Origin of the sequence: Bifidobacterium sp. MSK.17.10 (assembly GCF_019129655.1) — a bacterium.
Lineage (GTDB): Bacteria > Actinomycetota > Actinomycetes > Actinomycetales > Bifidobacteriaceae > Bifidobacterium > Bifidobacterium adolescentis.
This window is the reverse complement of sequence record NZ_JAHOJD010000004.1, coordinates 57,536-115,206: the sequence shown is the minus strand read 5'-3', so window position 1 is coordinate 115,206 and position 57,671 is coordinate 57,536. Positions and strand designations below refer to the sequence as shown.

Sequence of the window (57,671 nt, the reverse complement as noted above, 5' to 3'; positions counted from 1 at the left end):
CGGCCCATGATCTGCTCCGTGCAGGGGCGTAAGCGCATCATCTGGCCGCAAACGACTTTCTATGACATTGCCGTCTCCCCCATGCTGCACCTGCTTGCGCAAATCGCACCCGAACCCAATTACCGGTGGGAGGAATACTGCAGGCAGACGCTACGTGTCGCAGAAGACTATGACGTAAGTGATGTCATCACGCTTGGCTCCATGTTCGATGAATGCCCGCACACACGGCCATTGCCGCTTGACATCTCCAAAAGCGGCTGCGAATGCGAATCCGACAGGGAATACAACGGTCCGGTGGGCATCCCCAACATCCTTGACGCCTTCGCCGCCGAAGCGGGCTTTCCGACAACATCCATATGGGTATCCGTACCGCATTACTGTGCCAATACCGAATGCATGCAAGGCACTTTGGAGCTGCTGCGCGCCTTGTCTTTAATAATCGAGTATCCGCTTATTGAAGGAGATTTGACCAGAAAGGCCATGCAATGGCGTTCCGACGCCGATGGATTGGTGTCAGACATGCATGCCGGCGACTATTTGGCTCGTCTGGAACATGATTACGATTTGGACGCGAGAGCGAAGCGAATCGCCTCGAATGGCATGCCTGCCTGCGAGGAACTGCTTCGTGAGGCCGAATCACTTCTACGCAACGGCGTCTGAGTCGTTCCCCTCCAGGAGGAGGTCGCAGACGAAAAAATCCCGGCCACCTTACGGATGGCCGGGATTCGCTTTATTTACGCCGAATCACGCTTACGCGGCGGCAACGACTTCCGTCGGGTGCAGCACGCCGCAGATCAGCAGCAGAGCCACGACAACGGCCAGCGCGATGCGGTAGATGGCGAACGCCTTGTACGAGAAGGTGGACACGAACTTCAGGAAGCCGATGATCACCACATAGCCGACCACGAACGCCACGATGGTGGCCGCGATGGTCGCACCCCAGCCCGGGAACATTCCCGCATTGCCTGCGGCCACATCCTTGACCGCGGAAACGGCTTCGAGGATGCCCGCGCCGAACACGGCCGGAATGGCCATCAGGAAGCTCACGCGCACTGCAGCCTCACGGGTATAGCCCATCGCACGGCCGAAGGTGATGGTGCCGCCGGAACGGGAAACGCCAGGAATCAGCGCCAGCATCTGACCGATGCCGAAGATCAGCGCATCCTTCCAGGTCATCTCATCCATGGTCTTGACCTGCTTGGCGCGGGCGTCGACCACCCACAGCAGAATACCGAAGATAATCAGCACGGTAACGGTGATCCACAGATTACGCAGCGTGCTTTCGATGGCGTCCTTGAACAACAGACCGGCAATCAGAATCGGCAGCGTGCCGATGATGATGAACCAACCCATCTGCGTGTCGCGGTTATGCGCGCCCATACGGCTCTTGAAGTCCTTGCCCTCCTTGCCGAACAAGGAGCCGAACCACGCGCCGAGAATGCGGATGATGTCATGACGGAAATACAGGATCACGGCAAGCTCGGTGCCGATCTGGATGATGGCGGTGAACGCAGCACCCGGATCGGAGCCCAGCATCAAATCGCCGATGATACGGATATGGGCGCTGGAAGAGACCGGCAAGTATTCGGTCAACGCCTGCACCAGGCCAAGGAAAATCGCTTGGAAGAAATTCATGAACCCTCTTTATGTTCGTAGAAATACGGTTTCGTCTGTTTTTCCGTGACCAAGAGTAGCGAGAGGGGTCTAGTTTTCAAGGCATCCCGGCATAGTTGTCTCAAACCATGCACACAATGGAGCCAAAAGTACGCCGGCATGTCCGGCATGGGAGAAAGGCTCATCGGCATGGGCAAATACCGCAAAAGCAGGGCATTCAGCCCCGAAGGTTTCTTTGAATGCGAGGGACGCGGCCTCAAATGGCTCGGCGAGGCGCAATCGCAGGGCGGCCCACGCGTGGTCGACGTATACGACTGGGGCAAGGATTATCTCGACATTGAACGCGTGAACGCCTGCGGTCCGACCATCCAAGCCGCGCGCGATTTCGGTGTTGCGCTAGCTCATATGCATGATGCCGGTGCCGAACATTTTGGCTCCGCTCCAACTGGATACGACGGCACCTGCTATTTCGGGCCATTGCAGGATCCCGTCCCGATGGATACCGGTGCCTGGGATGATGTGGCCACCTATCTGGCGGACGGCAGATTGCGTCCGATGGTACGACTCGGCATGAAACGTCGCGAACTGACCGACTATGACATGGAACTGACTGAAGCCGTTATCGACGCCTTGCCCGACATCCTAGGCAAGGCCGCCAACGACAAGCCCGCACGCGTGCATGGCGACCTGTGGAGCGGCAACGTCATGTGGACTGCTGATTCCGGTGACGTCGAAGCCGTGCTTATCGATCCTGCGGCTCACGGTGGGCACCGTGAGGAAGACCTTGCCATGCTCGACCTGTTCGGCATGTCATATCTTACGGACATCCTCGAAGGCTATCAGTCGGCGCATCCGCTTAAGGCCGGATGGCAGGACCGCATCACATTATGGCAGCTCTACCCCATTGCAGGACATTGCGTGTTCTTCGGTGGAGGATATGTGAGCCAGTATCGCACCATGTGCAGGTCGCTGCTCAAATAGGCGGGAATCACCCGCCACGCCAGATGTGAAAGAAGTCCGTATCCCAAGGTTATGAGTTGGGATACGGACTTCTTTCACATGTCCCGTATTCGATTGGATTGCGAAAACTAGCGCAGCGCGTCCTTCAGCTTGGAGAAGAACCCCTTCTTCGCGCCGGACGACGGACGGGACTTCACGACAACATGCTGGGCGTCCGTGTCGTGCATCTCGCCGAACCGCTCAATCAGCTCCCGCTCGTCATCGGACAGCTTCTTAGGAATCTCCACCACTACGTGCGCCACCAAATCGCCGCGCTCGTTCTTGTCGTCGAGATGCGTGACGCCGAGGTTCTTCAACGTCACGGTATCGTCCGGCTGGCTGCCGGCTGGGATATCCAGCGTCTGCCTGCCGTCGAAGGTGTCGATTTCGACTTCGTGCCCCAATACGGCCCAACTCATCGGCACCTTGATCCAACAATGCAAATCGTCGTCATCACGAGTGAACATGTCATCCGGCTTGATGCGGATATCCACATACAAATCGCCCGCGACGCCGCCATTTTCGCCGACCTCACCCTGATTAGCGAGACGCAGACGGGTGTTGTTCGCCACGCCGGCCGGCACCGCGACGCCGACATTGCGGGTGACGCGCACGCGGCCATGGCCGAGGCAGGACGGGCACGGCTTCTCGATGACCGTTCCATGGCCTTCGCAGCGTTCGCATGGCGCGGTGGTCATCATCTGGCCGAGCATGGTGCGTACCACGCGCTGCGCATATCCCTGACCGTGGCAGTCGGGACATTGTGTGGGCTGTGTGCCGTTCTGGCAGCCGGTGCCGCCGCATTCCTGGCACAGGCCGAACGTGTTGACCTTGACGTGCGTGGTGTCGCCGAACACCGCCGTCTTCAAATCGATGGTCGCGGAAACAAGCGCGTCACGCCCCGGCTGGGTGCGCGGAGTCGGTCCACCGCCGGTGCCACCGAATCCGCCACCGGTGAACATGCTGAAGATGTCCCCCATATCGCCGAATCCGCCACCGAATCCGCCACCGTGCATGCCGCCCGCATTCGGATCGTTCGGATCGACGCCGGCATCGTACATCTGCCGTTTCTTAGGATCCGACAGCACATCGTACGCGTTGTTGACTTCCTTGAACTTGTCTTCGAATTCCGGACCTGCGATGTCGGGATGGTATTTGCGGCTCATCTTTCGATACGCCTTTTTGATCTCGTCGTCGCTTGCCGAACGGTCGACGCCCAGCACTTCGTAATAGTCCGTCACGATTATTCTTTCTCCCTGTTGGTTCTGCGTGTCATTGTGCCATAAGGCGGGGTCAGTCGGCCGGCTGACCTTCATCGTGGGCGAGGAACGCCGTCAGATATCTGGCGACCGCCCTCACGGCGGCCATGGTCGCCGCGTAGTCCATATGCGTCGGCCCGATCGATCCGACGAATGCGACCGGTTCGCCCGCCTGCTGCGTATCATCACCGCTTTGATTTTCCGTCTGTGATGATGCGGCCGCATGCGTCGCGCCGTCCGTGGCGGCCGCGGAGGTACGCCCGTAGCCACTGGTTACCACTGAGGCGTGCAGCAAACCGGGCGTGTGCGTTTCGGAACCGATCGCCACTCCGACGCCGTCGGATTGCGTGGTTTCGCTCAGCGAGCTCATCAACTTCATGAGCACCACCTGCTCCTCCAACGCGTCGAACAGCGGGGCCAGGTCGGCCACCGTGCGTTGATGCGCAAGCCGTGAAGTGCCCGCCATGTACAATTCGCTCGCGCGTTCGTCATCCGCCATGCCATCAAAGGCCTGCGCAAGCGTTTCCGCAAGCGTGCTGATCGCATGGTATTCCTTGCGCGCTCCCATCTGTCGTACGCAATCGGCCGTGCGGGTCAGCGAAACGCCGGAGCATTGCGTGTTGATCTCGTTGGTCAGATGAGTGAGCGTCGTCACGTCCGGCAATTTCGTGACGTTGAGGATATGCTGCGCGACACGGCCGGTATCGGTGATCACTACGGCAAGCAGCGTATTAATGGACACTGGCACGATTTCGATATGCCGCAATGTCGACTTCGACAGTGACGGCGCGGCCACGACGGCGACCTGTCCGGTGATCTGCGCCAGCAGCCGGGCGGCCCGCTGCAGCGTGTCCTGCAGATTGACCGATCCGGACAGAAAGCTGTTGATGCCGCGGCGCTGGGCCTCCGATAGCGGAACGACCGTCGCCAAACGGTCGACGAAGTAACGGTACCCTTTTTCGGTCGGCACCCTGCCGGCCGAAGTGTGCGGCTGAATAAGATAGCCTTCATCTTCCAAGGCCGCCATGTCGTTGCGCACGGTGGCGGAGCTGACGCCGAGGTCATGATCCCGGGTCAGTGTGGTGGAACCCACCGGTTCCTGAGAACGGATGTAATCCTCGACCACGGCACGCAACACCAGCATGCGTCTTGATTGCGCCATGCGCGCCTCCTTATGCATAGGTGTGTGCCGGTACGCCTTATGTTTGACGGTGCTGATGAGACGTACCCGGAAAACTTCTTTTAATGTTTTAGCACTCCGGCGCCCGGAGTGCTAATTCGTTCGCTTCCAGAGTAGTTTCCTTCATGCGGCAAAGGCTTGCGGCGACTGGCATTGGGAGATATATCGACAAACGAACATCTGAAGTTCACGCGAATGTTAATTGTGAGCGCTAACAGCACACAAACTACCAAAACACGCCAAAATTTCACCACAACGTCACCTCACATCGCTACTATGGGAAACGCAATGTGAGGGCGTCGAGCGCTCGGCACAAGCCGGATACGCGGCCCGACCAATTGGAAGGAAAGTAATCCATGACCGAATTCAAGGAGACCGAGCTGGACGAACGCGCCATCAAGATGGCCAAGGTCCTGTCGGCCGACGCGGTTGAGCGTGCGGGACACGGCCACCCGGGTTCCCCCGTCTCCCTGGCGCCTATCGCCTACACCCTGTACCAGCACTTCATCAAGCATGATCCGAACGACCCCAACTGGGAAGGCCGCGATCGTTTCATTCTTTCCGGTGGCCACGCCTCCCTCACCCAGTACGTCCAGCTGTACTTCTCCGGCTACGGCCTGACCCTGGACGATCTGAAGAACTTCCGTGGCGGCGCCGACACCCGTACCCCGGGTCATCCGGAATACGGCCTGACCCCGGGCATCGAAATGACCACCGGTCCGCTGGGCCAGGGCTTCGCCTCCGCCATCGGCTTCGCCTATGGCCAGCGTTTCCAGCGTGGCCTGCTCGATCCGGAAGCTCCGGAAGGCGAGTCCCCGTTCGACCACAACATCTGGGTCATCTGCGGTGAAGGCGATATCGAAGAGGGCATCTCCGGCGAAGCCGCCTCCCTCGCCGCCAACCAGCAGCTCGGTAACCTGACCGTGATCTTCGATGCCAACCGCATCCAGATCGAAGGCGACACCAACCTGGTGCTGGCCGAGGACGTGCTCAAGCGCTTCCAGGCATACGGCTGGTACACCGACGAGTTCAGCTTCATCCAGCCTGACGGCTCCTACAAGGAGGACGTCGAAGGCCTGGCCGACACCATCGCCAAGGCCCGCGCCGCCGCCCCGAACCAGCCGAAGCTCATCAAGGTCGACACCCTGATCGCATGGCCGACCCCGGGCAAGACCAACGACCCGTCCTCCCACGGCTCCAAGCTGGGCGCCGAGGCCGTCGCCGGCCTCAAGAAGCTCCTCGGCTACGACCCGGAGGAGTCCTTCCACGTTGACGAAGAGGCCCTCGCCCACGCCCGCAAGGTCGCCGAGCGCGGTCTCGAAGCCCACAAGGAATGGGACGAGAAGTACGACGCATGGCGCAAGGCCAACCCGGACAAGGCTGCCCTGTACGACCGCATCAAGGCCGGCGAGCTTCCGGAAGGCTTCGACAAGGCCATCGATGACCTCGAGGCCACTTTCGAAGTCGGCAAGAACGTCGCCACCCGTGGCGCTTCCGGCTCCACTCTGAACGCCATCGCAGCCGTCATGCCGGAACTCTGGGGCGGCTCCGCCGACCTCGGCGGCTCCAATAAGACCGACCTCAAGGGCGCTGAGACCTTCGCCCCGGCTGAGTGCGCCACCAAGCAGTGGCCGAACTGCAGCAAGTACGGCCGTCAGCTCCACTTCGGCGTGCGCGAGTTCACCATGGGCACCATCACCAACGGCATCCTGCTGGGCTCCCACACCCGTCCGTACGGCGGCACCTTCTTCATGTTCTCCGATTACGAGCGTTCCGCCGTGCGTCTGGCCGCCCTCATGCAGATTCCGAACCTGTACGTGTGGTCCCACGACTCCGTCGCAGTCGGCGAAGATGGCCCGACCCACCAGCCGGTGGAGCATCTGGCTTCCTTCCGCGCCATCCCGCAGCTCGAGGTCGCTCGTCCGGCCGACGCTTACGAGACCGCTGAAGCCTACCGTTACTTCTTCGAGAAGAAGAACACCCTGCCGACCGCTATGGTTCTGACCCGTCAGGGCGTCCCGGTTCTCGCCGAGACCGCTGAGAAGGCCAAGGACGGCGTGAAGAAGGGCGCTTACGTGCTCGTCGACACCGAGGGCACCCCGGACGTCATCATCATGGCCACCGGTTCCGAAGTCCAGTGGGCTGTGTCCGCTGCCAAGACCCTGGCCGGCGAGGGCATCAAGGCCCGCGTCGTGTCCGTGCCGTGCGTGGAATGGTTCGAGGAGCAGGACGCCGAATACAAGGAGGCCGTGCTTCCGGCCGCCGTCAAGGCCCGCGTCTCCGTCGAGGCCGGCGTTGCCATGCCGTGGTACAAGTACCTCGGCTCCTACGGCAAGCCGGTGTCCATCGAGCAGTTCGGCCTGCAGGGTGATGGCGCTCAGAACATGATCGATCTGGGCATCACCGCCGAGCACGTTGTGGAAGCCGCCAAGGCCTCCATCGCGGAAGTCGAAGCCGCCAAGTGATGATACGGGGAGGGACACGACAGCATGCGCCCCTCCCCTTTCACCGATAAACAAGATTTGATCCAAAAAGGTATCAAGGAGAAAAAACAATGACTGAAGCAACTCAGCGCACCTCTGACTCCGGTGTCTCGATCTGGCTGGACGACCTGTCCCGCTCCCGCATCGAGTCCGGCTCTCTGCAGGATCTCATCGCCAACAAGAACGTTGTCGGCGTGACCACCAACCCGTCCATCTTCCAGAAGGCTCTGCACGAGGTCGGCCCGTACGATCCGCAGCTGAAGGAACTGGGCAAGGTCGACGTTGAGACCGCCGTGCGCGAGCTCACCACCACCGACGTGCGCAACGCCACCGACATCTTCCGTGAGGTTGCCGAGAAGTCCGATTTCGTTGACGGCCGCGTCTCCATCGAAGTGGATCCGCGTCTGGCTCACGAGACCGAGGCCACCGAGAAGCAGGCCGAGGAACTCTGGGCCAAGGTGAACCGTCCGAACGCCATGATCAAGATTCCGGCCACCCTCGAAGGCCTGCCGGCAATCACCGCCACCCTGGCCAAGGGCATCTCCGTGAACGTCACCCTGATCTTCTCCCTGGAGCGTTACGAGCAGGTCATCGACGCCTACATCGAGGGCATCGCCCAGGCTGACGCCAACGGCCACGACCTGAAGCACATCGGCTCCGTCGCTTCCTTCTTCGTCTCCCGCGTGGACACCGCTGTGGACAAGCTGCTGGAAGCCAACGGCTCCGACGAAGCCAAGGCTCTCGAGGGCAAGGCCGCTGTGGCCAACGCTCGCCTGGCTTACGAGCTGTTCGAGAACAAGTTCGCCAACGATCCGCGTTGGGCCGCTCTTGAAGCCAAGGGCGCCAAGAAGCAGCGTCCGCTGTGGGCCTCCACCGGCACCAAGAACGCCGCCTACTCCGACTGCAAGTACGTCGACGAGCTCGTTGCTCCGTTCGTCGTCAACACCATGCCGGAGAAGACCCTGAACGCTCTCGCCGATCACGGCAATGGCGCTCCGTCCATCAAGGGCACCTACGAAGAGTCCCACGCCATCATGAACAAGCTCGCCGATCTGGGCATCAACATCAAGGATGTCACCGACAAGCTGGAAGCTGACGGCGTAGCAGCCTTCATCAAGTCCTGGGACACCGTCCTCGCCGACGTCCAGGCTGGCATCGACCGCGTCAACGGCTGAATCATTCGCTGATACAGCACCGTTAAACGGATAAAAGCCGAGAGGTCTCCATCTTTTGATGGAGACCTCTTTTTCGTATGCCGAAATAATACGCGCAGAAGACATACGGAAAGACAAAAAGGCCGCGATATCAGATCGCGGCCATAATCGAAAGAAAAGCGAACCGAAAATCAAGCCTGCCAATACGTGCTGAAGAAGTCGCCGATTTCGCCGATGGTCTCCTTCAACATGCTGATGCGAGGCAGATAGACCACACGGAAGTGGTCCGGTTCCTGCCAGTTGAACGCACCGCCGTGGCTGATGAGGATATGCTTGTCATGCAGCAGGTCAAGCGCGAACTGCTCATCGGAATGGATGTTGAACTTCTTCACATCGATCTTCGGGAAGATGTAGAACGCCGCTTTCGGTTTGACCGCGGTGATGCCTGGAATATCGTTGAGCATGTTGTACACCAACTCGCGCTGATCGTAGATGCGGCCGCCGGGCACCAGATAATCCTTGACGCTTTGATGGCCGCCCAATGCGGTCTGCACCACCGACTGCGCAGGCACGTTCGAGCACATACGCATGTTGGCCAGCATGTTCAGACCCTCGATGTAATCCTTGGCGAGACGCTTGTTGCCGCTCAGCACCATCCAGCCGACACGCCAGCCGGCGATCATATGGGACTTCGACAATCCGGAGAACGTCACGCAGAACAGGTCAGGCGCAAGGGACGCGATGGAGATGTGCTCCAACCCATCCATGACCAGACGGTCGTAGATCTCATCCGAGAAGATCATGAGCTGGTGCTCTCGCGCAAGATCGACAATCTGCTGAAGCACTTCCTTCGGATACAGCGCGCCGGTCGGATTGTTCGGATTGATGATGACGATCGCCTTGGTCTTGTCGGTAATCTTGGAACGCATGTCGTCGATGTCCGGATACCATTCGGAATCCTCATCGCAGACGTAATGCACCGCGGTTCCGCCGGCCAGATTCACGCAAGCTGTCCACAGCGGATAATCCGGCGACGGCACGAGTACCTCGTCGCCGTTGTCCAGCAACGCGGATAAGGACAGGTTGATAAGTTCGCTGACGCCGTTGCCGGTGTAGATGTCGTCGATGGACACGTTGGGGATGTTCTTCAGCTGCGCATACTGCATGATGGCTTTGCGCGCGGAGAACAGGCCCTTCGACGGCGAATAGCCTTCCGTGTCGGGCAGCTGCTGCGACATGTCGTAGACCACTTCATCCGGCGTGCGGAAGCCGAACGGTGCCGGATTGCCGATATTGAGTTTCAGGATGTGCGTGCCGGCGGCCTCCATGCGCGCGGCCTCGTCGGCGACCGGTCCACGGACGTCGTACAGCACGTTGTCGAGCTTGTGGGATTTCGTAAAAGTGCGCATGGTTCTTCCTTCTGTCGGTTGCTCGGATGCATCGTCAACATGGTCGGGCTGTTCACCGGCAAAATCCGGCAAAATCGCGGCATGCTCTTCCATGGGAACATCCTTGCCCATCAGCCAATCCTCGTTGACCCGCAGATACGCGGCAAGGAAATGCGCGATATCGGCACGGGGAACGGTTTTGCCACTGACGTATTGGCTCATATGGCTTTTGCCGAGCTTGATATTGAACTTTTCCGCAGCATGAACGAAATCAATCTGTTTAAGCTCGCGTAATGCCATGGCATCATTCAATCTGGTCGAGAATGATTCCGTCATGCCTATCCTTCCAGTTCAATTTAAACAAAAGCTAGTTCAAAGAATAGCACGACAGGGCACCAAGAAAGACAAAGAGTTCAATTTTGGTGGATGTGTTTCATGCCGCTGCATGAATGAGTTCAATTCCGTGAAAAGACTCCATGTGGGGGGGGGTCGGTCAAAGCAGATTGTTCTCAACCCATTGGGCCACGCCGTCATCATTGTTCGAAGGGCAGATCTCATCGGCGATTTTCAACACGTCGGGGTTCGCGTTGGCCACGGCCACTCCCCTGCCGGATTCACGAAGCATGGCGATGTCCACCAAATCGTCGCCGAATGAGACGGTCCGTGACAACGGCGTCGACATGCGATCGGCGAGGATGCTCAATGCATGCTCCTTATTGGCCTGCGGATTCATCAGCATCCACAGCGAGCCTTCGGAGATATGCACGTCGAAATCGTCGGGGATGAGCCGTCCCACACGCTTCCACTGCTCCTCGTTCGGGAACAGGATCAGCTTGTCCGCGGTGCCGTCCGGAACGTCATCGAAATCCGTGTATCGCCAGGTCTGCGTCTTCCAGTATTTCGTGACGTCGAAATTCGTGTACCTGACATCATCCATGACGATGCCCACTTCCATGCCAGGCAGTTCCTCCAGCAGGTACTTGCAGACCTCGCAGGCCCTTTTCGAAGAGAATCCGATCTTCTGCAGATGTCCGTCCTTCGGCAGTGTCGGTGAGGTGAGCATATCGTAATCGGACGAGACGGGGTTGAAATCCAACAGCGCCCCGTTGAGATAGGCGACGGCGTCAACCGGAAGCTTCTGCACGAACGAGTAGCCGGTGCTGACCGGTCGCGCGGTCTCCACCACGAATTTGATGCCGGCGTCGTGCATGCGGTTGATGCTGTCAATGGATCGTTGCGTCAGGAAACGGTCCTCGAAAGTCTTTCCGTCGTGCAGCAGTGTGCCGTCCAGATCGGCGACGACCATGGTCACGTCATCATAGGTGTTGTTTGTCGAAGTCATTTGAATCCTTTGCGGGAGCAATCTAGCCGGAGACAAGTTTGGCCCATGACCGTGAAGCCGGTCATGGGCCAAACCAAATTACGTCAATCAGATGAGGTTGAATTTCGTCATCAGACCGAGGGCGATGATGATGGCCACCCACAGCAGGGCGATGATGACGGTCCAACGGTTCAGGTTCTTTTCCGCGACACCGGAGGAACCCGCGTTCTGGGTGAGTCCGCCGCCGAACATGTCGGACAAGCCGCCGCCTTTACCCTTGTGCATAAGGATAAGCAAGGTGAGCAAGAGGCTGAGGATGACAAGAAGAATCTGCAGCACAAGCTTGACAGTAGCCATAGCGGACACGGGTGAACCTCCAGTTCGTAAACACTGTTTCTGATAATAGCGCATGGTGTTGAAAAAATCGAGCGTCCAACCATGCTTTTTAAAAGTTTTCAGGCGGTTGTTTCCAATGTCAGCTTGCAGATGCGTGTGAGTTCATCGACCTTCAACGCGGAGCCGCCGATCAGGAAGCCGTCCACATCCGGCTCGTTGATCAGTTCCACCGCGTTTTTCGAGGACACCGAACCGCCGTACAGGATTCGCACCGTTTCGCCGACCCGTGTTCCGAACGTATCGGACAGGTCGTTTCGGATCGCCCTGGCCGCGTCCTGTGCCGACTGAGGCGTAGCCACCATGCCGGTGCCGATCGCCCATACCGGCTCGTACGCCACAATCAGCTTCGCGGCCTCCTCATCGGACAGGTCCCGCGTCACGTCGTGCACCTGGCCGACCGCGAAATCGAGCTCTATGCCTTTGCGCCGTTCCTCGTAGCTTTCTCCGACGCAAAGTATCGGCTGCATGCCGGCAGCAAGCACGGCCCTCACCTGGTCGACGATGTTCGCGTCGTCTTCGGGATGGTATTTGCGTCGTTCCGAATGGCCGACGATCACGTACGAGCAGCCGAGATGGGCGATCATATCGGCGGAGACGTCGCCGGTGAACGCTCCCTGCGAGGTGACTGAGACGGCTTGGGCCCCGTAGCGGATTTTCAGATTGTCCGATTCGACGGCGACCTGCACGCTGCGGAGTGAGGTGAATGACGGCATCAATGCGATTTCGCAACGTTTGTAGTCGAAATGGACGGCCCGAAGATTCCATGCAAGCTGCTGTACGAAATACGTCGCTTCAAGATGATCGAAATTCATCTTCCAGTTTCCGGCCACCAAAGGAATCCGTTTCGGCCCCATAATATTCGTCGTCTCCCGTCCGTGCTCGTCAAAGCGAAAGGTCGTTCTTGTGACATTGTATGCGAAATACGCAAAAGGTGCTCCCCCACCCACTGATGAGGAAGCACCCCTTCATGATTCTGAGATCAGTCGAGCACCTTCAGGCCCGGCAGTTCCTTGCCCTCGAGGAACTCGAGGGAGGCGCCGCCACCGGTGGAGATGTGCGAGAAGCCATCCTCCGGGAAGCCGAGGTTGCGCACTGCGGAAGCGGAATCGCCACCACCGACGATGGTGAATGCGCCGGCAGCAGTGGCATCGACGAGAGCCTGGGCCACGGCCTTGGTGCCTTCAGCGAAGGTCGGGACCTCGAACACGCCCATCGGGCCGTTCCACACGACGGTCTTGGAATCGACGATCTTATCGTGGAAGAGCTTCTGGGATTCCGGACCGATGTCCAGACCCATCTTGTCGGCCGGAATGGCATCGGCGGCCACGACTTCCGGAGCGATGTCCTCATCGGATTTCGGGAAGACCGGGTTGATGACGACATCGGTCGGCAGCACGAGTTCGACGCCGTTCTTCTCGGCGCGCTCCATGTAGCCCTTGACGGTTTCGATCTGGTCCTCTTCCAGCAGGGAGGTGCCGACCTCGTAGCCCTTGGCCTTGAGGAAGGTGTACGCCATGCCACCGCCGATGACCAGACGGTTGGCCTTGTCCAGCAGGTTGTCGATCACGCCGAGTTTGTCGGAGACCTTGGAGCCGCCGAGCACGACGGTCAGCGGACGCTCCGGGTTCACGGTGGCGCGGGACAGTGCCTTGACTTCCTTCTCGACCAGCAGGCCAGCGGCGGCCGGCAGATCGGCGGCGACATCATAGTTGGAGCCCTGGGCGCGGTGCACGACACCGAAGCCGTCGGAGACGAAGACCTCACCGAGAGCGGCGATCTTCTTGGCGTATGCGGCACGCTCCTCCGGATCCTTGCTGGTCTCCTCCGGGTTGAAACGCACGTTCTGCAGCAGCACGACGTCGCCATCGTTCATAGCGGCGACCTTGGCCTGGGCGTCCTCACCATAGGTGTCGGCAGCCAGCGGAACGGTGATGCCGAGCAGCTCGCCGAGACGGGCGGCGACCGGAGCCAGGGACAGTTCCGGAACGACCTTGCCCTTCGGACGGCCGAGATGAGCCATCAGAATGACCTTCGCACCCTGTTCGCGCAGAGCCTTGATGGTCGGCAGGGCGGCCTTGATACGACCATCATCGGTGATCGTGGTGCCGTCCAGCGGAACGTTGAAATCGGCGCGAACCAGAACGCGCTTGCCCTTGAGATCTCCAAGATCCTTGAGTGTCTTCATGTATATCCTTTCCTAGCCGCTTGTAAGCGTGGAATGGCCATATTGCCACTTACGCATAATACAAGCCCAAACGAACAAAAAACACCATACGACGGAAAAGTCGCATGGTGTTTTGTTTCCGGAAACGAAAATCAAGCCGCTTGACGGCGTGCCTTCTCCGTTTTCTCAGCCAATTGCAGCAGTCGACGGATACGTCCGGCGATCGCGTCCTTGGTGATTGGCGGGTCGGCGAGACGGCCCAGCTGCTCAAGGGACGCGTCGGCATGGTCGAGTCGGAGCTGGCCGGCGGATTTAAGATTGTCCGGAACGTCGTCGCCGAGGATTTCAAAGGCCTGGCGGACCTTATCGCAGGCTTCCGCGGCGGCCTTGGCGCTACGGCGCATGTTGGCGTCATCGAAGTTCGCCAGACGGTTCGCCTTGCCTCGGGCCTCTCCGTCGGAACGCTTTCCGGTCCATTCGCGGGCGGAATGAGGGGCGCCCATGAGGATGAGCATGCGTTCGATGGCATCGGGGTCGCGCAACGTCACACGTTCGGAGCTGCGCAGCTTACGCGGCTTGGCGGTGATGCCGAGACGACGCGCGGTGGAGACCAGCGCCAGCGCGGCCTCATGATTCGGACATACGATTTCGAGATAGCTGGCCTTGCCCGGGTCGGACAGGTGTCCGCCTGCGAGGAACGCGCCACGCCAGGCGGCCTTGATCTGGGCGATCTTGCCGTTGATGATGTCGCCCGGCAGACCCAGCACCATGTTTTTGGTGTAACGGCTGTACAGGCCGGTCTGCAGCACCAGAGCCGCGCTGCCCTTGGGGACGCGGACTATGAAGCGCTGCACCACGCCGGTCGGCGTCTGCCTGGAAACGGGGGTAAGCGTGGCTTCGTGGCCGTACAGATTTCTGATGGTGTCCTGCAGCCATATGGCCGCGTCTTGGGAATCAAGCTGCGCCTGCACGAGAATGTGGTGATCCACCGAGTGCAAACCATTGCCGAATCGAATCATCGCAGTCGCCTGTGCCTTTTTGGCGATGGGCAACTCGTTGTCGATTGCGGCCAGCTCGCTTTTGACGTCATCCAGAAGAGCCAAGAGCCAACCTCCTACTTTCCTGTTCTTCCCTATAATTTCAGGCGAGTCGCGGACTCGACCCGCACTGCTACCGGCTTACTGTGATACCGAATAACTTGGACAAAGCCGGCAGCTTTTCTTTGTATTTGGATACTGTCTTCTCACAATGCGGTCATCAATCGGCCGAACGCTTGTCCAGCTCGCGGGCCGATACGGAGACCGTGAGACCACGCGCACGCAGGCGCTTGGCCAAGGCCTCGCTCATGGCCACGGAACGGTGCTGGCCGCCGGTGCATCCGAACGCGATGGTCACATAGTGCTTGTCTTCCTGCGCATAACCTTCGATGGCGATGGCGATGGCTTTCTCGTAGGCGTCAAGGAACTCCTCCGCGCCCTCGCTGGAGAGCACGTAGTCGCTGACCGGTTTGTCCTTGCCCGTCAGCGAACGAAGCTCCGGCACCCAGAACGGGTTGGGAAGGAACCGGACGTCCGCCACGAAATCGGCGTCTATCGGAATGCCGTATTTGAATCCGAAACTGAAGATATGCACGGAAACCGTGGTCGGTCCGGAACCAAGCAGACCCTCGTACAGTTTCGTGGACAGCTGATGGATGCTCAATGCCGAGGTGTCGATGACGATGTCGGCGTGCTCTTTGAGGTTCTTCAGCAGGTCGCGTTCCTCAAGGATGCCGTCGATCAGACGATTGCCCTGCTGCAGCGGATGGGGCCTGCGCACGGATTCGTAGCGCTTGATGAGCACCTCGTTGCTGGCGTCGAGGAACAGGATGCGGGTCTTCACCCCAAGATCGTCCAGATGGCTCAGCACGGCGGACAGGTCGTCGAAATAGTCACGTGACCTCACGTCGATGACCGCGGCGAGTTTGTGGATGTTCGAACCGGAGCTGGTCATCATGTCCACCAGCGGGACAAGCAGTTTCGGCGGCATGTTGTCGACCACATACCAGCCCATGTCCTCGATGCTGTTGGCCGCGTGGGACCGGCCCGCGCCGCTCATGCCGGTGATGAGCAGCACTTCGAAGCCTGCGGCCGGAGAAGGCGCGCTCGTATGTCTGCCTGCCTGGTTGACGGCGTTGTTCTTTTCGTTCATCACAGGGCCTCCTTAAGCGCGGAGCGCATGGCATGCTCCAATGCTTCGACTTTCTGATGGCTGGTGGGCTCGGTCGGCGGATCGTTGTCCCATATGCCGGTCATCAGCCAGACTTGAATCATGGCTTGGTACAGCAGCATCTCCTCGCCGCCGATGGCGGTGCCGCCGCATGACCTCCAGGCCTGCATGAGCTTGGTCGGGCGGGGATCATAGACCACGTCGAGTAGCGTGCCATTCGTGACTATGCCGGCTGAGGCAAACGCCTCGGCGATCGGATCGGCGGCAAGGCCGGGGATGGTGTTGATGACGACGTCCGCATGGGACAGCAGATTCGCCGCATGGTCCATGGCGACGATGCTTATGGAGCCGACGCCCATATGGCTTTCCGCCAATGGTTCAAGCGCCTCGTTCTTATCGGGATGGCGTGCCACGACGGTGACATGTCCAATGTGGGGCATCTCGGTGCAGGCCGCCAAAGCCGAGGTGGCGGTGTTGCCATTGCCGATGATCACCGCCTCGCCGTCTTGTCCAGAATCCATCCGCATGCCACGTGCCCGATACGAGTGCTCGAAGGCGAGCTCAATTCCCTTCACATCCGTGTTGTAGAGCCTGATCGCAGGGATGGCGGCGTTCTTATCGTTCGCGCCAGACCAGTCGAAGACGGCGGTGTTGGCCACCTTCAGCTCTTTCGCCCACGCGTTGCATGGCACGCCATATGGCTGGATGGTCTTCTTCAACGGCATGGTCAGGCTCAGTCCCGCCCAGCTGGAATCAAGCGACTCCAAAAAATCCTCAAGCTCCGTCTCGCCGACCTCGTGCCTGCCATACGACCAGCTGTCAAGTCCTAGAGCTCGATAGGCCGCATTATGCAATACAGGGGAAAGCGAATGCGCGATGGGTTTGCCAAGGACCGCGCACCGATGGTCCACCTCGGTCATGTTCCCTCCCTTACTCTCACCATTCATCATGCTAACAACGCAGAAGCGATTGCTCGTTACAGATTCTATTTCTTTTCATCTTTCGGACTGTTTCCATCCGATTTCACTGTTCGGAGGGCATCCTCCGCCTTCGAAGCAATGTCAACGGACGAATGCAATGCCTGGTAAATGTTCTCGGCCTTGGCATGGCCGATGCCTTTGACCTGTTCGAAATCCTCCACGCTCGCCTCACGCATGGCGCGTACGGAGCCGAAATGGTTGAGAAGCCGTTTCTGATAGGCTTCGCCGATGCCGGGAATGTCGTCCAAAGCGGAACGCAAAGCTCCTTTGCGTCTGGTCTGACGATGGTAGGTGATGGCGAAACGATGCGATTCGTCACGCACCCGCTGCAGCAGATACATGCCTTCGGATTGTCGCTTGAGGATGATCGGATAGTCGTCATCCGGCACCCAAACCTCCTCAAGACGCTTCGCCAATCCGCAGACGGCCACATCGTCCACGCCGCAGTCGGCAAGCGCCTCGGCCGCCGCCATCACCTGCGGTTTGCCGCCATCGACCACGACCAGATTCGGCTTATAGGCGAAATGGCGACGGTTGGTGTTCTGCTGCACGGCATCCGTTTCAGGACCATTCGTGCCATCCGACCTATCATTTTGCGTGGCCATCCGACGCTCGTTGTCCATGCTTTCCCCGGAATCGCCGGCGATGTTGCCATGGCGGAAACGACGGGTCAACGTCTCATACAATGCGCTCAAATCATCCAACGCGCCCTGCCCGTCCGCACCTCGGATGGCGAAACGGCGGTACTCCGACTTTTTCGCGATCGCGTCTTCGAACACCACCATGGACGCTACCTGGAATGCGCCGCCGACTGTGTTGGAAATGTCGTAGCATTCAATGCGCAACGGCGCCTGTTCAAGCCCAAGAGCCTTCGCCACATCGTTCATCGCATCGGAACGTGCGCCCATATCGCTGATACGGCTCATCTTGCTGCGTGCCAACGCCTGCTTGGCATTGTCGTTGGCACGGTCCATAAGCTGTTTCTTGTCGCCTCTGCTGGCTACACGGATGGTGACGGCCGCTCCACGCAATCCGCTTAGCCATTGCTCAAGCCCTGCGCTGCGCGACGGTTCGATTGGAACGATCACCTCACGGGGAACAGGCGCGATTGGAGCCAGCAGGTCGGCACGTCCCGTCTGCTCCTGACGTTCGTTGCGTTCCTTCGTGGCCTGCGCACGGGCGATAGCATCCGTTGCGGTCACGATCTGTGTCGAACCGATCGCATTGCGCTGCTCGGTCACGACGGTCGAATCGGAGACGGCCGCGCTCTCCCCCGTGGTTTCCGAATATACCTGAGTGATCAGATCGGCGATCAACTCCGCGTCGCTCACATCTTCGACTCGCTCCACACTCCAGTTACGTTCGCCGCGAATTGATCCGGACCGCACGAAGAACGCGTGCACGCTGGCTTCAAGCTCGTCGGACGCGATGCCGAACACGTCGGCGTCGACATCCGAATCGAACACGACGGCGTTCTGCTGGACCACGGTCCCGAGCATTTTGATCTGATCGCGCAGCCGGGCCGCCTTCTCGAATTCCAGTTCGGCGCTCGCCTGCTTCATGTCGCGGGTCAGTTGGGCGATATACGATTTGCCGATTCGGCCGGTCATCACGCCGACAAGCTGCTCGCACATCCTGCGATGCTCGTCAGCGCCGATACGGTTCACGCATGGAGCGGAGCATTTGCCGATCGATGCCAATAGGCATGGACGGCCCGTCAACTGCGCCTTGTGGAACACGTTCTTCGAGCATGTGCGCACGGGAAACGTCTTCAGCAACGCGTCGAGGCTGTGCCGAAGATCCCATACCTTGGCGTACGGGCCGAAATATCTGGTATCGCGACGTTTGCGGCTGCGAGTCACCCATACGCGTGGGATGCGTTCGCCTGATGAGATGGCCAGATACGGGTAGGTCTTGTCATCGCGGAACACCACGTTGAATCGTGGGTCGAACTCCTTGATCCACGTGTATTCGAGTGTGAGCGACTCCAGTTCCGTACCCACTACCGTCCATTCGAGGCTGCGAGCCGTCAACACCATGGTCTGGGTGCGTGGATGCAGCTGGTAGAGCGGCTGGAAGTAGTTCGTCAGCCGGTTGCGCAGGTTCTTGGCCTTGCCAACGTAGATGACGCGCCCCTCGCCGTCACGCCACTTGTATACGCCCGGCTGCGCGGGAATGTCGGAGGTTTTCGGACGGAACAGGTCGCGAGTATCCCCCAACAGGGGCGCGCCGTTCTTGTTCACTCCCCTGCCGTCGGATTGGGTGCCGGCGTCCGATACTGCGGTTTCCCGTAACGCATCCGCCGTTTTGCGCCACACGTCCGGACTGTGTCGTTCGAAATCAGTCACAGCATATCCCTAAGGAACTTGCCCGTCCACGACTGTTCGCATTGCGCGACCTGCTCCGGCGTGCCTTCGGTGACGATGGTGCCGCCGCCGTCACCGCCTTCCGGCCCCAGATCGATGATCCAATCCGCGGATTTGACCACGTCGAGATTGTGCTCGATGACGATGACGGCGTTGCCCTTGTCCACCAATCCCTGCAATACGAGCAGCAGTTTGCGCACGTCCTCGAAATGCAGGCCGGTGGTCGGCTCGTCGAGGATGTACACGGTTTTGCCGGTGGAACGCCGTTGGAGTTCCGTCGCGAGTTTCACGCGCTGCGATTCGCCGCCGGACAGCGTCGGCGCCGGCTGGCCGAGCCGGATATAGCCGAGACCGACCTGCACCAGGGTGTCCAGGTAACGCGAGATGGACGGGTACGCCTTGAAGAACTGCGCGGCCTCCTCGATGGGCATGTTCAGCACGTCGGCGACCGATTTGCCGTTGTACTTCACTTCGAGAGTCTCGCGATTGTAGCGCTGGCCGTGGCATTCCTCGCAGTCCACGTACACGTCCGGCAGGAAGTTCATTTCGATTTTCAATGTGCCGTCGCCGTGGCATGCCTCGCAGCGGCCTCCCTTGACGTTGAACGAGAACCGTCCGGGACCATAGCCGCGCACCTGCGCTTCGGGCGTCTTGGCGAACAGCGTGCGGATTTTGTCCCATACTCCCGTATAGGTGGCGGGATTGGAACGCGGAGTGCGGCCGATCGGATTCTGGTCGACGTGGATCACCTTGTCGCACTGGTCCACGCCTTCCACGCGCGTGTGCTTGCCGGGCACGATGCGCGCGCCGTTCAGCTTGTCCGCAAGCACCGGATAAAGGATCTGGTTGACCAGCGTGGATTTGCCGGAACCGGACACGCCCGTCACGCAGGTGAACACGCCCAGCGGGAAATTGACGTTCAGGTTCTTGAGGTTGTTCTCGCGGGCTCCGACCACGCGCAGCTGCTTGGTCTTATGCGTCTTGCGGCGTGCGGCGGGCACTTCGATCTTCCGTCGGCCGGCGATGTAGTCGCCGGTGATGGAGCGTGGCGCTTCGGTGATTTTTCTGGCGGGGCCGGAATACACGACCTCGCCGCCATGTTCGCCGGCGCCCGGACCGATGTCGATGACCCAGTCCGCGTTTCTGATGGTGTCCTCGTCATGTTCGACGACGATCAGCGTGTTGCCGAGGTCGCGCAAATGATGCAATGTGCCGATCAGCCGTTCGTTGTCACGCTGATGCAGGCCGATGGATGGTTCGTCCAGCACATACATGACGCCCACCAGGCCGGAGCCGATCTGGGTGGCCAGTCGGATGCGCTGCGCCTCGCCGCCCGACAGGGTCTTCGCCGCACGCGACAACGTCAGATAGTTCAGGCCGACATCGTTGAGGAAGCCGAGTCGTGCGCGGATCTCCTTGACGACTTCGCCGGCTATCTGCGCGGCCGAGCCTTCGAGTTCTAGGCCGTTGATCCATGCGAGGCTCCGTTCGGCGGACATGTCGCACACGTCCGCGATGGACTCGTCGCCCACGGTGACGGCAAGCACTTCCGGACGCAGACGCCGCCCATGGCACGCCTGGCATGGCACCTCGCGCATGTACGACTCGTAATACTGCTTCATCTGGTCGGAATCGGTCTCGTCATGCCGGCGCATCAACGTGCGCACCACGCCTTCGAAACCGGTGGAATACTCGCGCATGCGACCCCAACGGTTGCGGTACGAGACCTGCACCTTGAAATCACGGCCATACATGATGGCGTCGCGCGCGTCCTTGGGCAGATCCTTCCAAGGCGTGTCCAGGTCGAAGCCCATCTCATCGCCGAGTCCCTCAAGCACATGGCGGTAGTATTCGCCGGTGCCTTTGGTCATGCCCCACGGTTCGATGGCGTTCTCGTTCAGCGTCTTGTCCGGATCGGGAATGACCAGTTCGGGGTCGATTTCCAGCTTGTATCCGATACCCGTGCATTCAGGGCAGGCGCCATACGGCGCGTTGAAGGAGAAGGTGCGCGGTTCGATCTCGTCGAGTTCCAGCTGATGGCCGTTCGGGCAGGCGCGTTTCTCGGAGAACGGCTTGCGACGGTCCGGATCCTTCTCGTCCAAATCGACGAAATCGGCGACGACCACGCCTTTGGAAAGCTTCAACGCCGTTTCGATGGAATCGGTCAGACGCTGGCGGATACCGTCCTTGACCACCAGACGATCCACCACCACTTCGATGGTGTGCTTCTTCTGCTTGGCGAGCTTGATGTCATCGGACAATTGCCGCATCTCACCGTCGATCAGCGCACGTGCGTAACCATCGCCACGCAGCAGTTCGAGCAGATCCTCGAATTCGCCCTTGCGGCCGCGCACGACCGGCGCGAGAATCTGGAAACGCGTGCGTTCCGGATACTTCAGCAACGTGTCCACCATCTGCTGCGGTGTTTGCGCGCTTACCAGGGCGCCGCATTCCGGACAATGCGGAATGCCGGTGCGGGCGAACAGCAGTCGCAGATAATCATAGATCTCGGTGATTGTGCCGACCGTCGAGCGCGGATTGCGGTTCGTGGTCTTCTGGTCGATCGAAACCGCGGGGCTCAGCCCCTCGATGAAGTCGACGTCCGGCTTGTCCATCTGCCCCAGAAACTGGCGCGCGTACGCCGACAGCGATTCGACATACCTGCGCTGGCCCTCGGCGAACAGCGTATCGAACGCCAACGAGGATTTGCCCGAACCCGACAGGCCGGTGAACACCACCATGCGGTTGCGAGGAAACTCCAAGTCCACGTTCTTGAGATTGTGCTCGCGAGCGCCTTGGATGGTGATTTTGAGGTCGTTGGGTAGGTGGGTGAGGTCTGCTATGAGTGAGTCGCCTGTTGTTTTCATGGGGGCTTTTTTAATTTCGCGTGTGAGGAATGCGTCGCTGGTGAGTACGCGTTCGACCACGACTTCGTTGTGTGTCGTGTTGTTGCGTTTGGTTGTCATGGTGTTCTTCCGCTTGGTGTTGCCTGTTCTGTTGTATAGGATAGCGTATTTTTGTTGTGGTTTCGAACAGGTGTTCTATTTGGTGTTGTTGTTTGGTATGTCGTTGCCGGGTATGTCGATTGGCCAGTGGTGTTGGTCGTGCAGGATGGTTGTGGCGTCGCGTATGGGGATGCGTTCCTGTTCGATGCGTAGGTATTGGATGTCTGTTCCTGTGCAGAGTGTTTCGTAGAGTTTGCGTTCTTCGGTGGTGAGTCCGGGTGTGGGTTGTGGGGTTTGTGTGGTGAGGGGTTTGTTTTTGGCGTCGAATTGGGTGCCGTATTGTTCGTATGTCCGGTATGCGGTGGTGTCCATCAGTATGGATGTGCATGGGATGCCGGTGGCGCGTAGTTTGGAGAGGATGTCGAGTCCGTTGGCGTCCATGTCGCCCCAGTAGATGATGTTGGGGATGGTGGTGAGCCATGGCAGGAGTGTTGTGATGTGTGATGTTGCGGCGTATCCGTTGCCGAGGATGCAGATGGCGTGTTCGACGGTGGGCATGGCCTGGTAGGTGTCTTTGTTTTCGATGATGATGGCGTGTTCGATGTCGGTTGGCTGGCTGCGGACCCATGGTTGGGTGACGATGAGGTCGGGTTGGTCGTGGTGTTCGGCGTCCATGAGGCGTAGTCGGAGTTCGTTCGGGCGTTCCTGGAAGGTGAGGTTGTCTTGTCCGGTGAGCTGGCATATCGCTTTGCGGCGTTGGGAGTTGGGTGCGCCGAGCCATTTGGCGCTGAATCCTGGGATGGGCGCCATGCGTGGGGTCATGGTGTGGCAGTCGTGGTTTGCGAAGTAGTGGGCGGCTTGGATGACGAGGTGGAAGTCGGTGTCGTCGTGGTCTTTGAGGGTTTTGGCGACGTTTATGGCGTTCTCCGGTTCGAGGCCGAATTCTTTGGCGAGCGCGCTCATGCGGTCGTGTTCGCGTAGGTAGCGTTCGCGGGTTTGTTTGGTGGCGATGCGGAGGGCGGTGTCGAGGTCGGGTATGGTCACGGAGTCGATGAGTGGGCTTTTTTGTTGGATGAGTCCGCTGGAGACGATTTTGGTTTTTTCGCTGGTTTCGCAGTGGTGTTGCCGCGCCCAGTCGCGGATGGTTTCGTTTTGGGCGCGGATTTGGTTGTAGTGCTGCTCTAGTTCGGCTTGTTTGGGCAGTCGGATGGTTTTGCGCAGCGGCCAGGATTCGTCGGTGTCGTACATGTGCCTGGTGAGGTGGGCGTCGACGTATTCGTCGAGTTTCCGGCGGATGTCCGTTTCGCCTGTGGTGTTTCTGGCCGCTGCCATATTATGCCTCCGTCGCGGGTTGCGTCTGCTTGACGGTGGCGTCTTGTGTTTCGGCTTGCGTTGCCGGCTCGCGGTCGAGCTCCTGCAGGTACGAGTTGCCGGTTGCGGGATCCTTGTATGCCACGTACGCTTTGTCTGCGATGCTGAGGATCTCGGCGGTTTTGCTTTCCGGCGCGGATACGATGATCTGGAAGCCGAGGCGCGGCAGCACGGTCAGGGCGCGTTTCGTGTAGCGTCCGTCGGCTTTGATGAGGGCTTCGTCCAGGAACAGCGTGGTGTAGGTGGGCTTGCCGGTCAGGTCGCCGCCGAGCAGGTAGATCAGGGCCGCGCCGTAGACGAACGAGGTGAGTTCCTGCAACGCGCCGCCGGACTTGCCGCCGGTGGAGCTGATGCGTTCGTCGGGCAGATCGTTATGGTGCACGATCGCGTAGAACGAGCTGCGCACGCGTGGATCGAGGTTGCGCGCACCGTATTCCTTGATGCCGTTCGTGTCGCGGATCTGGCCGAGTTCCGCCTGGAGCCTGCCGATGAACGTTTCGCAGCCTGCGAACGCCTTGCGCGTCTCCATGGGATTGCTGCGCGCGTTGCGTGTCCAATCGTCGAGCTTCGACATGATGCGGCCCAACGAGGATTTGAACTGCCGGTCGATCGGGTGGAAGTCCACGTGGAGCGAGAGCCTGCCGCCGCGGGGGCCGAACTGTTGGCCTTTGAGCATGCCGTTGATGCGGTCGAGCTGCTCCCTGACGTTCTCCTCGTCGGTGTTGAACGCGCGGTTGAGCTGTTGGAAGCTCATATACAGCTTTTCGACGCTGTTCGCATACTCCTCGTCGGTCGCGGCGCGGGTGACGAGCATGTTGAGGTTCTTGAGCTCGTCAAGGAAATACGGATAGTCCTCCACGCTCGCCATGACGGTGTCGCCCTCCGTGGAATGGTGCTTCAGATAGTCGCCCATGGCGCGTTCCGTGTCGGCGCGCAATTGGACGGCACGCTCGTCGATCTGCTGGAGTCTCGCACGCACGGTGTTGCCGATTCTGCGCAGCACGCGCACGTCGAACGGCGCCGTCCCCTCACGGTCGAAACCGCCGGCGATGCGCTGCGGCCGTTCCTGCGGACGCGACGTGTCGAAACAGGTCTCATACGTGTCGGCCAGCAGATTCGACACCATGTCGGACAATGCGGCATCGTCGAAATCGGAGTCGCCATGCATGTCGAGCCATGCCTGTTCGGCCTGGACGGCATGCTGCACGTTTTCCAATTCCGCTTCGGCACGGTACCTGTTCTTGCCCTCGTCGTCCTTCTGCCGTAGCAGCTGTTTCAACTCGTCCTGCAATTGTGCCAGTTCCGGATCGCTTTCGATCCGTTCGATCTGCAGACGGATCCGTTCCGCCTTCGTCTCGAGCCCGTCCACGTCGATCTTGCCCCATGGCAGATCCGCGACGGTCAATGCGAGCTCATGCTCGTCCTGCAGCAGAGTCATGGCGTTGGCCATCTGCCTGCCGCGGCGGTCGGCGTCCTCCAACGCCCGTTCCGCCCCGTCAAGCTGGCGTTCCAATTCGGCCAGATACCGTTCGTTCACGAAGCCGATGACCTGACGCAGGCCTTTGACGCCATGGAATCCACGGTCGCCGGATTTGATCTGCCCGTCGACCTGCACCTGCCGTTCGGCCCGGTCCATGTCGTCGATCGCCTCCACGCAACGCGCGTCGAACCGTTGCGACGCGGTCTGCTCCTTCAACCATCCGACGAACGGCGAATCCTCCTTGTACCGCAGCTTCGACGACATCCACCCCTCGTTGCAGGCCGAATCGTATTGCGCGTCGGTATCGACGAAACGCCAGGCACGCCGCGTCATACGCGTCGGATCGATCGTGCTGACCTTCGCGGCGAACCCCTGCTCATGCCGCTTGTCCACGAGAATGGTCTGCGCGATGGGCGCGTACGTGACGTCCATCGCCAGACGCCATTGCTCGTCCCCCTCGTCCACGTCCATCAGTTCGGCCACGTACGGCAGTTCCGTCTCGTCCAAGCCCGTCGCCCGTGCGATGAGCGTGCGCGCATGGTCCATGTCGTCGCTGATGCGCGTCCTGTGTTCGATCTTGCGCCGGTAATCCTGCCTCAACAGGTCGCGTTCGCCCTGCCGGGCGTGACGTTCCACCACCATCCGCTGGTATTCGGATCGCGCGTCTTCCAAACGCTTGTCGTACGTGTCGAGCGACAAGGCGAGCGCGGCGCGTTTGGCGTTCCATGTCTGCTCGTCGGCGGGGAGTCTGCCTTCGACGCGTTCGAACCGTTCGGCGATGGCGTGCCGTTGTCTGCGCGCCTCGTCGGCGTCCTGGCGTGCGCGTTCGAAGTCCTTGCCGAGTTGCTGCAGGCTGCCGCCGTCGATGCCGTTCATGCGTTCTTTGACGGCTTCGATTTGCGTGTCGAGTTCGTCGATGCGCTGCTGAGACCGGTCGATGGCGTCCTGGGATTCCTTGGCTTTGCGTTGCGCCGATGGCAGTCCGGCGCGTACTTCGCTGGCCATGCGCGACCATGTCCATGCGGCGAGCGTCGTCTCGCCTTGCTCGCGGTCGGGGTCGATGGGCGTGTATTCGCGGCGTTCGCTGGCTTGTTTGGCGTATTCGCCGTAGCGGGCTTGTATGTCCTGCAGGATGGCGACGCGTTCCATTTTGTCTTCCATGCTGTGGAAGTTCTCGCTGAACCGGTTGTAGTCGTCGACGGTTTCGCGGGCGAGCCGGATGGATTCGGGCACGTCGAGCACGCCCTGTTTGAAGATGTCGTCGAGTTTGGAGGGCGCGTCGGCGGATTGGATCTTGTGCAGGAGCCTGCATGCTTCGGCGCTTAGGCCCATGTCCTGCCAGATGGAGGCGTGGAACGCCTGCGCGTTGACGTGCGTCGTGCATCCTGGGTAGGTCTGTTCCATCAGTCCTCGCGTGAATGACGTGTCGCGGTGCCGGTCCATGAGGCGCGGGTCGATGGTCTGGTTCCAGGTGACGTATTGGCGGCGCAGTCCGTCCGGCCCGTCGCCTGCGGTCAGGTAGAGGAATTTTGCGCAGGACAACAGTCCGCCGTCGCTGCGGTTCGCGTATGTGTCGACGATCGCGCCCCAGATGTTCTGCGGGGTGCCGTCCGCGTCCCTGCCGCGCAGGAAGATCGGGGTCTCACCGTTTTCGCCGTCGCTGATGCCGATCATGCCGCGCAGGTACGTGTAGTCGTTGCGTTCCGAACGTCCCGAATTCGACGCCTTATTGTAGGGGGTGCCGGATGGGTAGAGCAGCGAGATCTGCGCGTCGACGAGCGTGGATTTGCCCGATTCGCTCGCGCCGGCGAGCAGGGTCACCGGCATCGCATCGTCCATGGACGGGCGGAACACGTGGTAGCCGCCGTAGGAGCCCCAGTTGACGATCTGCCGGCTTTGCAGCATCCAACGGTCGGAAACGATTTTCATGCCGTCTTCCATCAGTGTTCCCCTCCATCAAAAGCGTCATCGGCCGAATCGAAATCGAACGCGTCCTGCTCGACGCCGGACGAAACCGTCCCGGTCGAATCGGAAGTATCGCCACCATCCGCGCCGATGGACGAATCGTCATAACCATCGCCATCCGCGTCTTTCATACCATCGCCGTCCGTATCATCGGAGCCGAGCCACCGGTCGGCGAGCTTCTGGTCGAGCACCATCGGCACCAATGGCGTGAGCACGTACATGTTCTCGTCCCCCGTTTCCGCGAGATACCCGTAGGTGCGCATGCGCGAGATGACGGACGTGATCTTCTTCGCCGTGCCCTCCTCGTCGTTGCTGGCCGTGAGGAAGCCCGCTCCCGTGGCGAGCAGCGCGCGGATGTCGTCGAAGCTGATGAGCCAGTCGCCCGGCTTCGTCTTCTGGTTCTCGTACTCCAGCACCTTGATGCGCAGGGCCGCGAGCGTGGCGGCCTCCTCGCGGGTGAGGCTCACACGCGTCTTCAACGAGCGGATGTTCGTCTCCGCGTCCGTGACCGGCGACGCGTACATGATCCGGTATTTCGTGTTGTCGACCAGTCTGAGCATGTCGTTGTTCAACGACCGTTCCACGGCCTCGCGGTACTGGCACGCCCTGTCGTACAGGCTGCCGTCGATGTAGCGTTCGCGTTTCAGCGCGATCGCGGCCATACGCGCCTCAAGAGGCATGTCTCCCGTATCCCCGTCGAACAATGCCGGCCTGTCCCTCGTCATATCCGGCCCTTCGGACGGCATGCCGGATTCCGGGCCTGTCTCCTCTTCGATGCCGATGCCAGTGTCGAATCCGTCGGTGTTGTCCGTCATGCTCATCCCTCCTCGATGATCTCGTCAAGCGCCGCCTCGGTGGTGAGGATCGGCCTGGTGCGCCACACGCGCTCGCCTCCGTCGATGGATACGCAATGCCATGCCACGGTTGCCGGTCCGTCCTGCGTGCGTAGGGCGCTTAGGAAGCCGATCAGCTCGCTTTCGCGCCGTTCCTCCCGGGGCAGCCGGTTGAAGCTCGCCGCGAAATCCACGAACCTGCCGTCCGCCGTTTTGACCGGATCGCGCCTGATGAGTCCGATCATGTGCGTCAGCCGCGGGCCGCACATCTCGACCATGGCCTTCAGGTCCGGCGCGTCGACGTTCGTCGAAGGCGCGTCGTCCAATCCGGCCGTGGCCGCGCGCGCCATCGATTTCGCGGGCCTGGACGGCAATGCCTGGAATTGCGCCGTGCCGGTGTCCGTACGGTATGGGCGTTCGTCCGAGCCGGGGTGCGTCTTCGCGTCGTCGCTGGCCCGCACGAACAGTCTGTGGAGCTTGTCGAGCATGGTGCGGTAATGCGTGTCGGTCTGCTGGCGCACCAGACGGCTCACCGCCTCGTCGGATATGCGGATCTGCCGGCGCACGTCCTCGATGCCCTCGTAGATGCGTTTGAGTTCGGCGCGTACCTGGGCGAGCAGGATGCCGGGCTCGCCCTCGAGATACGGGTTCTGGGCGATGTCTCGCACCGCCTCGTCGATTTCGCGGCGTCCCTCGTCGGTGACGATCACCTGGAACGCGTCCTCGAAACGCCGGCCGCTGTCGGATTCGTGGAACGACCTGTGGTATTCGTCATGGTAGGTGCCGAGCGCCTGCTCCACGCTGATGGAGCCCGACTGCATGCTTCGGCGCAGATTGTCGCCGTTGTCGCGTTCCTCGAGCGCCAGTTCGCGCAGGTCGATCGGCACGCCGCGCAGCGTGTTGTGGATGACGCCGATGATGTCGCCGACCTGCTGCGAGGTGAGCTTGTCCAACGTGTCGCTGTGCTTCAATTCGTCGATCTGCTTTTGCCGCTCCTCGATGTCGCGTTCGAGCAGGCGGATGCGTTCGCGGGGGTCGGCGGTCAGCTGCATGCGCGCATGCTCGATCTCCATGATGATGCTGTTGGCCTGCGCGCCGGACAGCGCTTTCGTGGTGTCCTCGAGCCGGTCGAGCGCCTCGATCGCACGGTGGGCGCGCGCCGTGAGACGGTACAGGTAGCGGTGCGAGGCGACGTCGAGCGAATTGGCGAGCCAAGCGTAGTCGCCCTCGCCTTCCTTCGTCAGCTGCTGCAGGATCGTGTGCGCGGCTTCCGCGGACGTCTGCCCTTCCTTGGGCGTGTAATCGCCCGTTTCCGCAAGTCGGGTCAGACTGCGGGAGAACCGTTCCTCGACGATCTCGCGTGGCAGCTCGCCGGTGAGCGGGTCGAACGTGGAGCGCAGCAGCGCGACGTACAGCATGGAATTGCCGCGCAGCAGCAATCGCAGCACCCCGGTCTCATACACGGGCCGGAGCCGTTCCATTTCCCGTCTTACATCCGCCAACGGCGTCCCGTCCTTCCCTTAGCCACAAGTTTCCCGATGCGCATCCATTGTAAGATAGCATGTCCGTTTTCCCGTGATCGCGGCGGGAAAACCGTCCGGCGCGAACGTCATTTGAAGATGACGTAGCGGCACAGCAGGAAGCCCCAGACCGCCTGCATGCCCATGGTGACGATCTTGACCGCCATGGTGGGCCAGCCAAGCAGTCCGGGGATCCAGGCCATCATCAGGTTGGAGAACAGCAGGTTCCAGCAGTACATGGCCACGAACATGGCTATCGAACGCGCGTAGTTCGACGAGGATTTGAATGTGACGTTGCGGTTCATGACGTAGTTGAATGAGCCGGAGCAGAAGACGGCCACGGCATTCGCCAGACGGAACGGCAGGCCGGCCAGCTGAAGCACGGCGAACACGCCGAATTCCACGAAGGTCTGCATGGCCGAAACGCCGCCATAGCTGAACAATTGTCTGACGATGCCGTTTTTCGGTTTTCCGTCCGTCGGCATGCGGTCTCCTCCCGGTCGTCTCAAACGCTACGGCTGGAAAGCATAGTCACACATGTGGCTACGGACGCGCCGGAGGCGTTTCGGCCCGGCGGAATGAAAAAAACGGAAGGACGCCCCTTCCGGAGTTTCCGGAAGGGGCGTCCCCCACGTTTTCAGATCGTGTCCACTCAGATGCTCATCGCCATGAGCTGGGCCGCATACTCCTCCACAAGCTCGCTGTCGCGCTCCGTCCAGGAATGGCTGGCGGAATCGTCCGGCACGAAAGTGGTGTCGATGTCGATGTTCTCGTTCATTTCCTTAATACCTCCGTTCGTCCCATTTGCCCCCGGCGACATTGCCGACTTTCATGGAACAGGCAAAAGTCTGGACCATAAACGCGTTCGATGCAAGAGCGTGTTCACATCGTGGTCAAACGTTTTTCCTCCACGCGTACATGCCGTGTCTCCGGCGTGAAGACGATACGACGGAGGCATCCCTGCCACCAACCAAAGGAGGACGATGATGAGCGACGAACGCAATGAGGCCGAACCGATCGAACTGGGATACATCGAGGACCTCGGGGACATGATTTCCTTTCAGGAGGGGTCCACCGTGTCCCGCACCGTCATGCAGAAGGCCGGAGGCAACGTGGTGCTGTTCTCCTTCGACACGGGCGAGGAGCTCAGCGAGCATACGGCCGCGATGCCGGTGTTCGTGCAGACGCTGAAGGGACGGCTTAAGGTGACGGGCAACGGCAGGACCGTGGAGCTTGTTCCGGGAGGCCTGGCCTACTTTCCCACCCGTATCCCGCACGCGATATACGCCGAGGAGCCGTCCGTCATGATGCTGACGATGGTCACGCCGGCACGCGACAACATCGGCGACTGAAAAAACAAGACCGCCGGCATCGGATTCCATTGGATTCGCCGGTGCCGGCGACTGCCGGAAATACAAGAAAAGCTCCCTCCCGGGAGCTTTCGTTTTGTGGAGCGGACAACGGGACTCGGACCCGCGGTCTCAACCTTGGCAAGGTTGCGCTTTACCAACTAAGCTATGTCCGCATGTTTTCCACCTTGGTGGGCAACGAATTGAAAATATACAGGAGCGTCCGCCATCGCGCAAGCCCGGCGTGTCGCGTTTTTGCGGCGCCGGACTCGCGGCAGCTCCGCACGACGGTCAGACATAGTCGTACGGCATGCGCTTTTTAACGCGCCAGAACACGATAAGCGCGATGCCGAGCAGCAGCGCGTAGAAGCCACGGTCCGTCCACAATCCGTAGACCGCGCAATACAACACCAACGCGCGTAACGTATAGAACACGATCCTGCGCATGCCGGAACGCTCCCTGGTCTCCACCGTCATGCGCGTGAAACCGCCGCCCAACGTGCGGCCGGCGCGCCTCCACGGAATGATCCCTTCGAACAGGACGAACATGACGATGGTGGCCACGGCGGAGACGGCCGCATTGACGTTGTTCGCGCGGTTCACATCGAACAGCACGCCAACCAGATAGATAAGCGCCGTGACGGACAGCGACGCCGTTTCGACAAGGAACAGGTCGATCGCGAGCGCCACGCAGCGGCGCACGAAGCCTGGCTCGGTGGTGATGGCATCTTCGTCGATGCGCTGTTGGGGTAGGAAGTGGGTGACAATGCTTCCCATGGCGTAGCCGAGTATGCCGCCGAGGGTGTTGGCGATGAGGTCGTCGACGTCGAATAGGCGGTAGGCGCATGGATAGATGCCCCAGATGCCGGTCAGCTGGGTGGTTTCGATGAGCAGCGAGGTGAGGAACATGGCCGGCAACGCCGTGGCGAATTTCCAGCGGAAGACGCGTTTCATGAAGTAGCCGAGCGGTAGGAAGAACACGACGTTCATGGCCAGTTGCATGACGCCTGTGATGCCGTCGGTTCGGATGTCGTGGATGAATTCGAATGGGTTGAGTTGTGGCCTGAGATGGTGGGCGGCGCAGTAGGTGGCCGGGTTTTCTGGCATTGGGTACATGGTGAAGCATGCGAGCGCGATGAGGTAGAGCACCACGAGATATGCGGTCAGTGCGGAGGCGAAGCGTAGCCGGTTGTCGCGGTGGTAAAGCAGTGCGAGCACGGGCAGGGTGAGTAGGAGTGAGAGGAATGGCCAGATTGCGATGGCGAGCGCGAATGGCTTGCTGAAGTAGAGGACGTATGACATGGCCGGTTTCCTTTGCTGGGCGTGTGGGATGCGCGTGGTGTGTGCGTGGGTTTCGTTTCCGTTGTTGGTTCAACGGTAGTACGGCTGGTCGTGTCCGTGGCATCGTCCGTCGTATTCATTCCTTGGCGTAAATGTTGGGGTGACTCATCCTCTGGTATGAGATGGCCCGGCGTGTTTCTTCGTGTCTTTTTCCTCTTGCTTTTTCCGTTGGATTGCTTGGCGTCTGATCCGCGCGGAACCGATTTCGGACATCGTCTTCGCCGTCACCGCGGGAATCCTGTTCATGGCGTTCACGCCGAAACTGCTCAGCGAATAACGGAAGCTCCCGCCTTCCACGCGGAAGGCGTGAAAGGCGGGAGCTCTTATGGGAAGACTAAGGCGGATTTTAAATCCGAGGAATAGTCACCTTTTTGGCACCGGTCATGTAATGCCAGAAATCTTCCGTCCCCGGAATAAGGTCATGCAGAACGCCTGATGTTTTTTCGACCGCTACGCTCGGTGTGCCCGGCACCGGATGGTCATCTGTTGAAGACGCGAAATCGAGTCCGATGATCCACGCATCGGCACTCTCCGCGGCACCAATCGCCTTCATTCCAGGATATTCGGCGAGAACGAGATTGATGGCATCGGTCAATATCATCTGACCCTCCTTGCAGCATTCCAGTACTGATTCGTCGGATTCGGCTTTATACGCTTTATACGCGTCAAAACGTCACCGTCCATGTTCAAATACCATGAGTCGTTTGCCGATCTCGTTTGCGGAGCGGGGGAATCATTCCGCCTGTTTGACGCGTTCCATCGTAGTATCCGTTGAAGGGCGTTCTTGTTGGTCTTGGTATCCATTCCTCTTATCACGTTTCCGCTGTATGCTTTAGGGAAAGCTGTTATGTGGGAGGATCATGCGGACCACGAAAAGCAAGAAACCCATCACCGTCGCATCGGTATGCGTCGCCGCCGTGGCATGCGCTGTCGGCGCGTACCGGTTCGTCTACCTGCCACTCCGGCCTGCCGATGTCAGTCATGCTCGGATCAGCATCAACGCGACGGGCAAGTTCGACGAATCCCAGATCGACGGCGCGGTGAAGGCGGACCTTGCCAGGCTGAAATCCTGGAACGGTTGCCGCGTGGATGCCGTCCGATATGACGCAAAGCGTTCGGCCGCGCTGCTTGCAGCCGAACACAGCGTCACGGCTTCCGGTGGCAGTTCTTCGATTTCCGCGGCCATTGACGAATACGGGATGGACAATGTGATTTACCTCTCCAATGACATCTCCTGCCATGCCGGCTCGCAGAACTCGTCCCAAGATGGCTGGGGAAGCTGGTACGCGTGGAATCCCGGTTCCGCGCGGGCGGAACACGGATGGATCTTCATCGACGAGGGATATTAAAAAGTTCAACGGAATACCGTGCACCATGCCATGATGTCGAAGCCATACGATGACGATTGGCTTTAGTACAGCATTGATAAAAAGCGGGCCTACGCGTCCTGATCACGCGGAACGCAAACCAGCTTTCGATGGCATAGGCATCGCTTGGCTTATCTGACTACTTGATCGAGGAACCACTCATCATGACTGGCCACCACCAATGCTCCCGGATAGTCGGCAAGACATCTTGCCAGAGCCACCTTGGACTCTAAGTCAAGATAGTTCGTCGGCTCGTCCATGACAATCAACTGAGGCCGGTCAAGAATGCCCAAGCACAACATGAGCTTGCGCAGTTCGCCCGGAGACGGCGCTTCGTTAGAAAGCAGCTTATCCGGATCGGCGTTGAGCTGGGCGAAGGCGGCCAGCACCTGCGAGCGTTCCTTACCCTGCAATGCGGAGAGTCGTCTCATGGTTTGAGAAAGCGCGGCTTCTCCCGTTTGCTGCTGGACGATCAGATGCGGCAAGTCTTCCGGCATGCTGTCCAGCAATGCGTTCATCACGGTTGTTTTGCCGAGTCCGTTGGCACCGGTCAGTCCGATATGGTCTTGCTGTCCGATGCTGAGTTTTGGTATGGCGACGCCTGGCATCCGTGGTTTTTCACCACTCATCCCTGGATTATGCGCGACCTTCCATTGATGTCCGTCGGCATGCAGTATGGATTGTGTTGGCGTTCTCGCGGCATCGTTCGAGCTGGTCATCCTGCCGCTGCCGAATATGATAATACCTTCCGTGAGATGCAGGAGCTCCTTTCTGTTGCTTGGCCGTATGTCGATCCAGATGTCGCCGTCGTAGCGTTTGGCCGCTACGGTTAGTGAATCTAGTGTGCGCTGTGCTCGTTCAAGACGCTTGTTCATTTGTCGGTATGCGGCGCCCGAAGCGGTATCGGTCTGTTTTTCGATCCATTTGTGGTGATCGAGGGCGCTGTGATCTTTGCGGTCGATTTTCCACCCGTTGCGTTTGCGAGCATATGCGCTTTGCATGGCTTGATGTCGCTGTGCTTGTGCGGACCGCAGTCGTGTGACTTCCTGCCGTGCCGCACGGATTGACTCCTCGTCTCCACGCAGTCTGGACGTCATCAGCTCATGCGCTTGCGTATATCCGCCATCATATGTGCTGATGGCGGTGATGTTACGCCCACTGATGTGCCGTCGTTCGAATATGACGCATCGTGCGCATGTAGCGTCAACCAGTGCGACATCGTGGGATATTACGATGCCTATGCCCTGGTATTGGCGCATGACTTCGACTATGGCTTTCCGTGTTTCACCATCAACGTGGTTGGTGGGTTCGTCAAGCACGAGCACATCGGGACGCGCTGTGATTGCGCAAGCGACCTGCAATCGTTTCGTTTCGCCTCCGGAAAGCGTTTCATAACGGTAGGGCCAGTCATCGCCGATGTGTAACGCGTTGCGTACACGCATGGTTCCGGGCGACCAATCCGTGGTGAAGTCGTCGAGGTTCTTAGGCCTCACCATGTTGTCTTGCGGGCAGGTAGCGATAGTGAGTCCATGCGGGTCCGGGTTGATGCTGCCGGTATCGGCGGGCAACATTCCGATGGCGATGTTCAGTAGAGTCGTTTTGCCGAGTCCGTTGTCGCCGAGCACGGCGGTCCATCCTTGTTGGAAAGATGCGGACACGTGTTCGAACAGTGGTTCAGACATGGACGGGTATGTGTAAGAGATGCCAGTAAGCGTGAGCATTGTTGTCCGGGCCATGTATGGGGCTTCTTTCTCATACAGGCGCACTGCGAGGTCTTGATTGTGAAAAAAACGAACGGATACGGAACCGTGAAATGTGCATACGAGCAAGCTACGCGGCAGTGCGCTTCAACGCGCACGGTTCTGCCGACGGTATCCGCCGCCCGTTAGATACGCAATGTCCGTTTCTCTTTCCCGAAAACCCTCTTGGCATATGGGAGGATTTAAATACACTCAACATATTCCATCATAGCATATGGTCATTCGCCGATTCTGCTCGGTCTGCCGGATGCGGAAATCCTGTCATTCGACGAAAACGGCGTCCATCCCTGCGATTATGAGGATACGGACAGCTATCAAATCACCAGGGTCTTCATCAACCACCGCGAATCACTGCTCCGGCATCTGCTTGGAAATGAAACGTGAGATGAGGTGAAACGGTTGCGGGTGTTCGCTATGATGTTCGATTGGCGTTTGAAGGAACACGAAAGACTAGAGGTATCACGGCATGGCGATTGAGGCGCAGGGACTTGAGATTCAGATCGGTGCGCGCACGTTGCTGCATCCCACCAACTTCCACGTTGCCAAGGGGGACAAGATCGGTCTGGTCGGACGCAATGGAGCAGGCAAGACCACGCTGACCCGTGTGATCACCGGCGATATGCTGCCGACCGCCGGCAAGGTACGTGTCTCCGGCAAACTCGGCTATCTGCCACAGGACACGCATGCCGCCGACCCGGAGCAGACCGCACTGGACCGCATGATGAGCGCGCGAGACATCGCCAGCATCATCAAACGCATACGCAAGGCCGAAAAGGACATGACCGATCCGGATCCGGATGTCATGACCAAGGCGATGAACCGCTACGACAAGGCCATGCAGGATTTCGAAAAGGCCGGAGGCTATGCCGCACAGTCCGAAGCGACCGCGATGGCGGCCAGTCTCGGCCTGCCGCAGGACGTGATGGGCCAGCAGTTGGGTACGCTTTCCGGCGGTCAACGCCGCCGTATCGAACTGGCGCGCATCCTGTTCTCCGATGCGGATACGCTGATCCTTGACGAGCCGACCAACCATTTGGACGCGGATTCCATCGAATGGCTGCGCGGCTATCTGAAAAAATACGAGGGCGGTTTCCTGGTCATCTCCCACTCCACCGAACTGCTTGACGAAGTGGTGAACAAGGTGTGGCATCTGGACGCACAGCTCGGCCAGATCGACATGTACTCGCTCGGCTGGAAGGCCTACCTGCACCAACGCGTGGTCGACGAGGAACGTCGCCGCCGCGAACGTGAAGTCGCAGAGAAGAAGGCCGAACGTCTGATGCAGCAGGGCATCCGCCTGCACGCGAAAGCCACCAAGGCCGTGGCCGCGCAGAACATGATGCGCCGCGCGGAGAAACTGCTGGAGAACACGTCCGAAGCACAGAAGAAGGAGAAGGTGGCGGACATCCGCTTCCCCGAGCCGGCACCTTGCGGACGTACGCCGATCATGGCGAAGGACATCTCCAAAGCGTATGGTTCGAACATCGTGTTCGCAGGCGTGAATCTGGCGATCGACAAAGGTTCACGTGTGGTGATTCTGGGCTATAACGGCGCGGGCAAGACCACCACGCTGCGTCTGCTCGCCCATCTGGAGGATCCCGACACCGGATCCGTGGAATATGGACATGGCTGCAAAATCGGCTATTTCGCACAGGAACACGACACATTGGATCTTGACGCCACCGTGTTGCAGAATCTGATTCACGTGGCACCGGAACTTGACGACACACAGGCACGTTCCATCCTTGGGTCGTTCCTGTTCTCCGGCGATGACGCGCTGAAACCGGCACGAGTGCTTTCCGGCGGCGAGAAGACCCGTCTGGCGTTGGCCACGCTGGTGACGAGCCGCGCGAACGTGCTACTGCTTGATGAACCGACCAACAATCTGGATCCGGCGTCCCGCGACGAGATTCTGAAGGCCATCGCCAAATACGAGGGCGCGATTGTGCTGGTCACCCACGACGAGGGCGCGGTCGAGGCGTTGAATCCGGAACGCGTGCTGCTCATGCCCGACGGCGACGAGGACCTGTGGAACGACTCCTACCTGGATCTGGTGGCCGAGGAATAATCCCACTTCCACCATTTCCGACACGCATATGGGAAAGCCCGGACGAATCAGATCGTCCGGGCTTTCCCATATTGAACGGTTCCTGTTACGCGGGAACCGGTTACGCGTGCACGTGTTTGGCGCTGTAGATGTCCGGTTCGACGTAGATCTCGAAATTGTACCAGGGCAACGCGGTGCGCACGGCCTTCTCGATCTTGTCGACGGTTTCCACGTCATAGTCGCGGTCGAGCTTGCTGGTCTGCACTTTGACGCACAGGAGGATGTCGTCCTCCGACATGTGCACGGTCTGCATGTTCAGCAATCGTTCGACGCCCGGCGTGGTGGTAACCGCCTCGACGATCTTCCCGCGCGTATCGGAATCCACGGCCTCGCCGATGAGCAGCGAACCGGATTTGAACGCGAGAAACAGCGAACCGACGATCAGCACCAGACCGACCATGAGACCACCCAACGCATCAAAAATCTCATCGTCGAGCAGAATCGCAAGACCAATGCCGAGACCTGCGAACGCCAAACCGATCAAAGCGAGCGTATCCTCCATAATCACCGAAGCCAATTCGGCGGACTTGGTGTGCCTCCAGAAACGGAACACGCCCATACGCGGCGTGTTCGTGCGTTCCATACGCTCGTTGGCCTCCTTGATGCTCTGATGCAGTCCATATCCTTCGAGGCATGCGCTGATGACGACCACGATGAACGCGACGAGCAGTTCCATTCGGTTCACGTCACGTAGCGTAGGGTCGCCGGCGATCGCAATAAGCTTCTTCACGGCCTCGGACGTCGAGAAGAATCCACCGACGAAGAACAGCAGCGTGGCCACGACGAACGAAGCAAGATATTTGGCGCGATACAGGCCGAACGGATGGTCGCCGTCCGTCTTGCGCTTGGAGAAACGTCCACCCACCATCAATACGATTTCGTTGGAGCAATCCGCGATGGAATGTACCGACTCGGAAAGCATGGCGGACGATCCGGTGAAGAACGCCGCGAGCAGCTTCGCGATGGCGACACCAATGTTCGCGCCCAACGCCGCCTTGACGGCCGCGCCCTGATGTTCGGCTTCCCGCACCTCCCCCATGTTGTTCGTGGTCGTACTGTCGCCTGCGGGATCGCGCGATTCGCTCATTGCCTTCCATTCTCGAATGTGTAACGGATAACATCATCCATTCAAGCACGAATACTGGCCGAGAAGCCGTGTGCGCCCGTGTTTCGGGACGTGCGTGTAACCTTCACTAGGTATTTGTCGCTTTCCCAAAAAAAGGGGTATTCAATGGTATACTCGCATAACGCGCCGTTCCGCGCCGACGTGGTCGGCTCCTATCTCCGCCCGGCCGAGCTCAAGGCCGCGCGTGAGGATTTCGCCGCCGGCAAAATCGATGCCGCAGCGCTCAAGGCGGTCGAGGACAAGGCCATCACCGAACTCGTCGCCAAGCAGAAGGCCGCCGGCCTGCATGTGATCACCGACGGCGAATTCCGCCGCGGCTGGTGGCATTTCGACTTCATGTGGGGCTTCAACGGCGTGGACCATGCCGCCGCAGCCCACCGCGTCGCCTTCCACGACGAGGTGACCCCGGCCGACACCGCCACCGTGACCGGAAGAATCTCCGGCGAGAACCATCCGTTCGTCGAACATTTCAAGTTCGTCAAGCAGTTCGAGGACGAGAACACCGTGGCCCGCCAGACCATGCCCTCCCCCGCGCAGACCCGCTTCGTGCTCACCGGCAACGCGGCCGCCTACCCGTATGACGAGTTCTACAAGAACGACGACGAGCTGACCGCCGACATCGTCGCCGCCTACCGCCAGGTCATCGCCGACCTGTATGCCGCCGGCTGCCGCAACGTGCAGTTCGACGACTGCACCTGGACCCGCCTGTGCGATGCGAGCGTACGCGAACGTCTCGGCTGGAGCGACGAGGACGCGCTACGCCTGCAGCAGGAGAACCTCGACGTCATCAACGCCGTGATCGCCGACCAGCCGGACGACCTGGTCATCAACACCCACGTGTGCCGCGGCAACTTCCACTCCACCTGGCTTTCCTCCGGAGGCTACGCGCCGGTCGCGGCCAAACTGTTCGGCGAGGAGAACGTGGACGCCTACTACCTCGAGTTCGACGACGACCGTTCCGGCGATTTCGCGCCGCTCGCCGAAGTCTCCGGCGACAAGAAGGTCGTGCTCGGCCTGATCACCTCCAAGAAGCCCGACCTTGAGGATCCGGACACCATCAAGGCCCGCATCCAGGAAGCCGCCCAGTACATTCCGCTCGACCGCCTGTGCCTGTCCACCCAGTGCGGCTTCGCCTCCACCCAGGAAGGCAACAAGCTCACCGAAGACCAGCAGTGGGCCAAGATCGCACTCGTCCAATCCATCGCCAAGGACGTGTGGGGCGAGTAAACACAGCACGCCATCCACAATCAGCTATAAGGAAGGGCTATCCGTCTTGTTCGGCGGATAGCCCTTTGTTTGTTTGCCGGCGTTTTTAACGGGCAGGTCAGCCCTTCACAGCCTCATCGATGCAACGAATCGCGTTCAACGTACGCGGATAGCCGATATACGGCATGCACTGCGAGACCACCGCGATTAGAAACGCCTTCTCATTGCCGACGACCATATTCGCCTTGGCATGCGCCGTAAGCTGCGGTTCGCAACCACCCTGCGCGGCCAGGAAACACAACGTGACCATTTCGCGCTCGCGGGTGTTGAGTCCGCCGCGAGTGTAGTAGTCGCCGAAGCAGTTGTCGGCCAGCCACTTGTTGATGTGCCGGGTCTCCTCCGGTCCGGATTGCGCGAATCCGCGCATGTTCTCGCCGAAGATCTCGACCTGCTTGTCCTCTCCGGCCTGCGCGCGGGTCTCCGACGTGGTCGTGCCCTGCGGCTCCAGCGGCAGATGCACGTTCGCGGCTCCAAGGAAAACGTTGAGCTTCTTCAGGAACGGCAGGGTTCTCCCGAATCCGCAGTATGCGGTGGCTTGGTAGATCATCTCCTTGATGGCCACGGACGTCAGTCCTGTCTCGTAGGCGACCGGCAGCATCATTTCGAACGCGTCGAGACCCTGGCAGCCGACCAGAGCCGCGAGGATCGCCAGGGAGCGGGTCTGGTCGTCCAGATCGGGATGGTTCGCGCCCGGCTCGTTCACCACTTCCCCGTAAGCGAAGTCGGAAAACAGCTTGACATATTCCGGATCGGTCTGCGACAGCGTCCTGTCGTTGTTCCAGAACGCGTTCATCTTCCTATGCAGTTCCTCGAACATGGCTTCCTTTCCATTCGATGTCTTCGCGCCGCATGCCGCGTTCATTCTATCGTCGGAAATGTTGCGTGCGGATAGCGGCCATCGTCGTCTGAATGTTCAGCGTGCGATCGCGCCCTTGCCGGGCTGTTTCTTGACGTTTTCGATGACGTCTTTGTTTTCCTCGAGAATTCGGTTGGCCTCATCCTCGTGTCCTTCGGCGATGGCGCGCCAATAGAGCGATTTGAGCGACACGTACGCCTGCTGGATGCGCAGGGCCTCGGCTTTCGCGGCCAGACGCAGCGATTGCGCGTCGAGCAGTTCGATCTGCCGTCGGGCGCCTTCCGGACCGTCGAAACGGTTCTTCAGGTATTCGCGCATCGATTCAAGCGGCATGCCCGTCGCCGCCAGGCATGCGATGGTGGTCAGCGATTCGATGTCCTTGTCCGAATAGACTCGGTGGCCTGAACTCGGATCGCGGGCGATCGGATCGATGATGCCGATCTGCTCGTAATAACGCAACGTCGATTCGGGCAGTCCGGAAATCATGGACGCCTCACGGATCGAATGCCAGGTGGTCGTCGTATTGCTCATACCCCGCACTCTAAAAACTTAAAGTGCTCGAAGTCCATATTCCGGCGTGTCGTATTGGTCCGACGTCAAACGGCATTGAGCGGGCAATGGAAGAGCCGGTATCCGAAAAGTGGATCTGTCGCACGACTCCATTTTCATGTCCTTTTCGGCAATCGTGCGGCTTTTTCGTCCGTCTGTATGGGAACCGACGGACGAAAAAGCCCACGCATGCTCAGGCGGCGGTGATCAGCTCCGAGGAATCCATGTCGAAATCGGCCATCGCGTAGGAGCGGATGGCGGGATCATCATACGTGTTCATGTAGTACGTGTTGGTCTTGGACGAATATCCGCTGGTGAACAGCGTGCGTTCGAACTGGCCGTTGCCCATCTTCGCCATGCCGTCAACCATCTGCACGGAACCAAGGGTGTGGAACAGGCGAGACACGTTGGCCGCCTCGCCTTCCTGCTGCGGATAATGCGTGTTGGCATAAGCCACACGCACGAAACGCGACGGGGAGCTCACATCGCCCGGAATGCCATGCATGCTCACACCCGCGCCCCAAGCGGACAGGGACGCCTTGCCCCACGTGGCCGGCTCGGCCATCTCGTTGCCGACGCACATGTAGTTGCGCAGATTCTCCATATGGAAGCCGAACGTCGGCTGGTTGGTCAGCACGTCTACGTCGTCATGGTGCACATGCATGCCGTCCGCCATCTGTTCGACGACGATGCTGCGCTCGCTGTCGCCGATGATCCAGTGCAGCAGCGACTCCTGCTGGCCGGGCACGATCTGGGAGACGAGGGTCACGTTCTTCAACGCCTCCTCGACTTCGTCGACGGAATCGAAATTGCGTGCCACCCACAGCGGGAATTCGAAGGTCGCGACGTTGTCGGTGCCTTCGACCGGCTCATGCACGAACTCCGCGTAGCCGGGGAAATTCAATCCCGCGATGGCCAGACCATGCTCGTTGGCGCAGTCGAAATACATCGGACGGTCGGCCATGACCACGCCCACGCCGATCACCGCGTTCGGCGTGGCTTTGCCGCTCGCGCCGAACACGTTGTCGTAGTGGTAGCCGCGTGGAGTGGCCAGGATGCTTTCGCCGTATGAGAAGCTCCAGTCGAGGTTGCGGCCGAAATACATGTTTCCCTCTTCGTCGGAGAAACGAACGCCAGTGCACATGATGGACTTCCTTCCTTTGTTTGATTGACCCGGTGCGTTCATCATACGCATGGATGGCTGGACGAACCACGGTTTCCGCCGACGGATAAACATGAAGGGTGGCCAAAAATGCCAAGAGTCGTTGAAAATGAAAAAATCCCCTTGTTTCCAAGGGGATTTTTTCGAATGGCTCCTGCGACTGGGCTTGAACCAGTGACCGTCCGATTAACAGTCGGATGCTCTGCCAACTGAGCTACGCAGGAATGCGCTGTGCACAAGACATGAATCATACGCGGTAAAACGCAAAATGCAAATCCCGCGCGTGTCTCCCCTGCTGCGGCGGGACTACCGTCACATGCTGATCTTCGTCAACGGCATGGCGGAATCGATTGCGAAATCCGGTTCGGACGGTTTCACGCCGCTCTCCACCAGGTTCACGCCCAGCATGGCCACCATCGCGCCATTATCGGTGCACAGTTTGATTTGCGGGATACGCACTTCGACGCCATGCTTGGCTCCGACCTCCAACAGTTTGGCGCGCAGTTGGGAGTTCGCGGAGAAGCCGCCGCCAACGATCAGGGTCTTCGAACCGTACTGCTCGCAACCGCGCATCGCCTTCTTGGCGAGCACCGTCGCGACGGAATCGGCCAGCGACGCGCACACGTCGTCGATGGGAATCTCATTGCCTTCCGCCTGCTGCTGCTCGATCCAACGCGCCACGGCCGTCTTCACGCCGGAGAAACTGAAATCGTACGGATGCTGCTGCCCCGCCTTGCCTTGTGTAAGGCCCTGAGGCACTTTGATGGCATGTGGGTTGCCCAGCTGCGCGTGACGGTCGATGTGCGGGCCGCCGGGATACGGGAAACCAAGCAGACGCGCCACCTTGTCGAAGCATTCGCCGGCAGCGTCGTCGAGCGTGGTGCCGACCACGTCGATATGCCGCGCCACGTCTTCGACATGCAGCAGCGAAGTGTGCCCGCCCGACACAATCAACGCAAGCGTGTCCTTGGGGAACGGTCCGAACTGCAGCTGCGTCACCGCGATATGTCCGATGACGTGGTTGATGCCGTAGATCGGCTTGTTCGCGGCCCATGCCAACGATTTCGCGCCGGACACGCCGACCGCGAGACAGCCGGCGAGGCCGGGTCCCGCGGATACGGCGATCGCGTCGACGTCGGACAGCGTCATGTTCGCGTCGGCCAGAGCTTTGGAGACGCATGGCACGAACGCTTCGGCGTGCGCGCGAGAGGCGATTTCGGGAATCACGCCGCCGTAGCGGGCGTGCTCGTCCATGGAGGACGCGACCACGTTGGAAATGAGGGTGCGTCCCTGCACCACGGCCGCCGCCGTTTCGTCACAGGTCGATTCGATGCCGAGTACGATTGGTTCGCTCATTGCTGCTCCGTTGTGTGTGTTGCTGAAGTGTGCTCTGTATCCGCTGTTGCGCTGAAGCCGACGACGCGCGGCTCCAAGTCGAGGCTCATGGTGTACGCGTCGATGCCTTCGGGCTGGTAGTAGCGTTTGCGCAATCCCATCCGCGTGAAGCCGAACCTTTCGTACAACGCCAATGCCGGCACGTTGTCGACGCGGACTTCCAGAAGCATGCGTTTGGCGCCCTGCCGACGCGCCGAGGCGATCAGCGTTTCGAGAAGCGCCGCCGCTATCCCCTGCCGTTGGTATGGTCTGCCGACGCCGATCGTCATGATCTCCGCGTCGTCGCCGTCATACCAGTAGCCTGCGTAGCCTCGGACGACGGGATTCGCCGTCTGTACGGCATCGCCTTCAATGTCGAGCAGATACGTGCGTGCCGGAGCGTGGAATTCCCGCCGTACGGACTGTTCGCTCCACGCGCCGCGGCCGAACAGGTCCTTTTCCAATGCGGCGATCTGCCCGACGGCGGTGTCTTCCGGAATCTGGGAATGGTCGACAATCATGGGCGTGCCGTCACTCCGTTCGTTCGGCGCCGGCATGGTTGAGCACATGCTTGAGCGGGTTGGGCACTGACACGTCCGGACGACGCAGATATAACGGTTCGACGGGGGTCGGTTCTGCCAACGCCTGTTCGCTGGTGGTGAAGGCCTCGAATCGCGCCAATCCTTCCGCGCCTTCGTCGAGCAGAGCATGGTCGTCGACATCGCCAAGAGAGACGATTGCGTTCCAGGACCGCGCGTATTTGGTGGCGCCGTGGCCGATGACGTCCACGACGTACGGCGTGTCCTCGTCGGCAAGCTTCGCAAGCACGTTGTTGACACGCGTTGCGATGGAATCCGGATAGTCGATGTCCATGTCGATCAACGTTGCTGGCGATTGCCTGCCATCATCGGCGACGGCATTGCCATCGTACAGCGCGAAATACAGTTGCCGGCGACGCGCGTCGTTGACGGCAAGCGTCAGATGGCGGCGATCGTCCGTAGCTTGAGTATGTGCCAGGCATTGCGGCGCGAGCACGTCCTGTCCGACCAGTTGCGCGCCTGTGGCGAAGGCCAATGCCTTGGCCGCGACGATGCCGGCGCGCAGGCCGGTGAATGGCGCCGGTCCAACGCCGACGACGATGCGGGTGATGTCCGACGCCTGCAGTCCGGCCTGTTCGACGGCTTGCGCGATGTTCACCTGCAGTTTCTCGACATGGGTGCGCGAATCCGTTTCGACGATGGGCTCATGTCCGACCACGCCTACGGTCGAACCATATGAGGTGTCAATCACCAGTGTCTGCATATGCTTGAAAACTCCTTGTGCCAAACTGCCAACCACTGTACAACCGGCGCTGGAAGCCACGGCATGCGGTGCGGTCGGCCACGTCGGATGCGTCTTAGACAGGGTCAGCGTTTTCCCGCGGTGAAATCGAACGAATCCCAGGCAGCGCCCACCGGCACCAACGTCACCGTGCGTGCGCCCGCGCTGGTCAGCTCGCCGTCCGCGGTCACGGCGGGCGCGTCAAGCGGACGGTCGATGTGGATTTCAAGCCGTTCCGGAGCCAATGCGGCGGCCATCTGCTCGCCCCATTCCATCAGGATGACGGTATGCTCGCCCGGATCCTCCAATTCCTCGTCCAAGCCGAGCGATTCCAATTCGTCCAATAGCCGTCCGACCGTGTCCTGTCCGGGCGCGTAGGCGTTGCCGCCGAGCCTGTAGGCGTCGACGTGCACCAGATGCGCCGGCGAACCGTCCGCGAACCGTCCCTCAAGCTCGCGTGCGATGGTGAAGGTCGGCGAGACGATGGGCTCTCCGATGCCAAGTCCCGCGCCGAACCCTTGCGCGAACGTGGTCTTGCCGGCGCCAAGCGGACCGGACAGCAACAGCACGTCGCCTCCACGGGCAAGCTTCGCCAAACGCTCCCCCAACGCCTGCATGTCCTCGCCGGTGGCGGCTGTGATGGTAATGGTGTTGCTCATGCGGCACGTCCTTTGCGGCTGATCAGTTCGATGGACCGTTCCAAAGCATAGACCGGGTCCGAGCCATTGGTTTTGCTTTGCTCGTCGGCCCATGCGAGCATCTGGATGCATGCGCTCATGCCGCTTGACGTCCATCCGGATAGTTGCCGGGTCGCGTTCTTCAACACCCAGGGGTTCGTTTTCGCCTCGGCCGTGGAAATGGTGCCCGCACGCACCGCCGACGCCTTCGCCATCGTCCGCAGCTTCATGGCCAGCGCGCCGATAAGCGCGATCGGAGCGGTGCCCTGTTCCACGGACGATCGCATGGCGATGATCGCGTCCGCCGTACGCCCCGACAACGCGAGGTCGGCGACACGGAAGCCATCCACCTGCGGATTGGAGGTGAGATATTGGTTGACGCGGTCGAGCGTCATGGGATTGTCGTCGAAATCGAAGCATAACTGGCCGACCATGGCCGCAAGCTCGCCGGTCCTATCCCCCAACACGGCCACGAGTTGCTGCGCGGCCATCGGCTCGACGCGGCGTTTGCGCCGTTCGAAGCATTGCATGACGAAGTTGAGTTTGGCCTCGGGCTTCTTCAGGTCGGCGACAGCGTCCTTGTACGCTCCGGCCTTGGTGAGCTGCTCCACCAGACGTTTGCCCTTCACACCGCCCTCATGCTGGCAGATGACGATGCACGCGTCCGCCGGCTCCTTGCACGCCTGTCTGCAGTAAGAGACCATGGCGTCGCCCAGTTTTTCGTCCGCGTTCTGCAGGTTGGTGACGATGACGATGGCGCGATCCGCAAGCAATGATGGGCTTACCGCCTCGTCGAAGGCGTAATGATCGGCGTTTGCCGCGTCGAGTTCGATGGTTTCCGCGTCGGGATACCGGCGTTGCGCCTCGTGTTTGAGGTCGCGCACCGTCTGGTCGTTCAGGTACGAGTCGCCTCCGTACACGAGGTGGAAGGGCGTGGTGGCTGCGGATGGTTTCGGCATACCATTCAATCTCGCCGTATCGGTGGACAAAACCGGCATGGCCTATTCCTCCCATTGCAGTTCGCGCAATGCCTTCCGAGTACGTTCCATCCACATGCGCAGCCGTTCCACAGGGTTGGCTATCAGACGTTTTCCGGGCAGATCGGGTTCCTGGACCATCATGCGTCCGAACAGCCGGTGCGTCATGATCGCGGCGGCCGCGCAGGCGGCTTCCACCACGCAGACGAGGACCGCTCCCCCGACGCCTCCGGCCCACGGTATCGTGGCCTGGCTGCCGGAACCCAGTTCAAGGGCGGTCAGTTCCATGACCGCGGTGCCCCAGGAGGCCGCACGGGCCAGTTGCAGGCCGAGCCACGGAATCAGCCATGAGACGGCAAGACTGGCCAGGCCGGCCAATGTGGCGAAACCCACGAACGGCGCCACCATCAGATTCGCCGGTATGGAGAACACCGGCAGTTCCGGTTCGATGAGCACCTGGATCGGCAGGGTGAACACTTGCGCCGCTATGGTCATGGACAGAGCCTCGGCCACGAACCGTGGCAGGACCGGTTCCATCCATGCGTTGAGGGTGTCGGCGAACAGCACGATGCCGAGCACCGCGGCGCAGGACAGGGCGAATCCGAAGCTTTGCGACATGTGCGGGCATGCCATCAGCATAGCCAATGTGGTCCAGCTCAACGACGCCATCGCCTGGCCTCGTCTGCCGATGAACAGGCATGCCGCGCCGGACAATCCCATCAAAAGCGCGCGGGATACCGAATCCGACGGAAACACGCATGCCGACAGCATGACGTACGACATGGCGACCAGCAGTGCGGTGAATCGTCGCGGCAGAAGGAAGAACGAGCAGACGGAACGCACCAATGCGGCGGTCACGGCCAGATGGCCGCCGCTGACCGCCATGAGATGCACGATTCCGGACCTTTGGAACGCGTCCTCCACCTGTGCGGCGTATGTGGAATCGATGTCGGCGCCATCGCCTTCGGCCGGCACGTAGTCCTGTCCGAGAACACCCAATGTCAGTCCGGGGACGAGCACTTTCCCTTGGTCGGAAAGACGTGCGGTTTGGACGAAGAACGCCTCCTGCATCATGCCGATGGCGCGCATCGGCAGGTTTGGCGGCCTGACGTGTTCGACTGTCGTGACGTCGGTCAGCCACAACGGCATGGCACCGTATCGCGCTTCGGAGATGCGACCCGCGATCTTGTAGGTGCCGTCCTGTTTGAGTTTGCCGCATTCAGGCCGGTCCGCGTATATACGCGCTCGTGCCGAACTGGTTTGCCGTACGCCGTCGATGGTGACCGATGTGATGCGCGCGTCGGCACGGCAGTCGTTCGACCGTCTGTCGGAGATGACGGTCGGCGAGGTGGCGCGCGCCGTGACGACGACGGAAGCGTCGCCTTCCGCGGCCGCCCGAGAAGCCGGGTCGCGCCATTGCAGCAAATCATAGGTCAACGCGCTTGCCGCGCAAACCATCGCAGCGATCGCGCAGACCGTGACGCTCGCATGCCAGAGCGTTATCCGTCGTCGAACGGACGCCGGCAATCGTGGGAAGGGCAGTCCCGCCAGGACCGCCAGCGGTATCATGCAGGTGAGAACGGCCGGCAAAGCGCCGAGCATGCCGTCATGCGACATGCAATATGCGAAGCCGGCGTGCGCGGCCAGACTGGCCGCCCAACCGCATATTGCGGCCGGCAGCAGTCTCCAGTCTCGGCTCCCGCGCTCCCTGGTCAGCCAATCGCGTGTGCCCGTCATCTCACGCACACTTGGTCGCGGAATTTCGCCAGAGTCTTCGAACCGATGCCCTTGACTTCCAGAAGCTGGTCGACGTTGTCGAACCGTCCTATCTGCGTTCGATAGTCGAGGATGCGCTGCGCGGTGACCGGTCCGACGCCTTTGAGGGTCTGCAATTCGCCTAGGTCTGCGGTGTTGAGGTCAAGCTGGTTCGATTGCTGCGCTCCGTCTTGCCCGTCATGGCTGTCCGGTGTGGACGCGTCCTGCGTCGGCCCGTTTTCTTGCGGTGCCGGCGTTTGTTCCGTTTGCGGGGCCTGTTGCGGCTGCTGTTGGGCCTGTGAGCGTATCTGCGACCGCGAATGCTGCAGTTCGCTGTAGTGGATCGTCTGTTGGACGAGCATGGTCAGGCTCGCGCACAGCGCGCACGACAAAGTGAGGATCGCCATGAGCGCGTGGAACGGGCGGAACGCCAATCGTGGCCTGTCGCGTTTCGGCCGCTCCCCCTCGTCGGGTTTGTCCGTCGGCCGGACGCCGGCGAGCTCCGCCAAGGTCGGTTTCGCGTCATGCGTCTTCCGCTGCGGCATCGGTCGTGCGGGTTCGTGTGATGCGGACGGTTCGTCCGATTGCGCCTCCATGGCCGTAAGGCTGTTGGGTCGGGACGGTTTTTCGGGCATGCCCAATCCCCGCAGCCGCTTCGTGGCGGCCGGCATGCCAGTGCCGCCGTCCGCCGTGTGGATGGCACGGATGGGGTGAGTGCCGCGAAATGCAAATATGCCCATGCATCCAACATTGGAGGATGCATGGGCATACTGTCCAGCCGAAACGGCTCCTGTGGTCGGAGAACGCGGGTTATCCACATTCCTGGCGTGTCGCCATGGTGCGGAAGAACCCGCGTCCTCTTATGCGGGCCGTCTCGTCAGAAGATCATTCCGCGGGAACGATGGAGACGATCTTCGGAGCCTTGACGATGACCTTGCGTGGCTCCTTGCCGCCCAGTCGGTCGGCGACGGCTTCGAGCGCCATCTTCTCCAGCTCCTTCGGATCGATGTCCGGGGAGACCTCGAGCTTGGCGCGCACCTTGCCCTTGATCTGCACGACCGCGGTGACGGAATCCTGTCCGACGTAACGTTCGTCGGCCTTCGGCCAGTCGGCGTGCGCCAGGGATTCGGTGTGGCCGAGCTTGCTCCACAGTTCCTCGCAGATGTGCGGGGCGATCGGAGAGAGCATCAGGATCAGCGGTTCGACGGCGGCGCGCGGCACGGCGTCGAGGCTGGTCAGATGGTTGTTGAGCACGATGAGCTTGGCGATGGCCGTGTTCGGACGCATGGCCTCCATCTCGACGGTCACGTCGGCGATCGTGTTGTTGAGCAGCTTCAGCGTCTTCGTGTCAAGCTCGCCGTCGGTGACGCGCACCTCGCCGGTGGTCTCGTCGATGACGTTACGCCACAGGCGCTGCAGGAAACGCATGGAGCCGACCACGTTGCGGGTGTTCCATGGACGGGATTCGGCCAGCGGGCCCATGCCCATCTCGTACAGGCGGAAGGTGTCCGCGCCGTAGTTCTCATACATGTCGTCAGGCGTGATGATGTTCTTCAGGCTCTTGCCCATCTTGCCGAACTCGCGGTTGGCATGCTGGCCGTTCCATGTGAACGTCGGCTCGCCGTTGGCGTCGGCGGGACCTTCCACCACTTCGGCGGCCGGCACGTACTGGCCGCGGTCGTCGGTGTAGGCGTATGCCTGGATCATGCCCTGGTTGAACAGCTTGTGGAACGGTTCCATGGAGTCGACGTAGCCGAGGTCGAACAGCACCTTGTGCCAGAAGCGGGAGTACAGCAGGTGCAGCACGGCGTGTTCGACGCCGCCGATGTACAGGTCCACGCCGCCGGACTTGCCGGCGGTCTTGTTGTGGTCCGGACCCATCCAGTAGTCGAACTCGTCCTTCTCCACCATGTGCTTGGTGTCGGTCGGGTCGAGGTAACGCATGTAGTACCAGCAGGAGCCGGCCCAATTCGGCATGGTGTTGGTGTCGCGGTAGTAGGTCTTCTTGCCGTCGCCCAAGTCGAGCTCGACCTTGACCCAGTCCTCGTTGCGGCTCAGCGGAGCCTCCGGGTTGGATTCGGCGTCCTCCGGGTCGAAGGTCTTCGGGCTGTAGTCCGGCACGTCCGGCAGGTTGATCGGCAGCTGCTCGTCGGGAAGCAGGTGCGGGGCGCCGTCCTCGCCGTAGACGATCGGGAACGGCTCGCCCCAGTAGCGCTGACGGCTGAACAGCCAGTCGCGCAGACGGTAGCTGACGGTGCCCTTGCCGACGCCGGCGGATTCGAGCCAGGCGTTGACCTTGTCGATGGCCTCGTCCACGCGCAGGCCGTCGAGGCTCAAGGAATCGCCCTTGGCCTTGGTCGCGTCGATGGAGGAGTTGATGACGATGCCGTCATGGGAGACGAACGGCGCCTTGCCTTCATAGTTGGCGAGGTCATCGCCGGATTCCGGCAGCGGCTTGACAGTGTAGATGACCGGCAGGCCGAACTTGACGGCGAAATCGTAATCGCGCTGGTCGCCGCCCGGCACTGCCATGATCGCGCCGGTGCCGTAGTCCATGAGCACGTAGTCGGCGGTGAACAGCGGCAGCTTAGCGCCGGTGATCGGGTTGATGGCGTACAGGCCGGTGAACAGGCCGGTCTTCTCGCCCGCCTCGTCCACGCGGTCCTTGGCGGTCTTGGCTTCGGCGGCCAGACGGTACGCCTTCACGGCCTCGACCGGGGTGGCGTAGCCGCCCTCCCAATCCTCGGGGGTTTCCGCCGGCCATTCGGCAGGCACGTTCTCAAGCAGGTGGTGTTCCGGGGAGACGACTGCGAAGGTGGTGCCGAAGAGGGTGTCGGGACGGGTGGTGTAGATCTCCATGTCCTTGACGCCGTTCGGGGTCTCGACGTCGAAATGCACGGAAGCGCCGTGGGATTCGCCGATCCAGTTGCGCTGCATGAGCTTGACCTTCTCAGGCCAGTCGATGGTGTCGAGGTCTTCGATCAGACGGTGGCCGTATGCGGTGATGCGCATGGACCACTGGCGCAGTTCGCGCTGGAACACCGGGAAGTTGCCGCGTTCGGACTTGCCTTCGGCGGTGACCTCCTCGTTGGCGAGCACGGTGCCCAGGCCCGGGCACCAGTTGACCGGGGACTTGGAGATGTAGGCCAGACGGAAGTCGTTGAGCACGTCGGCCTGCTCGGCTTCGCTCAGGTCGGCCCAGGCCTTGCCTTCGAAGCCCGGGATGGCGCGCTTGCCGGATTCGAACTGTTCGACGAGCGTGCTGATCGGGCGGGCACAGCCCTTGGAGCCGGACGGGTTGGTGGCGTCCTTGTCGTACCAGGCGTCGTAGATGCGGGAGAAGATCCACTGGGTCCAACGCACGTAGCCGGGGTCGATGGTGGCGAAGGAACGACGGTTGTCGAAGCTCAGGCCCATGCGGTGCAGCTGGCGGCGCATGTTGGCGATGTTCTGTTCGGTGGTGATGCGCGGATGCTGGCCGGTCTGCACGGCGTACTGCTCGGCCGGCAGGCCGAAGGCGTCGTAGCCCATGGCGTGCAGCACGTTCTCGCCCTTCATGCGGTGGTAGCGGCTGACCACGTCGGTGGCGAGGTAGCCCAGCGGGTGGCCGACGTGCAGGCCCTTGCCGGACGGGTACGGGAACATGTCCATCGCGAAGTAGGACGGGCGGCCTTCTGCGTTATGGCCCTTGCCGTCCTTCAGGTCGCCATTGACGTTGGCGGCCCAGAAGGTGCCTTCGTCATCCCAGATCTTCTGCCATTTCTCTTCGATGCCCTGCGCCAGCTTCGCGTTGTAGCGGAACGACGGTTCGACGGATTCGTTCGGTTGCGCCTGCGCGCTTTTCTCAGTGTCACTCATAATGCATGAAATTAGCCGCGCAACTGGACACTTCGCAAGGAATCAACCACTATTCAGGCACGTGCGCCGCCGTTATTTTTCCGATGCCGCGGACGTGCCGGAGGACGGGGCCTTGGCCGTTGCCTTCGGCGGATTCATGGACGCGTCGGGCGTGTATCCGATCGACTTGCCCATGTCGGCCGCGGCCTTCTGCCACGAGCCGTCCTTGACCATGGCGCGCAATGCGGCGTCGATTTGCCCGACCAGCTCGTCCTGTCCTGATTTGACGGCGATGCCGTAGGACCAGGTGGCGTCGGGAACGTCGACGATCTTCAGATGGTCGCCTGTGTTGTTCGACGCCAGTCCGGCCGCGATCGCGTCGTCGGCGGCGACGGCGTCGGCCTCGCCGATCATCAGCGCCGTCATGCATTGCGGATACGTGTCGCGTTCCGCCACCGTCGTGCGGATGTTTTTCGTGCGGTTGCGGATGTTGTCGTCCGCCGCGCTTCCAGCGACCGCGCATACGGTTTTATCGGACAGGCTGTCGGTCCCGGTGATTTCGGATGCGCTGTCGGAGCGGATGAGCAGCGCCTCCCGGACCGTCAGATATGGTCCGGCGACGTCGGCCTCACCATCGTGGGTCCCGTCCATGGAGAAGGAATCCACGACCATGTCCACCGTGCCGTCGGTGAGCGCGGAGGCTCGCATGGCCGGGGACAGCTGTTTGAACACGATCTGCTTTTCCGCGTATCCGAGGGTTTTCGCCACGTATTTGGCCACGTCGATGTCGAAGCCGGAGTATTCGCCTCCATGCAGGTATCCGAGCCCCGGCTGGTCGGCGGCCACTCCTATCGCGATCGTCGGCCCCTGCGCCGCGCCTTCGGTCACCACGGAAACCGATGTGCCGCACGCGCCGGCGCCGGCCGCAAGTAATGCCGCGCATGCCGCCGCGGCCACGTATCGCGCTTTTCCCATCATGGACGTCACTTGAACATGCGCGACCGGGTGAGGAACCAGGTGACGATCGCCGAAAGGACCAGTGAGATGCCGATGATCACCGCGAAGCCCCATGGCTTGTCCGTGAGGGGCATGCCGAGCATGCCTTCCTGGAAGTTCATGCCGTACATGGAGAAGATCAGGGTCGGAATCGACAGGGTGATGGAGATGATGGTGAAGATGCGCATCACGTTGTTCAGGTTGTTCGACACGATCGATGCGAACGCGTCGGTCATGTTGGCGAGAACGCCGCTGTAGATGTTGGCCATCTCGATTGCCTGCTTGTTTTCCGTGATGACGTCGTCGAGCAGGTCCTCGTCCTCCGGATACTGCTTGAGCCGCGGCAGCGTGGTCAGCTTCTCCATGACGATTTCGTTCGATTTGAGGGATGTGGTGAAGTAGACCAATGTCTTGCTCAGTTCCAGCAGCATGAGGATCTCTCGGTTTTGCATGGAGTGGCGCAGCTTCAGTTCGAGCTTGTCGCTTTCGCGGTCGATGATGCGCAGGTAACGCAGGTACATGGTGGCGTTGCGGTACAGGATCTGCAGGATGAACCGGGTCTTCATGTATGTGTTGAAGCCGCGGATGGTGCCTTCCATGAACGGGTGCAGCACGGGCGTGTCCTGCATGCAGACGGTGATGATGGCGGACTGGGTGATGATGATCGACAACGGGATGGTCTCGTACCAGTCGCGGCCGCCGCGTTCCTCCACGGTAGGAATGTCCACGATGATCATCGTGTAGTCGTCCTCGACGTCGACGCGCGAGCGTTCCTCGTCATCCAGAGGGGCGCGCAGGTCGGCCAGGTCGATGCCGGTTTCCATGGACACGTTGGCGAGCTCCACGTCGGTGGGCGCCGAGAGACATAACCAGGAGCCGTTCTCCGGTTTTTGGATTTGCTCCACCTGGCCGTTAATCGTTCTGAACATTCTCAACATGTCTCTCACCCGCCTTTCGCGCTTTCCAACGTTCTATCGCTGTACGGAAGCCCGATCCGCATGCGGAACGATCGCCGGATTCCCGGCTCGCCGCATGGTCGGGCAAACAACCTCATTAAGGATAGTCCCACCGTGAGAATTTGCCGTACGGACGGCGGTGATTTCATCAAGAGTTCACTTTGGATGATGTTTCGGCGCCGTGTATTGGATGCTTATTGGATGATCGGCTTCCACAGCGGCATGCCGGGCGCGCGCAACGATTCGGGACCGTTCTCCCAGTCGGCGAATGATGCGATGGCGGGGCCTTGGTTGAATTCCTCAAGCTTCCAAGTGGGACGGTCCGCGTTCCTGGGGTCGGTGTGCGGGGTCATGCGCGTCCAGAAGGCGTTGCGCATCGCGCCGACGTTGTTGAGATCGTCGGGGTCCATGTCGAGCAGCACCGCCACGGTGGCCACGATCCATGAGCCGTGGCCGACGAAAAGCAATGTGGTAGGCATTGTCTCGTCATGGTGTTTGGCGACGATGTCGCGCACGGCTTCCGCGCCGCGTCGGCCCGTATGGATGCGGCTTTCCACGCCATGCTTGGTTTCGCCTCCCGTGTGGGCGCGCCAGGAATGGTAGTCGTCGGCGTAATGCTCGCAGATCTCCTCGCGGGTCATGCCCTCCCATTCGCCGAAGCTGCGTTCGCGCAGACGCGGGTCGAGTTCCACGTCCAGCCCCATGAGGTCGGCGAAGGCGTGCGCGGTCTGCTGCGCGCGGAACAGATCCGATGAGACGACGAGCATGCGGCGGGCCGCGGCGGGCGCGTTGTTGATTTCGTCGACGTCGGCCAGATGGGCGTTGCCGTATGCGGGTTGCGCGAGCTGGTCGTTATGTTCGGCGAGATGCGCGACTTTCGCCCAATAGTAGGTTTTGGCGAGTTCGTACGCGCTTTGGTCCGCCTGCCACCGTCCGACGATGTCGAGGGGAATGTCGATTTGTCCTTGCAGCCGTCTGGCGAGATTGTATGCGGTGCGTCCGTGGCGCAGGAACAGTACTTCGTCGATCATGGTTCTCGCTTTCTTGGTTTTCGCATCCGATCAGCGGATTGCCCGGAAGCCGACGGGAAACGGTAAAGAAAAAGGCTTCCGAATCTCTCCGGAAGCCTTCCAATCGTGGAGCTAAGGGGATTCGAACCCCTGACCCTCTCCATGCCATGGAGATGCGCTACCAGCTGCGCCATAGCCCCAATGTCTGCTCTGCAAACCTTGTATAAGATACAACACAGAGCAGAATCATGCAATTCGCGGCGTGTCGGGCACGTGGTCGAGGAAAGCCCCAGACACATGCCTCATAGGCTATTTCGAAGTGTCCGTCCCATTGCCTGACGTGCCGGATGACGTGCCATTGGGATTCGAACCGTTCGGCGTCGGATTCTGGTTCGTGGATGCCGAACCATTCGGCGTGGTGGTCGTCCCCGCGCCCGACTGTCCCGAATTGTTGGTGCCTGACGTCGATCCGTCGGATGGCGTAGTGGAGTCCGTGGACGAATCCGTCTTGTTCGAATCGTCTCCGGTGTCGGTGGACGAGTCCGAGCCGTCGGTGGACGTCCCGGTGCCGCCGGTTGTGGAATCCGTCTTCTTCCCGGTGTCCTTGCCGTTGTTCCTGTCGGAGTTCGTGGTGGAATCCTTATCGGTGTCCGTCGTGCCGGACTGGTTCTGCATATTGTCCTGCGTGCCGTTGTTTCCGCTGCCGTAGGTGGAATCGCCGGCATTGTCATCCGACGGCGTCTGCTTGCTGTTGACCATGTCACGCACCACGGTATCGGTTCCATGTCCGCCCGTGAACGCGAGGATCAGTCCGGCGCTCACGGCCACGCCGATAAGCGCGCTGACGATCGCGATGACGATCGGCGCACGCTTGCCATGCAGCCAAGCGTCAAACGACGCCCGGCGTCCAGCATGCTGGATACTTCCGCCGGCATTGTCCGGAAGCATGTTCGATTCGCGTCCTCCGGCCTGCGCGGAGGAGATGACACGGCCTGACGTTGCGGGCATCGCCGTGGTCGTATCCCCGTCCACGGATGTCATGACCGTGGTCTCATCGGATTCCTCCGCGGACAGCGTCTTGGTCTGCTCGCCCTCGGATTCGGCGGGAGCGATCACCGTGGTGGCGTCATCGCCGCTCTTGCCGGCACCGTCCGTACCGTCCTTGTCGTTGGTCACGAACGGTACGGCGTTTTGCAGCTTCTCCCCCGACGCCTTGAGCACGTTCTTGTACACCTGCGTCGCAACGGCCGAGACGATGGAACCGGCGGCGACGCCAATCACCGATCCCGCGATGCCGATTTTTGCGGACAGCAGGAACGAGGTCACCGCGGCAAGCGCGCCCGCGAAAATCGATGAAAACGATATGCCCTTGAAAAAATTCTTCACAGAGCATGACGGTAGCCGATTACGCTTTGAAAAAACTTGCGATTCTGTGAAAAGCTTGGAAAAAACTTGGGAACGGGACGCGCGTCATCCCCCGTTTTCGTCGGCGGCTATAGCTGCGGATGCTCCCACTGCTCGGTGTCGGCGATCGCCGGACCATGGTTGTAGTCGACCAGACGCCACCGCAGCGCGCCCTGTAGTTCCAACGGCGCCAGCCGCACCCAATGCGCGTTGCGCATCGACAGAATGTCGGCGAAATCGCCATGCACTTCGCTCAATCCCAGCAGCGTCTGCAACGTCTGCGAGATCCAGGCGCCATGCGAGAACACGTACAGGTCGGTATCGGAGCCGGCCTTCGACGCCCAATCGTTCAACGCCTCGACGCCACGCCTGCCGACGTTCTGCTTCGGTTCTGCGCCATATTTGAGCTCGCCGCCGCGGAACTGGGCCCATGACAGATAATCCTCGGGGAACCGTTTGGCGAGCTCTTCGACGGCGATGCCTTCCCAATCGCCGAAGCTGCGTTCGCGCACGCGGACGTCGGGATGCACGTCGAGTCCGAGCGGGTCGGCGAACGCGTGGGCGGTGGCGGCCGCGCGTTTGAGATCGGAGCAGACGACCAGCTGGCATGCCGCTTCGGGATGACGGTCCACGTACAGTTCACGCAATGCGGACGCGGTCTGGCGTACCTGCCACATGCCCACTTCGTCGAGCGGAATGTCGATCTGTCCCTGCAGCCTGTGCTGCGCGTTGTATGCGGTGCGTCCGTGACGCACCAGTGTGATGGAACGCACGTGTGGCGTCATGGTCTCATCATGGTCGAGTTCGACGTTTCTGGGCATGCCTCTCACCTATCTGCCGGTTGTCTTTCCGATTT

48 protein-coding genes, 3 tRNA genes and 1 pseudogene (1 of these 52 cut by a window edge) are annotated in these 57,671 nt (G+C 60.5%); 10 read left to right on the top strand and 42 right to left on the bottom strand.

What is annotated here, in order from left to right:
* On the top strand, positions 1–660 hold the 3' portion of the coding sequence (locus KSX58_RS04470; RefSeq protein ID WP_003809232.1) for a PAC2 family protein. 168 nt of this gene lie to the left of the window's left edge; the window shows 660 of its 828 coding nt (coding positions 169–828); its start codon lies beyond the left edge, outside the window; the stop codon is at positions 658–660.
* A gap of 90 nt (positions 661–750) precedes the next feature.
* Here the strand turns inward: KSX58_RS04470 and KSX58_RS04465 are convergent, their stop codons facing one another.
* Positions 751–1,635 carry an undecaprenyl-diphosphate phosphatase gene (locus tag KSX58_RS04465; protein ID WP_003809231.1) on the bottom strand — a complete coding sequence of 295 codons (885 nt, stop codon included), beginning with the start codon at positions 1,633–1,635 and terminating at the stop codon, positions 751–753.
* 168 nt (positions 1,636–1,803) lie between these two features.
* Here KSX58_RS04465 and KSX58_RS04460 point away from each other — a divergent pair, with 168 nt between their 5' ends.
* Entirely contained in the window at positions 1,804–2,595 is a 792-nt protein-coding gene (locus tag KSX58_RS04460) for a fructosamine kinase family protein (RefSeq protein WP_042990662.1), read from the top strand.
* Positions 2,596–2,702: 107 nt separating this feature from the next.
* Here KSX58_RS04460 and dnaJ read toward each other — a convergent pair whose 3' ends face one another.
* The gene (gene dnaJ, locus KSX58_RS04455) at positions 2,703–3,854 is read right to left on the bottom strand and encodes a molecular chaperone DnaJ (RefSeq protein ID WP_039775144.1); all 1,152 of its coding nucleotides are present in this window, start codon (positions 3,852–3,854) and stop codon (positions 2,703–2,705) included.
* Positions 3,855–3,906: 52 nt separating this feature from the next.
* On the bottom strand, positions 3,907–5,034 hold the full coding sequence (gene hrcA, locus KSX58_RS04450; protein WP_021912843.1) for a heat-inducible transcriptional repressor HrcA: 1,128 nt from the start codon (positions 5,032–5,034) through the stop codon (positions 3,907–3,909).
* A 374-nt stretch (positions 5,035–5,408) separates the two neighbouring features.
* Between hrcA and tkt the strand changes: the two genes are divergently transcribed.
* Together tkt and tal are read left to right on the top strand one after the other, a co-directional pair.
* On the top strand, positions 5,409–7,517 hold the full coding sequence (tkt, locus tag KSX58_RS04445; protein ID WP_033499477.1) for a transketolase: 2,109 nt from the start codon (positions 5,409–5,411) through the stop codon (positions 7,515–7,517).
* A gap of 89 nt (positions 7,518–7,606) precedes the next feature.
* Complete coding sequence (tal, locus tag KSX58_RS04440; RefSeq protein WP_011743200.1) at positions 7,607–8,710, top strand: transaldolase; 1,104 nt, start codon at positions 7,607–7,609, stop codon at positions 8,708–8,710.
* Positions 8,711–8,880: 170 nt separating this feature from the next.
* Here the strand turns inward: tal and KSX58_RS04435 are convergent, their stop codons facing one another.
* From KSX58_RS04435 to KSX58_RS10540, 16 genes are all read right to left on the bottom strand, one after another.
* Entirely contained in the window at positions 8,881–10,413 is a 1,533-nt protein-coding gene (locus KSX58_RS04435; protein ID WP_003809207.1) for an aminotransferase class I/II-fold pyridoxal phosphate-dependent enzyme, read from the bottom strand.
* Positions 10,414–10,570: 157 nt separating this feature from the next.
* Positions 10,571–11,419, bottom strand: a complete 849-nt coding sequence (locus tag KSX58_RS04430) for an HAD family hydrolase (protein ID WP_003809206.1) — start codon at positions 11,417–11,419, stop codon at positions 10,571–10,573.
* A gap of 87 nt (positions 11,420–11,506) precedes the next feature.
* Complete coding sequence (secG, locus tag KSX58_RS04425; protein ID WP_003809205.1) at positions 11,507–11,755, bottom strand: preprotein translocase subunit SecG; 249 nt, start codon at positions 11,753–11,755, stop codon at positions 11,507–11,509.
* A 98-nt stretch (positions 11,756–11,853) separates the two neighbouring features.
* Entirely contained in the window at positions 11,854–12,648 is a 795-nt protein-coding gene (gene tpiA / locus KSX58_RS04420; RefSeq protein ID WP_003809204.1) for a triose-phosphate isomerase, read from the bottom strand.
* A gap of 125 nt (positions 12,649–12,773) precedes the next feature.
* Positions 12,774–13,979, bottom strand: coding sequence for a phosphoglycerate kinase (pgk, locus tag KSX58_RS04415; protein ID WP_021913443.1), 1,206 nt, complete (start codon positions 13,977–13,979; stop codon positions 12,774–12,776).
* Positions 13,980–14,110: 131 nt separating this feature from the next.
* Positions 14,111–15,061, bottom strand: a complete 951-nt coding sequence (gene whiA, locus KSX58_RS04410) for a DNA-binding protein WhiA (protein WP_003809200.1) — start codon at positions 15,059–15,061, stop codon at positions 14,111–14,113.
* A 154-nt stretch (positions 15,062–15,215) separates the two neighbouring features.
* Entirely contained in the window at positions 15,216–16,148 is a 933-nt protein-coding gene (gene rapZ / locus KSX58_RS04405; protein ID WP_003809197.1) for an RNase adapter RapZ, read from the bottom strand.
* Positions 16,148–17,086 (bottom strand): shikimate dehydrogenase, encoded by a 939-nt coding sequence (locus KSX58_RS04400; protein ID WP_021913444.1) that lies wholly within the window; start codon positions 17,084–17,086, stop codon positions 16,148–16,150. The genes rapZ and KSX58_RS04400 overlap by 1 nt, the downstream gene beginning before the upstream one ends.
* 65 nt (positions 17,087–17,151) lie before the next feature.
* Positions 17,152–19,494 carry an excinuclease ABC subunit UvrC gene (gene uvrC, locus KSX58_RS04395; protein WP_021913445.1) on the bottom strand — a complete coding sequence of 781 codons (2,343 nt, stop codon included), beginning with the start codon at positions 19,492–19,494 and terminating at the stop codon, positions 17,152–17,154.
* Positions 19,491–22,478, bottom strand: a complete 2,988-nt coding sequence (uvrA, locus tag KSX58_RS04390) for an excinuclease ABC subunit UvrA (RefSeq protein WP_021913446.1) — start codon at positions 22,476–22,478, stop codon at positions 19,491–19,493. Before uvrA ends, uvrC begins: the two co-directional genes overlap by 4 nt.
* Before the next feature lie 75 nt (positions 22,479–22,553).
* A complete protein-coding gene (locus KSX58_RS04385) occupies positions 22,554–23,789 on the bottom strand; it encodes a DUF3322 and DUF2220 domain-containing protein (RefSeq protein WP_217735737.1) in 1,236 nt (411 codons plus the stop codon).
* Between the two features lies 1 nt (position 23,790).
* Positions 23,791–27,249: an ATP-binding protein gene (locus KSX58_RS04380; protein WP_217735738.1), complete on the bottom strand. Its 3,459-nt coding sequence runs from the start codon at positions 27,247–27,249 to the stop codon at positions 23,791–23,793.
* Positions 27,249–28,019, bottom strand: a complete 771-nt coding sequence (locus KSX58_RS04375) for a DUF4194 domain-containing protein (protein WP_227561770.1) — start codon at positions 28,017–28,019, stop codon at positions 27,249–27,251. Before KSX58_RS04375 ends, KSX58_RS04380 begins: the two co-directional genes overlap by 1 nt.
* Positions 28,020–28,090: 71 nt before the next feature.
* Positions 28,091–29,587, bottom strand: a complete 1,497-nt coding sequence (locus tag KSX58_RS04370) for a DUF3375 domain-containing protein (RefSeq protein WP_055054463.1) — start codon at positions 29,585–29,587, stop codon at positions 28,091–28,093.
* A gap of 128 nt (positions 29,588–29,715) precedes the next feature.
* On the bottom strand, positions 29,716–30,111 hold the full coding sequence (locus KSX58_RS04365; protein ID WP_003834828.1) for a GtrA family protein: 396 nt from the start codon (positions 30,109–30,111) through the stop codon (positions 29,716–29,718).
* A 167-nt stretch (positions 30,112–30,278) separates the two neighbouring features.
* A complete protein-coding gene (locus KSX58_RS10540) occupies positions 30,279–30,404 on the bottom strand; it encodes a hypothetical protein (protein WP_256134382.1) in 126 nt (41 codons plus the stop codon).
* A gap of 205 nt (positions 30,405–30,609) precedes the next feature.
* Between KSX58_RS10540 and KSX58_RS04360 the strand changes: the two genes are divergently transcribed.
* A complete protein-coding gene (locus tag KSX58_RS04360) occupies positions 30,610–30,978 on the top strand; it encodes a cupin domain-containing protein (protein WP_003834833.1) in 369 nt (122 codons plus the stop codon).
* Positions 30,979–31,075: 97 nt separating this feature from the next.
* Here KSX58_RS04360 and KSX58_RS04355 read toward each other — a convergent pair.
* Together KSX58_RS04355 and KSX58_RS04350 are read right to left on the bottom strand one after the other, a co-directional pair.
* Positions 31,076–31,151, bottom strand: a tRNA-Gly gene (locus KSX58_RS04355).
* A gap of 115 nt (positions 31,152–31,266) precedes the next feature.
* Positions 31,267–32,277 (bottom strand): VanZ family protein, encoded by a 1,011-nt coding sequence (locus tag KSX58_RS04350; RefSeq protein ID WP_217735739.1) that lies wholly within the window; start codon positions 32,275–32,277, stop codon positions 31,267–31,269.
* Positions 32,278–32,458: 181 nt separating this feature from the next.
* Between KSX58_RS04350 and KSX58_RS10535 the strand changes: the two genes are divergently transcribed.
* Positions 32,459–32,593 carry a hypothetical protein gene (locus tag KSX58_RS10535; protein WP_003809170.1) on the top strand — a complete coding sequence of 45 codons (135 nt, stop codon included), beginning with the start codon at positions 32,459–32,461 and terminating at the stop codon, positions 32,591–32,593.
* Between the two features lie 69 nt (positions 32,594–32,662).
* Here KSX58_RS10535 and KSX58_RS04345 read toward each other — a convergent pair whose 3' ends face one another.
* Complete coding sequence (locus KSX58_RS04345; protein ID WP_035010968.1) at positions 32,663–32,917, bottom strand: hypothetical protein; 255 nt, start codon at positions 32,915–32,917, stop codon at positions 32,663–32,665.
* Between the two features lie 259 nt (positions 32,918–33,176).
* Here KSX58_RS04345 and KSX58_RS04340 point away from each other — a divergent pair, with 259 nt between their 5' ends.
* Positions 33,177–33,665, top strand: coding sequence for a hypothetical protein (locus KSX58_RS04340; RefSeq protein ID WP_195247759.1), 489 nt, complete (start codon positions 33,177–33,179; stop codon positions 33,663–33,665).
* Between the two features lie 149 nt (positions 33,666–33,814).
* Here the strand turns inward: KSX58_RS04340 and KSX58_RS04335 are convergent, their stop codons facing one another.
* Entirely contained in the window at positions 33,815–35,365 is a 1,551-nt protein-coding gene (locus KSX58_RS04335; RefSeq protein WP_237976426.1) for an ATP-binding cassette domain-containing protein, read from the bottom strand.
* Positions 35,366–35,662: 297 nt separating this feature from the next.
* Between KSX58_RS04335 and KSX58_RS10595 the strand changes: the two are divergent.
* Together KSX58_RS10595 and KSX58_RS04330 are read left to right on the top strand one after the other, a co-directional pair.
* Positions 35,663–35,827, top strand: a pseudogene (locus KSX58_RS10595) (ABC transporter ATP-binding protein); the annotation flags it as partial.
* An 82-nt stretch (positions 35,828–35,909) separates the two neighbouring features.
* Positions 35,910–37,511, top strand: coding sequence for an ABC-F family ATP-binding cassette domain-containing protein (locus KSX58_RS04330; RefSeq protein ID WP_011743216.1), 1,602 nt, complete (start codon positions 35,910–35,912; stop codon positions 37,509–37,511).
* A gap of 100 nt (positions 37,512–37,611) precedes the next feature.
* On the opposite strand, the gene KSX58_RS04325 is transcribed toward KSX58_RS04330, so the two are convergent.
* Positions 37,612–38,637, bottom strand: a complete 1,026-nt coding sequence (locus KSX58_RS04325) for a cation diffusion facilitator family transporter (RefSeq protein ID WP_039775173.1) — start codon at positions 38,635–38,637, stop codon at positions 37,612–37,614.
* Positions 38,638–38,781: 144 nt separating this feature from the next.
* Here KSX58_RS04325 and KSX58_RS04320 point away from each other — a divergent pair, with 144 nt between their 5' ends.
* Complete coding sequence (locus tag KSX58_RS04320) at positions 38,782–39,903, top strand: 5-methyltetrahydropteroyltriglutamate--homocysteine S-methyltransferase (RefSeq protein ID WP_033499488.1); 1,122 nt, start codon at positions 38,782–38,784, stop codon at positions 39,901–39,903.
* A 97-nt stretch (positions 39,904–40,000) separates the two neighbouring features.
* Here the strand turns inward: KSX58_RS04320 and KSX58_RS04315 are convergent, their stop codons facing one another.
* The 18 genes from KSX58_RS04315 to KSX58_RS04230 all read right to left on the bottom strand — a co-directional run bounded on the left by KSX58_RS04315 (position 40,001) and on the right by KSX58_RS04230 (position 57,636).
* Positions 40,001–40,759 carry a carboxymuconolactone decarboxylase family protein gene (locus KSX58_RS04315; protein WP_195347358.1) on the bottom strand — a complete coding sequence of 253 codons (759 nt, stop codon included), beginning with the start codon at positions 40,757–40,759 and terminating at the stop codon, positions 40,001–40,003.
* A 96-nt stretch (positions 40,760–40,855) separates the two neighbouring features.
* Positions 40,856–41,329: a MerR family transcriptional regulator gene (locus KSX58_RS04310; RefSeq protein WP_080703738.1), complete on the bottom strand. Its 474-nt coding sequence runs from the start codon at positions 41,327–41,329 to the stop codon at positions 40,856–40,858.
* 211 nt (positions 41,330–41,540) lie between these two features.
* Positions 41,541–42,491, bottom strand: coding sequence for a choloylglycine hydrolase (gene bsh, locus KSX58_RS04305; protein WP_033499490.1), 951 nt, complete (start codon positions 42,489–42,491; stop codon positions 41,541–41,543).
* Between the two features lie 166 nt (positions 42,492–42,657).
* Positions 42,658–42,733, bottom strand: a tRNA-Asn gene (locus KSX58_RS04300).
* An 88-nt stretch (positions 42,734–42,821) separates the two neighbouring features.
* Positions 42,822–43,865 carry a tRNA (adenosine(37)-N6)-threonylcarbamoyltransferase complex transferase subunit TsaD gene (gene tsaD, locus KSX58_RS04295; RefSeq protein WP_003807022.1) on the bottom strand — a complete coding sequence of 348 codons (1,044 nt, stop codon included), beginning with the start codon at positions 43,863–43,865 and terminating at the stop codon, positions 42,822–42,824.
* On the bottom strand, positions 43,862–44,404 hold the full coding sequence (gene rimI / locus KSX58_RS04290; RefSeq protein WP_217735740.1) for a ribosomal protein S18-alanine N-acetyltransferase: 543 nt from the start codon (positions 44,402–44,404) through the stop codon (positions 43,862–43,864). Before rimI ends, tsaD begins: the two co-directional genes overlap by 4 nt.
* A 10-nt stretch (positions 44,405–44,414) precedes the next feature.
* The gene (tsaB, locus tag KSX58_RS04285) at positions 44,415–45,185 is read right to left on the bottom strand and encodes a tRNA (adenosine(37)-N6)-threonylcarbamoyltransferase complex dimerization subunit type 1 TsaB (RefSeq protein WP_217735741.1); all 771 of its coding nucleotides are present in this window, start codon (positions 45,183–45,185) and stop codon (positions 44,415–44,417) included.
* A 104-nt stretch (positions 45,186–45,289) separates the two neighbouring features.
* Positions 45,290–45,862 carry a tRNA (adenosine(37)-N6)-threonylcarbamoyltransferase complex ATPase subunit type 1 TsaE gene (tsaE, locus tag KSX58_RS04280; protein ID WP_011743225.1) on the bottom strand — a complete coding sequence of 191 codons (573 nt, stop codon included), beginning with the start codon at positions 45,860–45,862 and terminating at the stop codon, positions 45,290–45,292.
* The gene (holA, locus tag KSX58_RS04275; protein WP_171024982.1) at positions 45,859–46,839 is read right to left on the bottom strand and encodes a DNA polymerase III subunit delta; all 981 of its coding nucleotides are present in this window, start codon (positions 46,837–46,839) and stop codon (positions 45,859–45,861) included. The genes tsaE and holA overlap by 4 nt, the downstream gene beginning before the upstream one ends.
* 42 nt (positions 46,840–46,881) lie before the next feature.
* A complete protein-coding gene (locus KSX58_RS04270) occupies positions 46,882–48,594 on the bottom strand; it encodes a ComEC/Rec2 family competence protein (protein ID WP_217735742.1) in 1,713 nt (570 codons plus the stop codon).
* On the bottom strand, positions 48,591–49,352 hold the full coding sequence (locus tag KSX58_RS04265) for a ComEA family DNA-binding protein (protein ID WP_003807029.1): 762 nt from the start codon (positions 49,350–49,352) through the stop codon (positions 48,591–48,593). The genes KSX58_RS04270 and KSX58_RS04265 overlap by 4 nt, the downstream gene beginning before the upstream one ends.
* A 145-nt stretch (positions 49,353–49,497) precedes the next feature.
* Complete coding sequence (gene leuS / locus KSX58_RS04260; RefSeq protein ID WP_217735743.1) at positions 49,498–52,470, bottom strand: leucine--tRNA ligase; 2,973 nt, start codon at positions 52,468–52,470, stop codon at positions 49,498–49,500.
* A 72-nt stretch (positions 52,471–52,542) separates the two neighbouring features.
* Positions 52,543–53,427, bottom strand: a complete 885-nt coding sequence (locus KSX58_RS04255) for a transporter substrate-binding domain-containing protein (RefSeq protein WP_217735744.1) — start codon at positions 53,425–53,427, stop codon at positions 52,543–52,545.
* 5 nt (positions 53,428–53,432) lie between these two features.
* Complete coding sequence (locus KSX58_RS04250) at positions 53,433–54,383, bottom strand: magnesium transporter CorA family protein (protein WP_003807032.1); 951 nt, start codon at positions 54,381–54,383, stop codon at positions 53,433–53,435.
* Between the two features lie 212 nt (positions 54,384–54,595).
* The gene (locus tag KSX58_RS04245) at positions 54,596–55,432 is read right to left on the bottom strand and encodes a histidine phosphatase family protein (RefSeq protein ID WP_217735745.1); all 837 of its coding nucleotides are present in this window, start codon (positions 55,430–55,432) and stop codon (positions 54,596–54,598) included.
* Positions 55,433–55,538: 106 nt separating this feature from the next.
* Positions 55,539–55,611: transfer RNA gene (locus tag KSX58_RS04240), tRNA-Ala, on the bottom strand.
* Positions 55,612–55,720: 109 nt separating this feature from the next.
* Positions 55,721–56,797 (bottom strand): hypothetical protein, encoded by a 1,077-nt coding sequence (locus KSX58_RS04235; protein ID WP_215662491.1) that lies wholly within the window; start codon positions 56,795–56,797, stop codon positions 55,721–55,723.
* 107 nt (positions 56,798–56,904) lie between these two features.
* A complete protein-coding gene (locus KSX58_RS04230) occupies positions 56,905–57,636 on the bottom strand; it encodes a histidine phosphatase family protein (RefSeq protein ID WP_003807037.1) in 732 nt (243 codons plus the stop codon).
* Between the last annotated feature and the right edge of the window lie 35 nt (positions 57,637–57,671).

Bases quoted from the DNA above. Each gene is read 5' to 3' on its own strand.
- KSX58_RS04465 (WP_003809231.1), bottom strand. From the start codon at position 1,635: ATGAATTTCTTCCAAGCGATTTTCCTTGGCCTGGTGCAGGCGTTGACC.
- KSX58_RS04460 (WP_042990662.1), top strand. From the start codon at position 1,804: ATGGGCAAATACCGCAAAAGCAGGGCATTCAGCCCCGAAGGTTTCTTT.
- hrcA (WP_021912843.1), bottom strand. From the start codon at position 5,034: ATGGCGCAATCAAGACGCATGCTGGTGTTGCGTGCCGTGGTCGAGGAT.
- tkt (WP_033499477.1), top strand. From the start codon at position 5,409: ATGACCGAATTCAAGGAGACCGAGCTGGACGAACGCGCCATCAAGATG.
- tal (WP_011743200.1), top strand. From the start codon at position 7,607: ATGACTGAAGCAACTCAGCGCACCTCTGACTCCGGTGTCTCGATCTGG.
- KSX58_RS04435 (WP_003809207.1), bottom strand. From the start codon at position 10,413: ATGACGGAATCATTCTCGACCAGATTGAATGATGCCATGGCATTACGC.
- KSX58_RS04430 (WP_003809206.1), bottom strand. From the start codon at position 11,419: ATGACTTCGACAAACAACACCTATGATGACGTGACCATGGTCGTCGCC.
- secG (WP_003809205.1), bottom strand. From the start codon at position 11,755: ATGGCTACTGTCAAGCTTGTGCTGCAGATTCTTCTTGTCATCCTCAGC.
- tpiA (WP_003809204.1), bottom strand. From the start codon at position 12,648: ATGGGGCCGAAACGGATTCCTTTGGTGGCCGGAAACTGGAAGATGAAT.
- pgk (WP_021913443.1), bottom strand. From the start codon at position 13,979: ATGAAGACACTCAAGGATCTTGGAGATCTCAAGGGCAAGCGCGTTCTG.
- rapZ (WP_003809197.1), bottom strand. From the start codon at position 16,148: ATGAACGAAAAGAACAACGCCGTCAACCAGGCAGGCAGACATACGAGC.
- KSX58_RS04400 (WP_021913444.1), bottom strand. From the start codon at position 17,086: ATGACCGAGGTGGACCATCGGTGCGCGGTCCTTGGCAAACCCATCGCG.
- uvrA (WP_021913446.1), bottom strand. From the start codon at position 22,478: ATGACAACCAAACGCAACAACACGACACACAACGAAGTCGTGGTCGAA.
- KSX58_RS04385 (WP_217735737.1), bottom strand. From the start codon at position 23,789: ATGGCAGCGGCCAGAAACACCACAGGCGAAACGGACATCCGCCGGAAA.
- KSX58_RS04380 (WP_217735738.1), bottom strand. From the start codon at position 27,249: ATGGAAGACGGCATGAAAATCGTTTCCGACCGTTGGATGCTGCAAAGC.
- KSX58_RS04375 (WP_227561770.1), bottom strand. From the start codon at position 28,019: ATGCCGTCCGAAGGGCCGGATATGACGAGGGACAGGCCGGCATTGTTC.
- KSX58_RS04370 (WP_055054463.1), bottom strand. From the start codon at position 29,587: ATGGAACGGCTCCGGCCCGTGTATGAGACCGGGGTGCTGCGATTGCTG.
- KSX58_RS04365 (WP_003834828.1), bottom strand. From the start codon at position 30,111: ATGCCGACGGACGGAAAACCGAAAAACGGCATCGTCAGACAATTGTTC.
- KSX58_RS10540 (WP_256134382.1), bottom strand. From the start codon at position 30,404: ATGAACGAGAACATCGACATCGACACCACTTTCGTGCCGGACGATTCC.
- KSX58_RS04360 (WP_003834833.1), top strand. From the start codon at position 30,610: ATGATGAGCGACGAACGCAATGAGGCCGAACCGATCGAACTGGGATAC.
- KSX58_RS04350 (WP_217735739.1), bottom strand. From the start codon at position 32,277: ATGTCATACGTCCTCTACTTCAGCAAGCCATTCGCGCTCGCCATCGCA.
- KSX58_RS04345 (WP_035010968.1), bottom strand. From the start codon at position 32,917: ATGATATTGACCGATGCCATCAATCTCGTTCTCGCCGAATATCCTGGA.
- KSX58_RS04340 (WP_195247759.1), top strand. From the start codon at position 33,177: ATGCGGACCACGAAAAGCAAGAAACCCATCACCGTCGCATCGGTATGC.
- KSX58_RS04335 (WP_237976426.1), bottom strand. From the start codon at position 35,365: ATGTCTGAACCACTGTTCGAACACGTGTCCGCATCTTTCCAACAAGGA.
- KSX58_RS04330 (WP_011743216.1), top strand. From the start codon at position 35,910: ATGGCGATTGAGGCGCAGGGACTTGAGATTCAGATCGGTGCGCGCACG.
- KSX58_RS04325 (WP_039775173.1), bottom strand. From the start codon at position 38,637: ATGAGCGAATCGCGCGATCCCGCAGGCGACAGTACGACCACGAACAAC.
- KSX58_RS04320 (WP_033499488.1), top strand. From the start codon at position 38,782: ATGGTATACTCGCATAACGCGCCGTTCCGCGCCGACGTGGTCGGCTCC.
- KSX58_RS04315 (WP_195347358.1), bottom strand. From the start codon at position 40,759: ATGTTCGAGGAACTGCATAGGAAGATGAACGCGTTCTGGAACAACGAC.
- KSX58_RS04310 (WP_080703738.1), bottom strand. From the start codon at position 41,329: ATGAGCAATACGACGACCACCTGGCATTCGATCCGTGAGGCGTCCATG.
- bsh (WP_033499490.1), bottom strand. From the start codon at position 42,491: ATGTGCACTGGCGTTCGTTTCTCCGACGAAGAGGGAAACATGTATTTC.
- tsaD (WP_003807022.1), bottom strand. From the start codon at position 43,865: ATGAGCGAACCAATCGTACTCGGCATCGAATCGACCTGTGACGAAACG.
- rimI (WP_217735740.1), bottom strand. From the start codon at position 44,404: ATGATTGTCGACCATTCCCAGATTCCGGAAGACACCGCCGTCGGGCAG.
- tsaB (WP_217735741.1), bottom strand. From the start codon at position 45,185: ATGCAGACACTGGTGATTGACACCTCATATGGTTCGACCGTAGGCGTG.
- tsaE (WP_011743225.1), bottom strand. From the start codon at position 45,862: ATGAGCAACACCATTACCATCACAGCCGCCACCGGCGAGGACATGCAG.
- holA (WP_171024982.1), bottom strand. From the start codon at position 46,839: ATGCCGAAACCATCCGCAGCCACCACGCCCTTCCACCTCGTGTACGGA.
- KSX58_RS04270 (WP_217735742.1), bottom strand. From the start codon at position 48,594: ATGACGGGCACACGCGATTGGCTGACCAGGGAGCGCGGGAGCCGAGAC.
- KSX58_RS04265 (WP_003807029.1), bottom strand. From the start codon at position 49,352: ATGGGCATATTTGCATTTCGCGGCACTCACCCCATCCGTGCCATCCAC.
- leuS (WP_217735743.1), bottom strand. From the start codon at position 52,470: ATGAGTGACACTGAGAAAAGCGCGCAGGCGCAACCGAACGAATCCGTC.
- KSX58_RS04255 (WP_217735744.1), bottom strand. From the start codon at position 53,427: ATGATGGGAAAAGCGCGATACGTGGCCGCGGCGGCATGCGCGGCATTA.
- KSX58_RS04250 (WP_003807032.1), bottom strand. From the start codon at position 54,383: ATGTTGAGAATGTTCAGAACGATTAACGGCCAGGTGGAGCAAATCCAA.
- KSX58_RS04245 (WP_217735745.1), bottom strand. From the start codon at position 55,432: ATGATCGACGAAGTACTGTTCCTGCGCCACGGACGCACCGCATACAAT.
- KSX58_RS04230 (WP_003807037.1), bottom strand. From the start codon at position 57,636: ATGCCCAGAAACGTCGAACTCGACCATGATGAGACCATGACGCCACAC.